The sequence below is a fragment of the Staphylococcus sp. IVB6240 genome (assembly GCF_025558425.1).
GTDB lineage: Bacteria > Bacillota > Bacilli > Staphylococcales > Staphylococcaceae > Staphylococcus.
In genome coordinates this window covers 1,614,805-1,672,475 of sequence record NZ_CP094718.1, presented here as the reverse complement: position 1 = coordinate 1,672,475, position 57,671 = coordinate 1,614,805, and the positions used below count along the sequence as shown (strand labels likewise).

Here is a 57,671-nt window from a genome sequence, read left to right as displayed (position 1 = left end):
GGACAATTTTCATAAACTCGGAAGGTTGAAAGCTAATAGGTCCAATATGATACCAGCTTTTTGCCCCGTTAATAATCGGCGTTAAACTTGATTCTGGCAGGACAATGAGTCCGATTAATAAAATGATAAAAATGGTATAAACGACATTAACATATTTTAAAATTTTCTTAGGTGAAACGAGCATGATGAATGTAGCGATTGCGGCCCCTAAAATATAATAGAAAATTTGTCGGACACCAAAGTCCATACTATATTGGCCACCACCCATAGCTGAGTGGATTGTCGTCACACTGATGATACAGAGTATTAAAATTAAACTAATCAGTTTCCAGTCTAAACGTCGAAAGAAAGACTTTTGAGTTTTTTGACGTGAAGAAGCCATTGCAATCTCCTTTGTACTAAAATTTCTTTAACTTATATTATATAACGATTTTACATAACATGTAATAAAATTTCTAATATTGTACAAAAATAAATGCATTATAAATAGACAGCATGGTAATATGGATTTGAAGAATTTATTTTGGAGGCGGAACTATGTCGAAAGAAGCTTTATGTATTATTTACGGTGGGAAAAGTGCCGAACATGATGTTTCAATATTAACAGCACAGAACGTATTGAATGCAATCGATAAATCACAGTATCATATCGATATTATCTATATTACAAATGAAGGCCAATGGAAGAAACAAGAGAATATCACTGAAGAAATCACTGATATTAATACATTACGCTTAGATCAAGTTGAGGAAGGGCAGATTTCTGTCATGTTAACGGCTTCGAGTCAAGGTGGCAGTTACGATGCAGTGTTCCCGTTATTGCATGGTCCAAATGGAGAAGATGGAACGATTCAAGGTTTATTTGAAGTTCTTGATATTCCATATGTTGGAAATGGTGTACTAGCTGCAGCAAGCTCTATGGATAAGCTTGTTATGAAGCAATTATTTGCACATAGAGGTCTTCCACAATTACCATATGTCAGCTTTTTACGTAGTGAATATGAAAAATATCAACATAATATTCTAAAGCTTGTACATGATAAACTAGAGTTCCCAGTATTTGTTAAGCCGGCAAACCTAGGTTCAAGTGTCGGTATTAGTAAATGTGACGATGAAGAAGCATTGATTCGTGGTATTGAAGAAGCGTTTCAATTTGACCGCAAGCTTGTGATTGAACAAGGTGTCAATGCACGTGAAATCGAAGTGGCTGTACTTGGTAATGATTATCCAGAGACAACATGGCCAGGTGAAGTTGTGAAAGATGTGTCATTCTATGATTACAAAGCGAAATACAAAGACGGTAAAGTAAAATTAAGTATTCCTGCAGATTTGGATCCAGACTTGCAAATGACACTTCGCGATATGGCTGTGGAAGCATTTAAAGCAACAGATTGTGCTGGCTTGCTACGCGCGGATTTCTTCGTGACAGAAGATCAGCAAATCTATATTAACGAAACAAATGCGATGCCTGGATTTACAGCATACAGCATGTATCCAAAATTATGGGAAAACATGGGTGTGTCATATAGCGAATTAATTACAAAATTAATTGAACTAGCAAAAGAACGCCATGCAGATAAGCATTTGAATAAATATCGAATTGATGACTAGAGGTATGAATCATGATAAATATCAGCTTGAGACAATTATCAGAGTGGGTAACAGGTGAGATTGATGAACGTTATTTAGACGTGATGATCAAAGGTGTCACGATTGATTCACGACACATTGAAGCGGGACAACTCTTTATTCCGTTTAATGGAGAAAATGTAGATGGCCACCGTTTTAGTGCACAAGCTCTACAAGATGGTGCTGCGGCAACTTTTTATGATAAACATAGTGAAGTTCCGGCACCATCAGAAGGTCCAGTCATTTATGTAGAAAATACATTGGAAGCTTTACAACAACTCGCTTCGGCATACTTACGTAATGTCAATCCGACAGTTATCGCTGTGACAGGATCAAATGGTAAAACTACGACAAAAGATATGATAGAAAATACACTTGCAGCTAGCTACAAAGTGAAAAAAACACAAGGAAACTATAATAATGAAATTGGTATGCCTTTAACAATCTTAGCATTATCACCGGATACGGAAGTGTCTATTTTAGAAATGGGTATGTCAGGCTTTGGAGAAATTGAGTTATTGTCTCGTATCGCACAACCTGATTTTGCAATTATTACGAATATCGGTGAGTCACATATGCAAGACCTTGGTTCAAGAGCGGGCATTGCAAAGGCAAAGTTTGAAATTATTTCAGGCCTAAAAGAAGGTGGAACACTATTCTATGATGGCGATGAACCTTTATTGGAAGAACTTGTGGAAAATACAAATGGGCTGAATGCAGTTGCGATTGGTACAGGCGAGTCAAATGATGTACATTGTCATGTAACTGCACATGATGCATCAGGCATTACGTTCACATTGAATGATGACGAAACATATACGATTCCAGTACTTGGTGCACATAATATGAAAAATGCAGCATATGCGATTAGTGTTGCTAAAAATTTGAATGTTGGTTATGAAACGATTCAACAACAATTACAGCAACTCTCATTGACAGACATGCGCATGCAAAAATTCACGGCTGAAAATGGTGCAGTGGTAATTAATGATGCTTATAATGCCAGTCCAACAAGTATGAAAGCAGCCATTGATACGTTAAAAGAATTGACTGGTCGTAAAATACTTGTATTTGGAGATGTGTTAGAACTTGGTCCGCAATCATCAGAATTACATGCTGATGTCGGCGCATATTTAGAAAATAAATCTATTGATGTCTTATTTACGTATGGAGATGATTCAGAAGCGATTTATGAAGCGGGACGTCACCATGTCGAACAAGCACAACATTTTGATTCAAAAGCAGCATTGATAGAAACTTTAACAAACATGTTAACAGATAAAGATACCGTTTTAGTTAAAGGATCACGAGGTATGAAGTTAGAAGAAGTGGTGGAAGCGTTATTAACAGTTTAATGATAAGGTGCCTTAATACAGGGAAACCTGATATTAAGGCGCTTTTTTACGTTATCATTAAGTGTTTTTGGTATGTTTAGATTTAACTGACTTATTTCCATTTATTGCGATATTAATGGTTAGGTGGTAATATATAGAAGTTAGATTAAAATTATTTGACAAACTTATTATGAGAATTTCGAAATATAAAGGAGAATTACTTTGCAAAAATTTACAGAATTAGGTGTTTCAGAACGTACAGCTGAAACCCTTGAGGCAATGGGATTTACTGAGCCAACACCCATCCAAAAAGACAGTATTCCATATGCACTCGAAAATATTGACATATTGGGACAAGCGCAAACAGGGACAGGAAAAACAGGCGCATTTGGGATCCCGCTTATCGAAAAAGTAAAAGGTCAAGAAGGCGTACGCGCGCTTATCTTAGCACCAACACGTGAGCTTGCAATGCAAGTAGCAGAACAATTACGTGAATTCAGCCGTGGACAAAAAGTTCAAGTTGTTACAGTATTCGGTGGTATGCCGATTGATCGTCAAATCAAATCATTAAAACGTGGCCCACAAATCGTTGTAGGGACACCTGGACGTGTGATTGACCACTTAAATCGTCGTACATTAAAACCACAACAAATCGAAACATTAATCTTAGACGAAGCGGACGAAATGATGAACATGGGCTTCATCGATGATATGCGTTATATCATGGATAAATTACCATCAGAAAATCGTCAAACAATGCTTTTCTCAGCAACAATGCCAAAAGCAATTCAAGAACTTGTTCAGAAGTTCATGAAATCACCTAAGATTATCAAAACAATGAACAACGAAATCTCTGATCCACAAATTGATGAGTATTACACAATTGTTAAGGAATTAGAGAAATTCGATACATTTACGAACTTCTTAGATGTACATCAACCAGAACTTGCAATTGTATTCGGACGTACAAAACGTCGTGTAGATGAATTAACAAGTGCATTGTTATCAAAAGGATACAAAGCTGAAGGACTTCACGGGGACATTACACAAGCAAAACGCTTAGAAGTCTTGAAAAAGTTTAAAAACGACCAAATTGACATCCTTGTCGCAACAGACGTTGCAGCACGTGGTTTAGATATCTCAGGTGTAAGCCATGTTTACAACTTCGATATTCCTCAAGATACAGAAAGTTACACACATCGTATTGGTCGTACAGGTCGTGCCGGCAAACACGGTATTGCCGTAACATTTGTTAACCCAATCGAAATGGACTACATTCGTCAAATCGAACAAACAAATAAACGTCAAATGCTTGCATTACGCCCACCACATCGCAAAGAAGTATTACAAGCACGTGAGGATGAAATCAAGAACAAGGTAGAAAAATGGATGGCTGCCGCTAAAGAACCTCGCGTAGAAAAAATTGCGAAGTCATTGCTTGAATCATACGAAGCATCTGACTTAGTGACAGCACTTCTACAAGAATTGGTTGAATCAAATGATGAAGTAGAAGTACAATTAACATTTGAAAAACCACTTGCACGTAAAACACGTGGACCAAAAGGTGGCAACCGTAAAAATACAGGCAACAAACGCCACGGTAAAAACAACCGTAATCACAAACAAGGTAACTTTAATAAAAAAGGTAACTTCAAAAACAAACGTGATAACAAAGTGAAAAAAGGACGTACATTTGCTGACCATCAAAAATAATGTCTAATAAGCGTGTAGGAGATGATTCCTAACGCATCATCAAGCACCCAATCCGAAATTGATTGATTCGGACTGGGTGCTTTTATGTTTTCGTGTCTTAAACGGAACCTAGGATTTTTAAGGGATGTTCATCTTTTGTGGTGGGCAGATAATTAAAAGTAACTAATTTTATTTTCAACTTAATCATAACACGTAGTAATCACTACATTCATTTAAGCGTACAGTTAATTATTAATTGTGCGCTTTTTGAGTACTATCATTTCTTTTAAGAGACACGTACTTTTAGGAAGTCTTTTAAAAATTTATGCTATCATAAAAAATAAAGGGGATGTTTATATGAAATATAATGCATACAATCAACCTATAGGGGATGCTGTTTCTCCTTTTGAAAATCCTAAGAAACCGGTTATTGAAATACTTGAAGGCAAATATAGCAAATTAGAGCGTTTAAACATGCGTCATCGAGATGATTTGTTTGAAGTATTATGTGATCCGGAAAATGATTCCAATTGGACATACTTACCAAATGAACCGATTCATGATAAACAAGAATTTAATACGTTAATTCATCATTATATCGATTCAGATGATCCGTATTTCTTTGCGATCGTTGATAAAACGACTGATAAAGCTTTAGGTTTGATGTCGTTACTTCGTATTAATACGAAAGCGTCATCTATTGAAGTGGGACATATTCATTATTCGCCACTTCTAAAAAGAACACGCATTGCAACTGAAGTACAATATTTACTCGCTAAGTATGTATTTGAATCATTAGGCTACAGACGTTATGAATGGAAATGTGACAGTTTGAACGCCCCCTCTAAACGGGCAGCTGTAAGATTAGGATTCACACATGAAGGGACTTTTCGACAAGCGTTAGTATATAAAGGTAGAAATAGAGATACAGATTGGTTTTCAATGCTAGATAAAGAATGGCCAAATATTAAACAACATTATGAGTATTGGTTAGATGAGAAAAACTTTAATAGTGATGGTACACAAATTCAAAAATTATCCATTACTTAAATATTGATAGCTATACTAAAAGATAAGGAAGTTTTGGATCCTAAATCATACAACGGTCAAGGTTCAAAACTTTCGGTATTTTTATGAAAAAGCATCTTACACAAAAACCATTAAGCGAGTTTTTTATCATACTTCTAGTCTTCTCATTTTTTGATAAACTGTATAATTGAACCGTTGAAATATTGAATTTTACACTGCTTGAGCCCCTATATATCACCCAAAATGTTTATGTTATAATGAGAGCAAAATCTTTGGAAGGGGAGAAACCCATGGCATCATCGTTTCACAAAAGTCCAGAAGTTGCGAAAAAGTATTTTAGGCAATTTTACTTTCTAACTGCGATCGTCGGCGCGCTACCACTTATCATAGGTTTATTCCTCGTTTATCATTTTGAAGCTTGGCAGCCACTGCTGTATCTTATAGGTGGTGTACTTGCTTTATTCATCTTATACTGCACATTAAAACCTTATTTTCAATACCACTACACTACTTATAGAATCCATGAAAATATTATCGAAGTAAAACGTCATTTTTGGTTTCGTAATCATCAAATTTTAAAAGTGGAACGCCTTCAATATATTCATTGGAAGAATGAGCCATTGTTACGGAGGCATCAGTTGCGCCATCTCATATTAACGACTGCAGGACATACAATGCATTTGCCGTTATTATATGGTGAAGATGTCGAACTGATTGAACAGCATTGCCTAGAACTGTTAGAGGAGGGTGATAGTGATGTATAGTCCACAAAAACTTCATCCGATCTCATATTTTATGAGTATTGTAAATGCTGTGAAGTCCAATATAATTCCACTTATTTTATTTGTTTTATTCGCGGTGAAAGATTTTGATTATACAAATCCTGCAAATTATATTTTTCCCGCCATGGTACTATTTTTCTTCTTGATTACATTAATTAATGATGCTATCAAAGCGTTTCGTACACGTTATTGGATCGAAGGCAATCATTTTATTGTCACTACAGGACTCTTTAATCTCGAGCGTAAAGAATTAAACATCTCACGTATTCAAACGATGGATACGTCACAAAACCTGATTCATCAAATCGTCGGTGGTGTCAGATTACAAATTCAAACGCCAAGTGATGGGATTGTACTCGAGACGATCACGCAAGCCCAAAGTAATTTGATTCGAGCAGAACTAGAAAAAGTGAGATCTCATTTAAAAAATATGCCGACAGATAGCAGTGATGCTGAATCAGAAAATACAGAATCAGATGTACCTGTCGATCAACCAGAAATGTTACTGTATCAACTTTCAACTAAAAACTTATTATTTATGGCGATGACAAGTGGAGCGGTTTTTGTAACACTTGCCGCACTCAGTCCATTGTTAACAGCAGGTTTAGACTATATTGATTGGGAATGGGTGTCTGAAGAAGCCTCAACTTTAATTAATAATGCTGTCATGATCACGGTAATATTTGCAACAATTTTTATTTTAATTTCATATATTATTGGTATCGTTATCACCTTTTTCCGTTATTACAATTACACATTGAAACGACAAGGCGATTACTTAACGATTCGTTATGGCTTATTAAATGTGAAAAAAGTGACAGTCCCACTCACACGCATTCAAGCCGTGATTGAACATAAAAGTTATTTGCGTACATTGTTTGGCTATACAGCATATGACTTCGTTATTACGAGTGACATGGAAGTGAGTTCAGACAATGATTTTGCGGATGGGCGCGTGATGGTCTTGCCATTTATACACAAACGTGAAGTTTCATCACTCTTAGCTTCAATGGTACCGCACATGCAATTTCAAAATGTCACGCCTAAGCTGCCTTGGCGTGGTTTCCATAGACGCTTTTGGATACAGTCACTTGTGTTGATCATTATTGGAGCTGTCGTACATTATTATTTTTGGGTATGGATTTGGATTCCAGTTGTATTTTGTATTGTTATGATGATATTCAAGAGTTATATGCTCATTCAAAAAGCAGGTTGGTGTGTCGCAGATGATGAAATTGCGATTCGTCGTGCCTCATATACAGGATTTAAAACGACTTATTTTAAACATAATAAAATATTGGGATGGCAGCGTGAAGCACATCCAGTTATGTCCAATGCACAACTAAATCATTTCTTTTTCACATTAGCTAAAGGTTCAACAAGTATGGATGTCGGATTAGGTTTTGTAGATATACAAGATATTGAGAGATTGCAAACATGGTATTTGAAAGGTGGTAGTGACAATGATGACCGAACAGACATATCATAAAATGGCACCTGAAGGACCTAAAGTGATGCGCATAGCGAGCGTTATCGTGACAGGAATTGCTGTATTAATTGCAATTGCGGCCTTTATTACAAGTTATTTTGTAGAATTTGAAAAAATGCTTAAATGGATAGCGCTAGGTTTTGCAGTGCTTGCAGTACTTTATGCAATCATGTTTGTCTGGCTCAAACCAATCTATAGTTACCATGTCTTTCGCTATCACTACTCAGAACAAGGTATTGTTGTACGAGAAGGTTTTATATTTATTGAAGAAACGAAAGTGCCTTTATTTCGTATACAAAATATTGATATTGATGAAGGGTTTATCATGCGAAAATATGGACTGGCAACGCTAACGATATCAACAGCTGGCGGGAATACAGAAATCCGACTTATTGATAAGCAACAAGCATTAAAAATAAAGCAGCTCATCCAAGGATATGCAACGGATGTTGAAAATGATCTTGAAAGTCATACACAAAATGAAATAACAGAGGAAAATTATGATAAAATAAAGGATACACAATCTGAAGATGAGGAGATCTAATCATGATATACGGCTTAGGTGTTGATTTAGTTGAAATAGAACGTATTCAGGCACTCGTTGAAAAACAGCCGAAGTTTATTCAACGTATCCTAAGCAAAGGTGAATATGATCAATACATGCAGTATTCACATCCTCAGAGACGTATTGAATTTTTGGCTGGTCGATTTGCTGTCAAAGAAGCTTTTAGTAAAGCGCTTGGGACAGGAATTGGTAGAGAAGTTGCATTTAATGAGATACATTGTGCGAATGATGAAAAAGGGAAACCTTATATTTTATTTGAAGGTTTTACTGTCCATGTATCTATCACACATACAAAACATTATGCGATGAGCCAAGTGATACTAGAACAATAAAAAAGGAAGTACTTCCATAAAAGTAAGAATAACTTAAGGAAGGTGACAGTGATTTGTCAGAAAAGTATTATCGTGAAACCACATTGTCTGTAAATTTAGATGCGATTACATCCAATTATCAAGAATTATCAAAGTGTCATCCAACAAAGACGATGATGCCGGTTGTTAAAGCGAATGCATACGGTTTAGGGAGCGTTGCGATTGCAAAACATCTTGCTCAGCTAGGTGCAACGTTTGTTTGCGTGGCAACGCTTGATGAAGCGATTGAATTACGCATGCACGGGTTCAAAGAGAAAATTTTAATTCTTTCGAGTATCCCACCTGCAAATATTAACAAAGCGATCCAACATCGTGTTGCTGTTGCCGTACCTTCTAAAGAATGGTTGGAAGATGCGATTAGTCATATTGAATCATCAAATGAGAAGTCACTATGGCTTCATATTAAGCTAGATACGGGTATGAACCGTTTAGGTATTAAAGATAGTGAAACATATCGTGAAATGATTGCGATCATCGAACAATATGAACAGCTTATTTTTGAAGGCGTATTTTCTCATTTTGCCTCAGCAGATGAAGAGAATGACTCTGCACAACAACAATACAAACGTTTTGAAAGCTTGGTGAACAGTGCAGAACGTCCAACATACGTGCATATTCAAAATTCTGCGGGGACATTACGTTTTAATCCTGAGATTTGTAATGCATTTCGTCCTGGTATTGCATTATATGGTTACTATCCAACGCCGTTTATTGAAGCAAAGGAAACAGCACGTTTAAAACCAGCTGCATCCGTTGAAACAACAGTTGTTCAAGTGAAGCAATTAGAGGCTGGAGAAACAATTGGATATGGTGAGACTTATATAGCGACTGAACCAATGCACATTGCCTTATTATCCATTGGTTATGCAGATGGTTACCTGCGTCATATGCAAGGTGCAACGGTAAGTGTCAACGGACAACAATGTGAAGTGGTAGGTCGTATTAGTATGGACCAGACTGCCATTAAAGTTCCTGCAACCGTTAAACCAGGTGATAAAGTTGTTGTGTTAGAAGCACGTGCACACACACCACAATCAGCAGAAACGCTTGCTGAAAAACAACAAACCATCAATTATGAAGTGCTATGCAATTTTGGACGTCGTATTCCACGTATTTATATTTCAGGAGAAAATATTGATGTCACAAATGAATTATTAAAATAATATGGTAGATTTGTTTCATTTTTGCTATCATAATGAGTGATAAATATAGATTTTTAAGACGAGTTGAATTGATATGGAGGGTCTTATGATGTCAGTATTCAATCAAGTGAAGTTTAAAAATTTAGAGCAGTCATTAAAAGAAGGGTACGCCCAAATGGCTGACCTCAATCTCTCCCTAGCGACAGAAGCATATTCAGTAGAGTGTGAAGCATGCGATTGCAATGAGTCACACTTATTATCCAAGCATCAGGATGATTAAATGAAGCGCGGGGATGTATACTTAGCTGATTTATCACCAGTACGGGGTTCTGAACAAGGGGGAGTGAGACCCGTCGTTATCATTCAAAATGATACTGGTAACAAATATAGTCCGACTGTTATCGTGGCAGCGATAACAGGTCGTATTAACAAAGCAAAGATTCCAACACATGTTGAAATTGAAAAAAAGAAGTATAAGCTCGACAAAGATTCAGTTATTTTATTAGAACAAATTCGAACAGTAGATAAAAATCGTTTGAAAGAAAAGTTGACTTTTTTATCAGAAGAAAAGATGAAAGAAGTGAACAATGCTTTGGGGATTAGTCTTGGCTTACAAGTTGTTCAATCACGATGAGTGATATATAGTAAGCTTTTTACAGCAAGACAATATTTTTAAAGTTTACATAAAATAACCGTATGACTAGAGCAGTATAGACACATGACGATCCACTTTTATTATAGAAGTTTGTATTGTAGATGTGTAAAAGGAGATTGTACAGGTCACATATAATTTAAAAATATGGCGATAGTAGGGGTATCACTTAAAGCAGTTAGCTTGTAGAGTCATCCTTGTCAGGGTGGGCGATGAAATCTTTTGACTGATAAGGTTTCACGGCCACTTTTTTGTTGTTTAGTTGTAATAAGATGGGAAAAGGAGTATTGACATTGGCACAATCAAAAACAGCGTATTATTTTGGTTTGATAGACCGCTATTTAAATGATATGAACAATGAAGAAATATTAGAAAATGCGCGTAAATTTGCCAGTAATTTACCAGAAGAAAGCATCACACCTGAAGCAATTGTCAATATACATAAAAAGTATCTCGAGAAACGCGCATTTAACCAAGAAGATATCATGAAAAGTTTAGACGTACTTGAAGTGGTTATTCAAAGTTTTGGCTATGATTATTCAGATTATAAGCGATTGGTCGATCGCATGGAAGTACATGATAAAGAAATGGGTTTGGCTTCTAGTTTGCAACAGACGATGTTAAAAACAGATATTCCCCAATTTGACGGTATTCAAATTGGGGCCATTTCAGTAGCAGCACACCAAGTGAGTGGTGACTATTTTAACTTAATTGATCATAAGGATGGCACGATGAGCTTTGCTGTTGCTGATGTCATTGGAAAAGGGATTCCAGCGGCACTTGCGATGAGTATGATTAAGTTTGGTATGGATTCATATGGACATTCTCAATTACCTAATGATGGTTTAAAACGTTTAAATCGTGTTGTTGAGAAAAATGTTAATCAAAATATGTTCGTCACGATGTTTTATGGTTTATATGAAGACCTTAACCATGTTTTGTATTGTAGTTCAGCTGGGCATGAACCGGGCTATGTTTTTAGAGCTGCAACAGATACCTTTGAAGAAATTACAGTGCGCGGCCGTGTTCTAGGAGTAAGTCCAAATATTCGCTACGATCAGCAAGAAATAAAAATTGAAATCAATGATATGATTATTATTTTTACGGATGGTGTCACAGAAATTCGAGATGAATCGGGTCGTTTTATAGATAAAAACTACCTATTGAACTTCATTCTTCAATATAAAGATATGCATCCGCAAGATATTGTACAACTGTTATATGAGGCATTATTGCGTTTGCAAGAAACAAGTAAGCGTGATGATTTAACCATTTTAATTATTAAAAGAGCCCAATAACCAATCATAAAGCGATTATGATGTTGAAAATTGGGTAAAAATAAGAATAGAGACTACTATAGGAGTGTAAAAATTAATGAACCTTAATATAGAAACGAACACGTATGATGATTATTATGAGGTAATTGTTGCGGGAGAATTAGATGTTGCAACAGTTCCTGAATTAGAAGCTGTCTTGTTACCAATGCGCCAGGAAGGAACACATGATATTCATGTGAATCTAACGGATTTAACTTATATGGATTCAACAGGATTAGGTTTATTTGTCGGCACACTCAAAGCACTAAATCAAAATGATAGAGCGCTTTATATTTTAGGAGTCAATGATCGTATCAAGCGTTTATTTGATATAACTGGATTAGCTGATTTAATGCATGTGAATCAAGGAACGGAGGTCGAATAACATGCCACAAGAACACGATGTCATCGAAATGAGGTTACCAGCAGCACCGGAATATGTAAGTTTGATTCGTCTGACGTTATCAGGAGTGTTTAATCGTGCTAATGCATCATATAATGACATTGAAGATGCGAAAATTGCAGTAAGTGAAGCAGGCACAAATGCTGTTAAGCACGCATATAAGCACCGTGAAGAGACGGGATATATTACAATTGTATTTGAAGTCAGTGATGGACAAATCAAAATTGTTGTATCTGACCAAGGTGAAAGCTTTAACTATCAAGAAACAAAGCAACATTTAGGGCCATATCAAGACGATGAAAATATTGACTTTTTACGTGAAGGTGGTCTGGGCTTGTTTTTGATTGAAGCATTGATGGATGAAGTAACAGTAAGAAAAGAGACAGGTGTTACAATCAGTATGACGAAGTATATCAATAAAGAGCAGGTGCAAACCCATGACGAAAGCATCGAACTCAGTGAATAATGTTTCATCAGAGCAAATTAATAAATGGATTTTGTCGTATCAACAAAATCAAGATGAAGCCGCACAAGAAAATTTAGTAAATCACTATACCAAGTTAATTGAATCTTTAGCTTATAAATATTCAAAAGGGCAATCACATCATGAAGACCTTGTTCAAGTAGGGATGGTTGGATTAATTGGTGCAATTAACCGCTTTGATTTGTCTTTTGATCGTAAGTTTGAAGCGTTTTTATTGCCAACAGTGATTGGTGAAATTAAGCGATACTTACGAGATAAAACGTGGAGTGTCCATGTACCAAGACGTATTAAAGAAATTGGACCACGTATCAAGAAAACAATTGATGAATTGACAAACGAACTGGAGCGTTCACCATCTATCCGTGAGATTGCCGATTATCTTGAAGTTTCAGATGAAGAAGTACTTGAAGCGATGGAGATGGGGCAAAGTTATCACGCATTAAGTGTCGATCATTCGATAGAAGCGGATAAAGATGGATCCACTGTAACCCTTTTAGATGTGATGGGCAATCAAGATGAAAATTATGATTTAACTGAAAAACGTATCATCTTGGAACGCATTTTACCTATTTTATCTGATCGAGAACGAGAGATTATACAGTGTACATTTATCGAAGGACTCAGTCAGAAAGAAACGGGAGAACGCGTTGGATTGAGCCAAATGCATGTATCTCGATTGCAAAGAACAGCTATTAAGAAATTACAGCAAGCAGCGCAGCAAACATAATTGAATAAAATGAATGAAACAATAGCACAATGATTTTCAGCACTTTTTAAATAAAGACGCTTGAAAAGATTGTGCTTATTTCATCATCATATATTATAAAATTTGAAGTGTAAAAATGGAAAGGCAGTGAACCAAATGGCAACAGATACACTTGTACAAGCAATACATAAAGAATACCAATATTCCGTAAAACAAATAGAAGCGGTCCTCTCATTATTACAAGAGAAGAATACCGTGCCTTTTATTGCAAGATATCGTAAAGAAGCAACAGGCGGATTAGACGAAGTGGCGATTAAAAAAATTGATGACCGTTATCAATATATGGAAAATCTTCAAAAGAGAAAAGAAGAGATTATCAACGCGATAGAACAACAAGGCTTATTAACGTCTGAATTAAAGCTAGATATTTTAAAACAAACGAAATTACAACGTGTAGAAGATCTATATCGTCCTTATAAACAAAAGAAAAAGACACGTGCGACTGAAGCGAAAAGAAAAGGTCTAGAACCATTTGCGCAATGGGTGATGGCACAAAAATCACCAGAGTTATTAGAATCTCAAGCGAAAAATTATCTTACAGATGAAGTGAAAACTGTAGAAGAAGCCATTGCTGGGGCACAAGATATTATTGCGGAATCAATTGCAGATCATCCACAATATCGTAAACAGATTTTAAAAGATGTATGGCATACTGGAATGCTTGTCACGCAGAAAAAGAAAAAAGCAGAAGATGAAAAAGCTGTTTATGCAATGTACTATGACTACAGTGAACCAATTAAACGTGCAGCGAACCACCGTATTTTAGCGATGAATCGCGGCGAAAAGGCAAAAGTGTTATCTGTAAAAGTAGAAGCAGATATTGAAAAATTATCTCAAAATATTCGACGTGTAGAAGTAAAAGGCACTCATGAATTATCAAATATTGTTGGTGATGCGATTGAGGATGCAATGAAGCGCCTTATTTTTCCATCTATTGAACGTGAAATTCGTGGAGATTTAACAGAACGCGCAGAAACACAAGCAATTGATGTTTTTAGTGAAAACTTAAAGAATCTATTATTACAAGCACCTTTAAAAGGAAAACAAATATTAGGTGTGGATCCAGCCTTTCGTACAGGTTGTAAACTTGCAGTCATTAACCCATATGGTACATTTGTTGCGAAATCAGTGATGTATCCACATCCACCTGTTTCAAAAGTGAAAGCAGCTGAAGAAACATTTCTTTCAATGGTAAAGAACTACGACGTGGAGCTCGTTGCAATTGGAAACGGAACAGCTAGTCGTGAAACAGAACAATTTGTCGCGAATATGATTCAAACACACAACCTTAATATTCAATATGTTATTGTGAATGAAGCGGGGGCTTCTGTTTATTCAGCTTCAGAAATTGCACGTCATGAATTTCCAGACTTTCAAGTAGAGGAACGTAGTGCAGTGTCAATTGGTCGTCGTATTCAAGACCCACTGAGCGAATTGGTAAAAATTGATCCAAAATCAATCGGTGTTGGACAGTATCAACATGATGTAAATCAAAAAGCATTATCTACAGCATTAGACTTTGTCGTTGAAACAGCCGTAAACCAAGTAGGTGTAAATATTAATACAGCTTCTGGTACATTGCTCCAACACGTTTCAGGACTATCAAAACAAATCGCTGATAATATCGTGGCGTACCGAGAAGAAAACGGACCATTTACAAAACATCAGCAAATTAAAAAGGTGAAACGTTTAGGTGATAAGACTTTCGAACAAAGTATCGGATTCTTACGCATAGTAGATGGCGTCGATCCGCTCGACAATACAGCGATTCACCCAGAAAGTTACACAGTGACACATGATTTACTAGAAGCGGTAAATATGGCAGTATCTGATATTGGGACAGATGAACTTAAGACTGCGTTAGAAAACTTAGAAATAGCGCAGTATGCCCAAAAATTAAATATCGGTATACCGACACTTGAGGATATTGTGAAGTCTTTAATTGCACCAAACCGTGATCCACGAGATGCATATGAAACACCTCAGTTAAAATCAGATGTCTTATCTATTGAAGATTTACGTGAGGTGATGAAGTTAACAGGTACCGTCCGCAATGTTGTTGACTTTGGGGCTTTTGTTGATATTGGTGTAAAACAAGATGGTTTAGTGCATATATCAAAAATGTCAAAACAATTTGTTAAACACCCGATGGATAAAGTGAACGTAGGGGATATTGTCGAAGTATGGATTGATGGTATTGATGAACAAAAAGGAAAAGTCGCGTTGACAATGATTAATCCATATGAATAATCAGGAGTTACAAGAATTAGTTGAAGTCATTTCTCAACAATACTTCAATAGATCGTTTCAACATCAAGCATATTTCAATTCACGTTTACGTACAACAGGTGGGCGATATTTATTGAAAACGCATGATATTGAAATCAATCCGAAACAATATCAAACATTTGGCGAAGCAGCACTCGTAGATATTATTAAGCATGAATTATGTCATTATTTTCTACATCTTGATGGAAAAGGCTACCAACATAAGGATGAGGATTTTAAACGATTAAGTAACTGTGTCGGCGCACCGAGATTTTGTGCACCACTACAAAGTTATGCCTCACGTGCGAATTATATTTATAAATGTAAAACTTGTGGAGCGGAATATATGCGTATCCGAAAAGTAGATACAAAGCGTATGCGATGTGGTAAATGTAGTGGCAAACTTTTAGAAATGAAGAAATAGAATAGTAAGTAATGGATAAGGACGACAGAAAATGAAAATTATTAATTCTGGCGTCCTTATTTTATAGTTTGGAAAAAGATGATTTATGTTCGTTTTAAAGGGACATTTTTTAAAAAGGAGTTTCTATTCACTTAACATTTGAAGTAGGATATTATTTATTGTTCGTTTTTCTAGGATTCATATACTTTTGGTTCATTAAATAAACAAATTTTATTTATGATTTAGTGTTGACTTTGAAAAATAGATTATATATAATGATAAAAGTCGACTGAACGAGCTAAACATTATGAAAAATAATTGTTGACTTGAACAGGATGACATGATATAGTTGAGTATGTTGCGAAAACGAAATGTTAACAACAGATTACAAACATTAAATAAATGTTAAAAAATGTTGACATTAAATATCGCCCCTGATATAATAAGTATCGTTCTGAAAAAATGATATTTAAAGTTACCGAGCGGTCGTGGCGGAATGGCAGACGCGCTAGGTTGAGGGCCTAGTGGGAGAGATCCCGTGGAGGTTCAAGTCCTCTCGGCCGCATCAACTAAACTTTAATATCCAATATCTAAATTAATATGCGGGTGTAGTTTAATGGCAAAACCTCAGCCTTCCAAGCTGATGTTGTGGGTTCGATTCCCATCACCCGCTCCATGAATTTTTAAAATATGAACATTGAAAACTGAATGACAATATGTCAACGTTAATTCCGATAATTTGAGTGCTCAGAGTAGTACTTTCAAGAGTGATTGACTTAAACAATCAAACGAGCTAATCAAGCTTACTTCTTTTATGGAGAGTTTGATCCTGGCTCAGGATGAACGCTGGCGGCGTGCCTAATACATGCAAGTCGAGCGAACAGACGAGGTGCTTGCACCTCTGACGTTAGCGGCGGACGGGTGAGTAACACGTGGGTAACCTACCTATAAGACTGGAATAACTTCGGGAAACCGGAGCTAATGCCGGATAACATATTGAACCGCATGGTTCAATAGTGAAAGACGGTCTTGCTGTCACTTATAGATGGACCCGCGCCGTATTAGCTAGTTGGTAAGGTAACGGCTTACCAAGGCGACGATACGTAGCCGACCTGAGAGGGTGATCGGCCACACTGGAACTGAGACACGGTCCAGACTCCTACGGGAGGCAGCAGTAGGGAATCTTCCGCAATGGGCGAAAGCCTGACGGAGCAACGCCGCGTGAGTGATGAAGGTCTTCGGATTGTAAAGCTCTGTTATTAGGGAAGAACAAACGTGTAAGTAACTGTGCACGTCTTGACGGTACCTAATCAGAAAGCCACGGCTAACTACGTGCCAGCAGCCGCGGTAATACGTAGGTGGCAAGCGTTATCCGGAATTATTGGGCGTAAAGCGCGCGTAGGCGGTTTTTTAAGTCTGATGTGAAAGCCCACGGCTCAACCGTGGAGGGTCATTGGAAACTGGAAAACTTGAGTGCAGAAGAGGAAAGTGGAATTCCATGTGTAGCGGTGAAATGCGCAGAGATATGGAGGAACACCAGTGGCGAAGGCGGCTTTCTGGTCTGCAACTGACGCTGATGTGCGAAAGCGTGGGGATCAAACAGGATTAGATACCCTGGTAGTCCACGCCGTAAACGATGAGTGCTAAGTGTTAGGGGGTTTCCGCCCCTTAGTGCTGCAGCTAACGCATTAAGCACTCCGCCTGGGGAGTACGGTCGCAAGACTGAAACTCAAAGGAATTGACGGGGACCCGCACAAGCGGTGGAGCATGTGGTTTAATTCGAAGCAACGCGAAGAACCTTACCAAATCTTGACATCCTTTGACCGTACTAGAGATAGTGTTTTCCTCTTCGGAGGACAAAGTGACAGGTGGTGCATGGTTGTCGTCAGCTCGTGTCGTGAGATGTTGGGTTAAGTCCCGCAACGAGCGCAACCCTTGACCTTAGTTGCCATCATTAAGTTGGGCACTCTAAGTTGACTGCCGGTGACAAACCGGAGGAAGGTGGGGATGACGTCAAATCATCATGCCCCTTATGATTTGGGCTACACACGTGCTACAATGGACATTACAAAGGGCAGCAAAACCGCGAGGTCAAGCAAATCCCATAAAGATGTTCTCAGTTCGGATTGTAGTCTGCAACTCGACTACATGAAGCTGGAATCGCTAGTAATCGTAGATCAGCATGCTACGGTGAATACGTTCCCGGGTCTTGTACACACCGCCCGTCACACCACGAGAGTTTGTAACACCCGAAGCTGGTGGAGTAACCATTTGGAGCTAGCCGTCGAAGGTGGGACAAATGATTGGGGTGAAGTCGTAACAAGGTAGCCGTATCGGAAGGTGCGGCTGGATCACCTCCTTTCTAAGGATAATATACGGAATATCACCTTTAGGTGATAAGCGGATTAACGTGACATATTGTATTCAGTTTTGAATGCTCATTATTGAGGATTCAACTTATAATTAAAAATTAAATTGAAAGCATTTATCAGTCTATGAATTTCTTGATGAACGCAGCGAAGATTACTTAGCGTAACTGAGCAAGTGAAGAAAGAAATGAAGCAGAATGAAAAGGCTTGCCAATTTAATGACTTGTACATTGAAAACTAGATAAGTAAGTATAAAAGATTTTACCAAGCAAAAACCGAGTGAATAGCGAAAGCTTGAAACTAAAAATTATCGCTAGTCGTCAAATGACGACTCACATAATTAATAACTATAGATTAAGTTATTAAGGGCGCACGGTGAATACCTTGGCACTAGAAGCCGAAGAAGGACGTTACTAACGACGATATGCTTTGGGGAGCTGTAAGTAAGCTGTAATCCAGAGATTTCCAAATGGGGAAACCCAGCACGAGTTATGTCGTGTTATCTACATGTGAATACATAGCATGTAAGAAGGCAGACCCGGAGAACTGAAACATCTTAGTACCCGGAGGAAGAGAAAGAAAAATCGATTCCCTGAGTAGCGGCGAGCGAAACGGGAAGAGCCCAAACCAACAAGCTTGCTTGTTGGTGTTGTAGGACACTCTATACGGAGTTACAAAAGGACATGTTAGACGAATAATCTGGAAAGGTTAATCATAGAAGGTAATAATCCTGTAGTCGAAAACGTGACCTCTCTTGAGTGGATCCTGAGTACGGCGGAGCACGTGAAATTCCGTCGGAATCTGGGAGGACCATCTCCTAAGGCTAAATACTCTCTAGTGACCGATAGTGAACCAGTACCGTGAGGGAAAGGTGAAAAGTACCCCGGAAGGGGAGTGAAAGAGAACTTGAAACCGTGTGCTTACAAGTAGTCAGAGCCCGTTAATGGGTGATGGCGTGCCTTTTGTAGAATGAACCGGCGAGTTACGATCTGATGCAAGGTTAAGCAGAAAATGTGGAGCCGTAGCGAAAGCGAGTCTGAATAGGGCGAATGAGTATTTGGTCGTATACCCGAAACCAGGTGATCTACCCTTGGTCAGGTTGAAGTTCAGGTAACACTGAATGGAGGACCGAACCGACTTACGTTGAAAAGTGAGCGGATGAACTGAGGGTAGCGGAGAAATTCCAATCGAACTTGGAGATAGCTGGTTCTCTCCGAAATAGCTTTAGGGCTAGCCTCAAGTGATGATTATTGGAGGTAGAGCACTGTTTGGACGAGGGGCCCCTCTCGGGTTACCGAATTCAGACAAACTCCGAATGCCAAATAATTTAACTTGGGAGTCAGAATGTGGGTGATAAGGTCCATATTCGAAAGGGAAACAGCCCAGACCACCAGCTAAGGTCCCAAAATATATGTTAAGTGGAAAAGGATGTGGCGTTGCCCAGACAACTAGGATGTTGGCTTAGAAGCAGCCATCATTTAAAGAGTGCGTAATAGCTCACTAGTCGAGTGACACTGCGCCGAAAATGTACCGGGGCTAAACATATTACCGAAGCTGTGGATTGTCCGTAGGACAATGGTAGGAGAGCGTTCTAAGGGCGTTGAAGCATGATCGCAAGGACATGTGGAGCGCTTAGAAGTGAGAATGCCGGTGTGAGTAGCGAAAGACGGGTGAGAATCCCGTCCACCGATTGACTAAGGTTTCCAGAGGAAGGCTCGTCCGCTCTGGGTTAGTCGGGTCCTAAGCTGAGGCCGAAAGGCGTAGGCGATGGATAACAGGTTGATATTCCTGTACCACCTAAATTCGTTTTAAGCGATGGGGGGACGCAGTAGGATAGGCGAAGCGTGCTGTTGGAGTGCACGTCTAAGCAGTGAGATTGAGTGTTAGGCAAATCCGGCACTCGTTAAGATTGAGCTGTGATGGGGAGAAGAAATACGTTTCTTCGAGTCGTTGATTTCACACTGCCGAGAAAAGCCTCTAGCTAGAAAATAGGTGCCCGTACCGCAAACCGACACAGGTAGTCAAGATGAGAATTCTAAGGTGAGCGAGCGAACTCTCGTTAAGGAACTCGGCAAAATGACCCCGTAACTTCGGGAGAAGGGGTGCTCTTTAGGGTTCACGCTCTGAAGAGCCGCAGTGAATAGGCCCAAGCGACTGTTTATCAAAAACACAGGTCTCTGCTAAACCGTAAGGTGACGTATAGGGGCTGACGCCTGCCCGGTGCTGGAAGGTTAAGAGGAGTGGTTAGCTTCTGCGAAGCTACGAATCGAAGCCCCAGTAAACGGCGGCCGTAACTATAACGGTCCTAAGGTAGCGAAATTCCTTGTCGGGTAAGTTCCGACCCGCACGAAAGGCGTAACGATTTGGGCACTGTCTCAACGAGAGACTCGGTGAAATCATAGTACCGGTGAAGATGCCGGTTACCCGCGACAGGACGGAAAGACCCCGTGGAGCTTTACTGTAGCCTGATATTGAAATTCGGTACAGTTTGTACAGGATAGGTAGGAGCCTTAGAAGCGTGAGCGCTAGCTTACGTGGAGGCATTGGTGGGATACTACCCTAATTGTATTGGATTTCTAACCCGCAGCACTTAGCGTGCTGGGAGACAGTGTCAGGCGGGCAGTTTGACTGGGGCGGTCGCCTCCTAAAGAGTAACGGAGGCGCTCAAAGGTTCCCTCAGAATGGTTGGAAATCATTCAAAGAGTGTAAAGGCATAAGGGAGCTTGACTGCGAGACCTACAAGTCGAGCAGGGTCGAAAGACGGACTTAGTGATCCGGTGGTTCCGCATGGAAGGGCCATCGCTCAACGGATAAAAGCTACCCCGGGGATAACAGGCTTATCTCCCCCAAGAGTTCACATCGACGGGGAGGTTTGGCACCTCGATGTCGGCTCATCGCATCCTGGGGCTGTAGTCGGTCCCAAGGGTTGGGCTGTTCGCCCATTAAAGCGGTACGCGAGCTGGGTTCAGAACGTCGTGAGACAGTTCGGTCCCTATCCGTCGTGGGCGTAGGAAATTTGAGAGGCGCTGTCCTTAGTACGAGAGGACCGGGATGGACATACCTCTGGTGTACCAGTTGTCGCGCCAGCGGCATAGCTGGGTAGCTATGTATGGACGGGATAAGTGCTGAAAGCATCTAAGCATGAAGCCCCCCTCGAGATGAGATTTCCCAACTTCGGTTATAAGATCCCTCAAAGATGATGAGGTTAATAGGTTCGAGGTGGAAGCGTAGTGATACGTGGAGCTGACGAATACTAATCGATCGAAGACTTAATCAAATTTTTTCACAAGGTTTTGTTTGTGTAACTGATATACTTACTATCTAGTTTTGAATGTATAACATTCATTTTATCTGGTGCCAATGGCAAAGAGGTCACACCTGTTCCCATGCCGAACACAGAAGTTAAGCTCTTTAGCGCCGATGGTAGTTGAACTGACGTTCCGCTAGAGTAGGAAGGTGCCAGGTAATTTACGAAGAGAGGTCAATATGACTTCTCTTTTTTTGTGCTCACTTTTGTGGTGGAATGATATGCGATACTGTTTTGCCCTATTTAATGCTCCCGACACAGTGAAGTCCCGTTACAGGCCTGGTAGTAGGAGAGCTGTTAGAGAAAGCAAAGGGATCAATTGAGAAGTAGAACGTGAAGGAATCGGGTACAAACACTTTTGCTATGGACGAGTCTGGTTAACCAAACAAAGGCAATCTTGTTCCAGTTCTATGTATAGTAAACGATGTAGTGAGATAAGTAGTAACAACGAAGGCTGAGAAGACAGCAGAAGACATAGTAAGTGTATATATGATAAAAGATGAACCTAAAAATAAGAGAGAGGGACTATGTATTTGAACGTACATAGTCCCTCTCTCTTTTCTTCTTAAATCAACAGTGAATACAACATTTTATTTTCATTGATATAAATGTTTTTAGGGTCAAAGCCATTTACATTATGAATCAGTTGCTGAAGATCTTCGTGATTTTTTAATTGAATACCGATGATAACAGTACCTGTATTTTGAGAGCTCTTTTTCAAGTACTCAAACTTTGTGATATCATCTTGTGGTCCTAAGACGTCGTTTACGAATTGACGTAAGGCACCTGGGCGTTGTGGGAAGTTGAGGATGAAATAGTGCTTCATTTCTTCATAAAGTAATGAACGTTCTTCAATTTCCTTCATACGGTTGATATCATTGTTACCACCACTGATGATGCAAACAACATTTTTTCCTTTAATTTGTTCACGGTATTGTTCTAATGCACTGATACTTAATGCGCCTGCTGGTTCTGCGACAATGGCTTGTTTAGAATACATATCAAGGATTGTGGAGCATACAGCGCCTTCATCGACTTGTACGTAATCATGTAAGAGCTGATTACAAATATTAAATGTAATATCACCTACACGAGCAACTGAGGCACCATCGACAAATTTATCGATATTAGGCAATGTCACGACTTGTTGTTGTTGAACTGCTTCATACATACTACTTGCGCCTAATGGTTCAACACCAATAAGTTGTGTCTTTGGACTGTTCTGTGCAAAATAAGTTGCGACACCAGACATCAAACCGCCACCACCAATTGCACCAAAGGCATAGTCAAATGAAATGTTTTCTGTTTCTGCAACTTGTAATATTTCTTTTGCGATTGTTCCTTGACCTGCGATGGTATAGATGTTGTTAAATGGATCAATAAACGTCATGTCATGTTCATTCGTATATGAAAGAGCCTCTTTTAAGCAATCGTCAAATGTATCGCCAACGAGCTGAATTTCTACGTTATCACCACCGAAGAACTGCACCTGACTTACTTTTTGATTAGGTGTTGTAATTGGCATGAAAATAACGGCATTCAAATTTAGTTGAAGTGCAGTAAAAGCTACTCCTTGTGCATGGTTACCTGCACTTGCGCATGTAATACCTTTATTTTGTTGTTCCTTTGGTAAGACAGAAATAGCATTGTAGGCACCTCTTAGTTTGAAAGAACGCACCCATTGCAAGTCCTCGCGTTTTAAGTAGACGTTGCAGTCGTATTTCATTGATAGATAATGATCCTTCTCTAAAGGGGTTTGTTTTACTGTTTCATTTATGCGTAAAAATGCATCTTCTACATCTTTCGCAGTGACAGTTTGTGTTTGGACAGTCATTGTTTTCACTCCTTAATGTTGTTGCTCGTATTCTGAGATTTGTGATTCATATTGTAAAGTCATGGCAATGTCATCCAGTCCATTTACCAATTTGTGTTTCCAGGTTTCATCAATGTCGAAATGGCATGTACCATGTGATGTATTAATTTGTTGTTTCGGTAAATCAATGGTAATCGTTTGTTCTTTTGCTAATTGTTCTCGGCTCTCTTTATCAAGGGCAATTGGAAGAAGGGCATTTTTTGTACAATTCATGTAAAAAATATCACTGAAACTTCCTGCAATAATGACTTGAAAGCCATAATCTTTTAAAGCCCATGCTGCGTGTTCACGACTAGAACCACAGCCAAAGTTTTCACCAGTTACTAAAATACTTGCCCCTTGTGCTTCTGGTTGATTTAATGCAAATTCTGGGTTATCTGAACCATCCTCTAAGTAGCGCCATTCATCAAATAGAAAAGGGCCGAAACCTGTTTTTGAAATACGTTTAAGATGTACTTTAGGAATGATTTGGTCTGTATCAATATTGTTATGAAATAATGAGACCACTTTTCCTGTATATTTTTGAATTGGTTTAATTTCCATTAGGCAAGACCTACCTTTCTAACATCTACAAAGTGACCATGAATGGCTGCTGCGGCTGCCATGGCAGGGGAGACAAGATGCGTTCGAGAACCTTTACCCTGTCGTCCTTCAAAGTTACGATTACTTGTTGATGCACAATGAACACCTGCTGGCACTTGATCAGGGTTCATACCAAGACACATACTACAACCTGGTTCACGCCATTCAAATCCAGCTTCTTTAAAAATAGTATCCAAGCCTAATGCTTCTGCTTGTTTTTTAACTTGTCTAGATCCCGGAACGACGATGGCTGTAATATTGTCATGTACTCGTTGGCCCTTAACAAATTTACTTGCTTCAATTAAATCTGAAAGGCGTGCATTGGTACATGAGCCAAGGAAGACGTAACCTAGTGGAATATCAGCTGCTGTTTGTCCTGGTTGAAGTCCCATATAGTCATAAGCACGGGCGTCATTTGTATTCTCAATATTTGGAAATGGTGTAGAGAAGTTGACACCCATTTCAGGACTTGTCCCCCATGTAACTTGTGGTTCAAGATCCGTGACATCCAATGTAATGACTTTATCGAAAACAGCATCTTCATCACTGTATAACGTTGCCCAATAGGCTTGTTGTTTATCGAGATGCTGTGCATATGGTCGACCTTCTAGATAAGCAAGGGTCTTAGCATCTGGACGCATTAAGCCATATTTGGCACCTGCTTCAATGGCCATATTACAAATGGTCATACGACCTTCCATGGATAACTGTTCAATGGTGTCTCCTGTAAATTCCAGTGCATAACCTGTTCCGAAGTTCACGCCATGTTGATTGATGAGATGTAAGATAATATCTTTTGCATATACACCTTGTGGCAAAGTACCGTTAATTTCAATTTTTAAATTTTTAGGTTTTGTTTGCCAAAGAGTTTGTGTCGCAAAGACGTGTTCAACTTCACTTGTACCAATCCCAAACGCAATTGCGCCAAATGCGCCGTGAGTAGCAGTATGTGAATCCCCACAAACAATCGTTTTACCAGGCTGTGTTAATCCAGTTTCAGGTCCGACCATGTGAACGATCCCTTGTTCATCTGATCCCATATCAAAGAGTTGGACGTTAAAGTCCTCGCAGTTTTTTTGTAATGCTTGTATTTGTTTGTTCGCAATATCATCTTTAATATTGAAAATATCTACTGTTGGGACGTTGTGATCGAGTGTACCGAAAGTAAGGTCAGGCCTTCTTAATGGACGATTTTGGAGTCGCAATCCTTCAAACGCTTGTGGTGATGTCACCTCATGAATTAGGTGTAAATCAATATATAACAATTGGGGTTCTCCAGGTTGTCCAGTAATGACGTGATGGTCCCAAATTTTTTCAAATAATGTACGTCCCATAGTTTATGCCTCCTTGATATGAGATTGTAATACCTCAAAAATCTCGTTTGTTGTTGATTGACCGCCAAGATCAGGCGTGGTTATTTTGTGAGCAATCAGGTGATCGACTGCATTTTCTAGCCATGTTGCCATATCGTCACGATGTACTGACATTCTTAGGCACATAGCGAGTGACAGTAACATACCGAATGGATTTGCTTTATTTTGTCCTGCGATATCAGGTGCTGAGCCATGGATGGGTTCATAAAGTGCAGGGCCTGATTCACTAAAGCTCGCAGAAGGTGATAAACCAAGTGATCCTGGTAACATAGATGCCTCATCGCTTAAAATATCGCCAAATAAATTTTCAGTAACAATCACATCAAAGTCTGTTGGTCTTTTCAGCAAATGCATGCTACATGCATCGACGAGTAAATGTTCCACTGTTACATCAGGGTATTGGGTTGCAATGCGATCGACAGTCTGTCGCCATAACTTACTAGACGATAAGACATTTTCTTTATCAACAGAAGTTAATTTTTTACGGCGTTGTTGTGCTAGCTTAAATGCTTCATGGACAATACGTTCAATTTCATTTTTAGCGTAATTCAATGTATCAACGGCACCATTTTCATCCCAATGACTCGGTGTCCCAAAGTAAATACCGCTTGTTAATTCTCGAACGATGACTAAGTCCGTTGCAGCGACAATTTCTGCTTTTAAAGGCGATAAGTTCACGGTATGTTCGCTGACACGTGTTGGACGAATATTGGCGAACAATTCAAGTGACTTACGTAATTGTAATAACCCATGCTCAGGTCGGTTAGTAGGATATTGCCATTGTGGGCCACCAATCGCAGCGAGCAACACGGCATCAGCCTGTTGACATGCTGCTAATGTTGTTTCTGGGAGAGGGGATCCCGTTTCGTCAATCGCGCGGCCACCCATCAAATGTTCAGACACTTCATAGTCAAAGTGAAATTTTTGTGAGAGTGAGGCAAGTACTTCCAATGTACCTGCCATAATTTCAGGTCCAATGCCATCACCGGGTAAACTTACAATATGAAAAGTCATGCATTTTCACCTTCTTTTGATGGAATTGGTGAAGGTACTAACTGCGATGCGGCTTCAACATACGCTTTGCAGGAAGCATATAAAATATCATGATCAAAACCAACGCCGCTGACTTCTTTATTATCAAGTTGAAGTTGAACATGTACTTCTGCCTGTGCATCACGGCCTTCTGTTAAGGAATCAATGCGATAATCAATCAAGCTTGGTTTTACATCTAAAATACGATCGACCGCATTATAGACAGCAAGAATAGAACCAGTACCGATACTACTGTCTTGATATGTGTGACCTGCATGATCCTTCAAGACAACGACTGCACTTTGTAGTCCTTTTGATACAAATTGTAGTTGCAATGCATCTAATTGATAGGCAGCGTGTTTTTCATGTTCTGAACCTTGAATTAAAGCATGAATATCGCGATCTGTGACATGTTTTTTCTTATCAGCAATGCCTTTAAAAGCTTTGAAAAGTGATTTTTGTGTTTCAGTATCAATGTCATAGCCAAGTTGTTTTAACTTATCTTGGAATGCATGGCGTCCAGAAAGTTTACCAAGTGGCAATTCCGTATTTTTAACACCGACGAGTTGAGGGGTCATAATCTCGTAAGTTTCAGGGTTTTTCAAGAAACCATCCTGGTGAATACCTGATTCATGGCTAAACGCATTCTTACCGACAATTGCTTTGTTGCGTGGGACGCGCAAACCAGCATAGCGTGATATTAAGTCTGATGTTTGTTTAGTAGCATCTAGTTTAAGGTTGGTCTGTATGTGATAATGATCTTGTCGGACATAGAGACCAAGAGCAACTTCTTCTAATGCGGTATTGCCGGCGCGTTCTCCGATACCATTGACCGTTCCTTCAATACGTGTTGCACCATTTTCAATTGCTGCCATACTGTTCGCAACAGCAAGACCAAGGTCATCGTGACAATGAGCACTATACGTAATGGGTTGAGATGTTTTAATTTCTTGGATGAGTATTTTGAAAATCTGACCATATTCTTGAGGATACGTATAACCGACTGTATCTGGAATGTTAATAATGGTTGCGCCTGCATCAACAGCCGTTTGAACACTTTGAATGAGAAATGGTAAAGGTGTACGTGTTGCATCTTCTGGTGAGAATTGAACAATGTCAAAGTGTTCTTTCGCATAACGCACATGTTCATCTATTGAGGATAAAACTTCAGCTTCTGTCATATTGAGTTTCGATGTGAGATGAATAGGACTCGTTGCAATAAAGACATGTATGGAAGGGGAAACGGCATCTTTAGTCGCTTCATACACCGCATCAATATCTGACTTTAGGCAACGTGCAAGTCCTGTGACGGTGGTGCGTTTCAAATGTCGTGCAATCGCTTGAACAGATTGAAAACTTCCTTCACTAGAAGCGGGAAAACCAGCTTCTATCACATCAACGCCCCATTGTTCTAACTGAGATGCAATTTGTAAACGTTCATCAAACGAAAAACTGACACCTGGTGTTTGTTCTCCATCGCGTAGTGTTGTATCAAAAATTTGAATATGGCTAGACATAGTAAACAACTCCTTAAAATAATAAGCGCAGGGCATTTATACAAAGAAGTGGTAGGGTGAGGTTGAGTCACCGTTTATGAATACCTCAACCTCGTAGCACCTGCACTTATTTTAAAAATGATTATTTAGAAATACTTTTTGACTTGATAAATGGCATCATTTCGCGCAATGTTTGACCGACTTCTGTGATTTGATGATCTTGTTGGACTGCGCGCATTTCTTTAAATGATTTAAATCCATTTTTGTTATCTTCAATGAAGCGGTCACTGAATGTACCGTCTTGGATGTCTTTGAGTACAGCTTTCATATTATTTTTAGTTTCTTCAGTAATGACGCGTGGTCCTGAAACATAATCACCAAATTCAGCTGTGTTAGAGATTGAATAACGCATAATTTCAAGGCCTCCTTCGTACATAAGGTCTACGATTAACTTCATCTCGTGGAGGACTTCAAAGTAGGCGATTTCGGGTTGGTAACCAGCTTCTGTTAAAACTTCAAACCCACTTTGGATAAGGCGTGTGACACCACCACATAATACGGCTTGTTCACCGAATAAATCTGTTTCAGTTTCTTCTTTATAGGTTGTTTCTAAAACACCGGCACGTGTTGCACCGATTCCTTTGGCATAGCTTAATGCGAGGTCACGTGCTTGGCCTGTTGCATCTTGTTCTACTGCGAATAATGCAGGAACAGCAGAGCCTTCAACAAATGTACGGCGTACGAGATGACCTGGTCCCTTTGGTGCAACTAAGAAGACATCTACGTCACTAGGTGGTTGAATCACGTTAAAGTGAATGTTGAAGCCGTGTGCAAATGCTAACGCGTTACCTGTTTCTAAGTTAGGCGCAATCTCATTTTCATAAACGTCACCTTGGATTTCATCTGGTAATAACACCATAACGACGTCTGCTTGTTTAACAGCTTCTGCCACGGTAAAGACATCAAAGCCATCTTCTTTTGCTTGATCGAATGAGCGTCCAGGACGGATACCCACTACGACGTCATAGCCATTGTCTTTTAAGTTTTGTGCGTGTGCGTGTCCCTGTGATCCATAACCAACGACTGCTACTTTTTTCCCTTGTAATACATCTTGCTCTACTGAATTGTCATAATATACTTTTGCCATAAAAACATTCCTCCATAAATTATTTTTAATTTTCTGATTAATTATTAAACGATTGCGGCAGTGCCTGTACGTGATAGCTGTTGAATATCAAAAGCGGATAAATTTTCTAATAGCTGATCTAAGACATCTTGTGGTCCAACAGCCTGTAAATATAATGTTTCATCATCATCTTTTAATGTCGTTACATGCGCTTCATAGTCATGCAGTAATTGTGAAAACTGATTATTTTTCTGTGGTTTATTGAGTTTGATCAGTAATAACTCAAGGTTAAATGTATTCGTTTCTGTAATATCTTCAACTGTTAATGTATTCACTTGTTTCTTTAATTGTTGGATGATCGTTCGTAAAACACGATCATCCGGTACTTCAGCAACAAAGGTAATCTCTGTGATACCTGTCTCTAAAGTAGGGCCAGCTGTAATGTTTACGATGTTGAATTGTCGACGAACAAAAGTGCTTGTTAGGCGGTTGAGTGTACCAGCTTTATCGAATACGGTTAATTGAAATGTACGTCTCATTCTAATCCCTCCATTTCATGGTTTGCTTTACCAGTTGGTACCATTGGTAATACAGGTTCTGTAGGAGAGATTCGAATGTCAATCAAAGCCGGTCCCTCATAACTGAATGCTTCATCAAGTGTGGCTTCTAAGTCGTCTGCATGATCGACTAAAAAGCCTTTCACACCATATGCTTCTGACATTTTTAAGAAGTTTGGTTGCTTGTTAAAAATAGATTGAGAGAAGCGTTTATCAAAAAACTTATCTTGCCATTGTTTCACCATACCAAGTACACCGTTGTTCACGAGTACGATTTTGATATCTAAGTTGTACTCATTCAGTAACGCCATTTCTTGATTAGTCATTTGGAAGCCACCGTCACCTACAAAAGCGACAACTGTTTCATTTGGTTTGGCGAATTTAGCGCCGATAGCTGCTGGGATACCAAAGCCCATTGTGCCAAGGCCACCACTTGTGATAAGTTGCCCGTGTGTTTTAAATGGGTAAAACTGTGCCACCCACATTTGATGTTGACCAACATCCGTTGTGACATATGCATCGCCGTTTGTTAACTGGCCGATATATTCAATGGCGCGTTGTGGTTTGCTAAATGCAACATCATCTGTTTTTTTGTAAGAAAATGGATGTTTTGCTTTATAACTAGCAACTTCTTCTAACCAGGCTTGGTGTTCAGGAACAGCTACATCTAATGTGAGTAACTGTTCAAGTACTTCTTTCACATCAGCTACGATTCCTAAATCAGTATGGATGATTTTATTGATTTCTGATGGATCGATATCGACATGTACGATTTTTGCTTTTGGTGCAAATTCATCTGGCTTACTAGCGAGACGATCATCAAATCGTGAACCGAAGTTAATTAATAAATCACATTCTGTTAATGCCATGTTGCTTGCATACGAACCATGCATACCAGCCATTCCTAAGAAGAGGGGATTTTCATAAGGGATAGCACCTAAACCAAGTAACGATGTTGCTACAGGAATATTGTGACGTGTGACGAATGATTGTAGTAAGTCATTCGCTTTGGCAAAGTTGACACCTGCACCTGCAAGGACAAGTGGTTTTTCTGAATGGTGTAATAGTTCACGTAATACATTTAACTCTTCAGATAATGGTGTTGTTGTTACTTGATAGCCTGGGGTATGAACCGTTGCATCATACGGTGTTGCTGTTGTTAATGTCCCCATATCTTTAGGGAAGTCAATGACAACAGGTCCTTTACGTCCAGAGTTTGCGACGTGGAATGCTTCCTTAACGATACGAGGAATGTCATTTACATCACGCACTTGATAGTTATGTTTCGTGATCGGTGTTGTCATGGATAAAATATCTGCTTCTTGGAATGCATCTTTTCCAATTCCTGGAGATGCGACCTGTCCTGTAAAGACAACTAAAGGAAGGGAATCACTATATGCATCAGCGATACCAGTGATCGCATTTGTTGCACCAGGACCACTTGTTACAACAACGACTCCCGGTTTGCCACTAACACGTGCATATCCTTCAGCAGCGTGTGTGGCACCTTGTTCGTGTCGATAAAGAATATGTTGTGGTCCATTTCCATCATAGAAAGTATCGTAAAGTGGTAAAACAGCACCACCTGGATAACCAAAGATATATTCGACATTTTCTTCAATTAATGCATCGACTAATAGTTCGGAACCTGTTTTAAAGGTTGTTGATGTATCTGATGTGGGTTCATGATCTGTTGTTTTTAATTGAGACATATGAATAACCTCCATTTTGATAGAATTTATAATAAATCTTCTGGCACTTTGATTACGCCACCTGTATTTGCACTTGTCACAAGGGCTGTATATCGTGCTAAGTAACCTGTTTTTACTTTTGCTTTGAAAGGTTTTTGAGATGCTTTACGTGTTGCTAATGTTGCTTCATCGACATGTAAATCGAGTGTGCGGTCTGTTAAGTCGATTGTGATTTCATCGCCATCTTCTATAAGTCCGATTGGGCCCCCTGCAGCGGCTTCAGGTGAGATATGTCCAACTGCAATACCACGCGTTGCGCCTGAGAAACGACCGTCTGTGATGAGGGCGACGTCTTTTCCTAATCCACGACCTACAATGGAAGAAGTAGGGGCAAGCATCTCTGGCATACCGGGACCACCTTTTGGACCTTCATAGCGAATCACAACGACATGACCTGCTTTTACAGTATGATCATCGATAGCGGCAACGGCTTCATCGTGGCTGTTAAAACAGATGGCTTTACCAGTAAATGTTTTGATGCTTGGATCCACACCACCGACTTTAATAACAGCACCATCTGGGGCGATATTGCCGTATAAGATCGATAGGCCACCTTCTTTATCGTAAGGATTGTCGAGTTTACGTATTACGACATCATTCGTAATTTCTTTTCCTTCATTGTTTTCACGTAATGTTTTGCCTGTTACAGTGATGCGATCCGGATGTAATACCCCTTCTTTTTTCATCAGTTCATTGATGATAGCAGGTACACCGCCCGCTTCATGTACATCTTGCATAGAGTAGGCAGAACTTGGTGCGATTTTAGATAAATATGGTGTTTTCTTAGCGACTTCATTGATGCGAGATAAGTCGTAATCAACGCCAGCTTCTTGTGCAATTGCAAGTGTATGTAACACGGTGTTAGTAGAACCACCCATCGCCATATCGAGGGCAAATGCATCATCAATCGCTTCTTTTGTGACAATGTCACGTGGTTTGATGTCATGTTTTACGTTGTAGACTAGTTGTTTGGCAGCTTGTCGGATCATTTCACGACGTTCATCACTGACGGCTAATGCTGTACCATTGTATGGAAGGGCGAGTCCGAGAACTTCCATTAAGCAGTTCATTGAGTTGGCAGTGAACATGCCTGAACATGACCCACATGTTGGACATGCATTTTGTTCCATTTCTAAAAATTCTTCTTTAGACATGTTGTCTTCTTTAAATGCGCCAACTGCCTCGAACATAGATGAGAGTGTTAATGCTTTTCCTTGTGAAGAGAGTCCCGCTTTCATAGGACCACCTGAACAGAAGATAGCAGGGACATTTGTTCTCATCGCAGCAAGCATCATACCAGGTGTGATTTTGTCACAGTTTGGAATGTAGAAGACTCCATCAAACCAGTGAGCATTGATGACTGTTTCTGCAGCATCCGCAATAATTTCACGACTTGGTAAGGAATAACGCATACCGATATGACCCATTGCAATACCATCATCGACACCGATTGTATTGAATTCAAATGGAACGCCACCTGCTTCACGAATCGCTTCCTTAGCAATATCTCCGAGCTCGCGTAAATGGACATGGCCAGGAACGATGTCAATATATGAATTACAGATTGCGATAAATGGTTTATTCATATCAGTAGGGGATTTTATTTGCCCAGTCGCATGTAATAAACTTCTCGCTGGGGCTTGATGATCACCTTTTTTAATCATGTCACTTCTCATTTTTGTTGCCTCCTTGGTTGTTTACAGTTATTTATGGAAAATAAAAAATACGCCCCAATTTTGAATTGGGACGTATTATGGAAAGTCCCATTCAACTAGAAATAGGACTTAAGCAATTTAGTAATAAGTTCTTACTAAAGCTCCAGTCCAGGGCGTGATAATAAAATAATGATATTAAATTGTTGGTTAGGGAATGAATCATTCTTCGTCATCATTTTAATACGCTCCTTTAAATAGTTGAATGGACTCTTCTCAAATAAGTGTTGTTAATTAAATGAATTATCTGAAAAAGGATAAACTTAATTTACCTCATCTTTTTAGCGAAGTCAACAGTAAGTTTTAAATTTTCTGAAAAAACTTTTAATTTAAGGTCTAAGAACTGCTAAATATAGATGAAGTATTTAAAAGTGAATCATCCAAGATTTGAATAGCAATTAAAAATGATTTCCAAAGTTTGATGTACAACTGAGATTCTATTGATGTGTTTCTTGAATCATGTCACATATGTTAGATTACTTCAGAAGATTTGTAAGAAAGCCACTTTCAATTATGAGTCGTTCCCAATTCTACTCAGTACAAAAATTTGATACAATAGATAGGAAAATTGAGTCAGGAGTGCACAAAATGAAAAAGATTTTTAATTTAGCAGAAATGGAAGTATTTGCTCAGCAACTTGCACAACAACTTGGAGCCGGTGATGTGTTGTTGTTAGACGGTGACTTAGGTGCAGGTAAGACAACGTTCAGTCAATTTTTAGGGCGTGCACTAGGTGTTAAACGTACAATCAATTCACCGACTTTTAATATTATTAAATCATATAGAGGCTCAGTACTTAACTTTCATCATATGGATTGTTATCGACTTGAAGATTCAGAGGAAGACTTAGGTTTTGACGAATACTTCAATGATGATGCCGTGACAGTGGTCGAGTGGAGTCAATTTATAGAAGAATATTTACCAGAGACATTTTTAAAGATAACGATTACGGTCGTTAATGAAACAGAGCGTGCGTTGCAATTAGAAGCGGTAGGTACGCATTATGAAGCGATAAAGGAGACACTTGAACATGTATAGTTTATTGATTGATAGCTCGAATCAGCCATTAGCAGTTGCGTTGATGAAGGAAGATCAAGTGCTTGGAACATATACATCTGCTGTAAAGCAAAATCATTCTGTACAACTGATGCCACAAGTTGCTGCATTGTTAGAAACAGCTAAAATCACACCACAAGACTTAACAGATATTATTGTGGCACAAGGACCTGGATCGTATACAGGACTTCGTATTGGTGTGACGGTTGCTAAAACGTTAGCTTACACATTAAATGCAAATCTATATGGTGTCTCATCATTGAAGGCACTTGCAGCCACTTTGCAATGGACGGATCGTGTCATTGTCCCAATCATGAATGCACGTCGTGAACATGTGTATGCAGGCGCATATCAATGGCAAGACGGACAGCTCAATACAGTTATGGAAGATCAATATATTGCACTGACAGATTTAATTGAACGTATGAAAGATGAGCAAAAGGTATTGTTTATAGGAGAAGATGTACGTCAATTTGAAGAATCGTTACAAGATTTTGATGTCCTACTATTGCTGCCTAAAGCAGAAGCGATGTGGCAGCATAAAGGTGAACCGCAAAATGTTCATAGCTTTAGTCCACAATATTTGAAGTTATCGGAGGCAGAACAAAATTGGTTGAATCAACAAAATTCAAAGACCAACTAAATATTCGTCGTATGACACATGAAGATGTGCCGGCTGTGTTTGATTTAGAGAGAATCAGTTTTCATAAAAGTTCATGGACGATCGACGCGTTTTATCATGAACTTGAACATAATAACTTTGCACATTATTTTGTGATGACATATGATGAAGTCGTGATTGGCTATATTGGCTTATGGATTGTGATTGATCAAGCACAGATTACAACCATTGCTGTAGCGCCTGAATATAGAGGCTATGGACTTGGCCAGTTATTAATGAACTATGCCAAAAACTTTGCTGCTTCCATTGCAACAATGATGAGTTTGGAAGTGCGTGTGAATAATCATGTTGCACAGCATGTCTATGAAAAATTAGGCTTTCAATATGGTGGTAAACGAAAAAATTATTATGGTGACGGAGAGGACGCATGCGTAATGTGGGTGAACTTAAATGACTAAACAAACTTTAATATTAGCAGTTGAAACAAGCTGTGATGAAACGAGTGTCAGTGTCATTGCAGATGGACAACAGATTTTAAGTAACAGTGTCTTGAGTCAAATTGAGAGTCATAAACGTTTTGGTGGCGTTGTGCCAGAAGTGGCAAGCCGTCATCATGTCGAAAATATGACGTTGATGATAGAAGATGCGTTGCAAACAGCACAAGTCACAATGGATGATATTGATGCAGTAGCTGTGACACAAGGCCCTGGACTTATTGGTGCGCTGTTAGTTGGTGTTAATGCTGCAAAAGCTTTGGCATTTGCACATAACAAGCCGTTGATCCCAGTACATCATATTGCAGGGCATATATATGCTAATCAATTGGATAATGGACTGACATTCCCGTTAATGGCATTGATCGTATCAGGGGGACACACAGAACTTGTGCTCATGCGTGATCATCTGGACTTTGAAGTGATTGGTGAGACACGCGACGATGCGGTGGGAGAAGCGTATGACAAAGTGGCACGTACAATTGGTTTACTATATCCAGGTGGGCCACATGTTGATAAACTTGCTGCACAAGGTTCAGATACGTATGAATTTCCACGTGTATGGTTAGAGCCGGATAGTTTTGACTTTAGCTTTAGTGGCTTAAAAAGTGCAGTGATTAATAAGCTACACAACTTAAAGCAAAAAGGGGAGACACCGATTCCTGAAAATGTGGCCGCAAGTTTCCAAAATAGCGTTGTTGAAGTATTAGTTGGAAAAGCCATTCGTGCGTGCGAAACTTATGATGTCAAACAACTCATTGTTGCAGGTGGCGTCGCAAGTAACCGCGGTTTACGTGCTGAGTTAGAACGTACTACACAAGAGCACGGTATCACATTATCTATTCCTGAGCCGAAGCTTTGTACAGATAATGCTGCCATGATTGGCGCAGTCGCGTATCATTTATATCAAAAAGAAATTTTTACAGATCTGTCTTTAAATGGTAAAAGTAATATGTTTTTAGATACGATATCTTAAAATAAAACACCTTCACATTGAATAAATAATCGATGTGAAGGTGTTTTGACGTAATTGAGAAACGTCAAGAGGGAACGTACGTACTTATGCACAAGTTGTTAACGAAAAGTGGATAACTTGCGTATAAATCGTGGATAAACGTCATTTTTGTGGATAAATAAGGTGGGTATGCATATTTTACATTGTGGATAACTCGGATAACTGTGTGGATAGGCGAGGGTATCACATTTTTATTGTGAATAAAAAAACCAAAGATGGCAGAAAATTCCTGCACATCTTTGGTTAAATATCATCTAAATCACTGACTAAAATTTGTAATTCTTCCCATTTTGTCATTGTTTCTTCTAAGCTTTGTTCGATAGTTGTTCGCTCTTCTGCAAGGGCTTGTATTTGTTCATAATCATCAATAATTTCAGGATCTGACATCGCTACATCGATTTCTTCAATACGTGATTCGTACGTATCAATATCTGATTCTAGCGCTTCAATCTGACGTGTTAGTTTACGTTTTTCACGACGTGCTGCTTTTAAATCCTCGTACGTTGCTTCTTGTTCGGTTGGAAGATCCATCATTGGTTCAGTCGGAGTATTTTGAGATTCAGCATGTGTCGCAAAAGCCTGTTGCTGTTCTAACTTTTCGAGATAATATTGATAATCTCCTAAGTAAACACGGCCACCATCAGCATCCAGATCAAAGATTTTATTAGCTAATTCATTAATAAAGTAACGATCATGAGAAACAAAAATGAGTGTGCCAGCAAAATCATTCAGTGCTTGTTCTAACATTTCCTTTGAATCAATATCCAAGTGGTTGGTCGGTTCGTCAAGAATTAAGACATTGTTGCGTTCTAACATGAGTAATGCAAGTTGAAGACGTGCTTTTTCGCCACCAGATAGATCGTTAATGATTTTTTGTACATCGTCTTGTGTAAATAGGAAACGGCCAAGGACTGCACGTATATCTTTTTCTGGCATATGTCGGTATTGATCCCAAACATAATCTAAAATGGTTTTATTTGATTGGAATTCTGCTTGTTTTTGATCATAGTATCCAATTTTTAAGTTTGCACCAGGAATCACTTCTCCTGAAATGGCATCTAAGCGGCCAGCTAATGTTTTGATTAGCGTGGACTTCCCGATACCATTTGGCCCAATGACAGCGATATGATCGCCTTTTGACACTTCGATGTTAATAGGGCGCGTAATCGGTGATCCGTAACCGACTTCAAGTTGACGGATGTGCATGACATCGTTACCTGTATTACGATCAAAATCAAATCGGATATCAGCACTTCTTGCGTCTAGCATTGGTTTTTCAATACGTGTCATTTTTTCTAGAACCTTACGTCGGCTTTTTGCCATGCCACTTGTAGAAGCACGTGTGATATTTTTCTTAACAAATGTTTCTAAACGTTTAATCTCATCTTGTTGACGTTCATATTCTGCTAATCGCTTTTGGTAGTATTGGTCACGCTGGGCAATAAACTTTGCATAATTTCCAACATAATGTTTTACTTCACCTAAAGAAACATCATAAATTTGTGTCACGATTTTATCTAAGAAGTAACGGTCATGCGAAATGATCACAATAGCACCTTTGAAAAACTTTAAATAGTCTTCCAACCATGCAGTCGTCTCCATATCCAGATGGTTTGTCGGCTCATCAAGTAACAATAAATCAGGCTCACGTAACAACATTTGTGCCAGTGACAGACGTGTTTTTTGCCCACCACTAAAGTCATTAACAGGGCGATTATAATCTGATTCTGTAAAATGCAGGCCGTTCAGCACCGTTTTTATTTTACGCTCATAGTCATAGCCGCCTAGTTTTTCAAATTCATTCGAAATGGTTTCGTAACGATTCATATGTTCTTGATAAGCATCCGTATCATAGCGATCCGCGTGTTGTGCAAGCCAATCTGTCTCTACTTGCATCTTCTCACCCAATTGTTTGAGATGCTCAAATGGTTGTAACATCTCATCAAACACTGTGTTTTGTGTATTGAGTGTCATTTGTTGAGTGAGATAACCCATTTTTAAGTTTTTAATTTTTGAAATGTGGCCACTTTCATATGATTCCACACCAGCAATGATTTTCATTAATGTTGACTTACCAGCACCATTACGGCCGACAATGCCAATGCGTTCACCTGTTTTGACTTCAAAGTTTACATCGTCAAAAATGGTCTCACCATCAAAGGACTTCGAAATTTGACTGAGTTGCATTAATATCATGTGAGGATGCTCCTTTCATTAACATATATTGTACAATAAATTATTTGCCTATCAAAATGTAAATGTTTCTTTCTGAGACAAAGTCAGTTATAATAATACTGTTATACTGTGAAATGTATCACATGTGTTTTTAGAAATATTTTTGGAGGACTGTGTAATGGCTAAAGAAACGGTGAAAATTCCAAGAGCAACCTTGAAACGCTTACCTTTATATTATCGTTTTGTAAACACGTTAAAAGCTAAAGGTGAAAATCGTGTGAATTCAAAAGCAATCAGTGAAGGATTGAATATTGATTCAGCTACGATTAGACGTGACTTTTCGTATTTTGGTGAACTCGGCAAAAAGGGATATGGCTATAACATTGACAACCTTCTAGACTTCTTCAAATCAGAATTAAGTGATGCAGAAGAGATCCACATTGGCATTGTAGGTGTCGGTAACCTCGGACATGCATTGATCACTTATAACTTTTCCATCCATGATGATATGACAATTACAGAAGCATTTGATATACGTCCAGAAGTAATCGGTGAAACGGTTGGTAACGTCGTTGTTAAACCAATGTCAGACATGACAGATATTATTAAGAAAGAAAAGCTTGAAGTCGTAATTATCGCCACACCAGAATCAGCTGCACAAGCAGTCACAGACCAACTTGTCGAAGCTGGTATCAAAGGGATTCTTAACTTTACACCAAAACGTGTACAAGTACCAAAGAGTGTTCAAGTACATCAAATTGACTTAGGCGTAGAGCTTCAATCGTTATTATTCTTTATGAAAAATTACAATTCAACAATTAAGGCATAATGCATTCTAAGGCATAATGCATTCAACATAGATCATTGAATATGTAAGAAAATAGCCATCAAAATTCAGAAACTTGAATTTTGAGGTTTTTTTTATGCTTTTTTAAGGATGAGATTATGAAAGGAGTGGTTAGAATTCCAGTAAAATCAGAGCAGGAAATAAAAAGAATTCCTAAATGGTGTAGTAGTTGATTGATATGTGTCTACATCTACTACATATCTAATTACTTTTACAGGGACACGACGAAAACTTTATGTTCCCAGTTCTGTTGAGAATTCTACTTCTTGAACACTGAAATTGTACAGATTGATCATGCCTTTTGTTATTTCCATCGATATGTAATAGAAAAATGTACAATTTTACACAATCTCTTGCATTTTCATATTATATTCTTTACAATTCTTATATTATTAATCGGAAATAGGAGGTTGACGGAATGCTTTGGACTATTATTAGTGGTTTAATAGTTGGATCATTATTAGGGTTTGTGATGCAGCGTACACGTTTTTGCTTAACAGGTGGATTCCGTGACATGTATGTACAAAAAATAATAAAATGTTTTATGCCTTACTCATTGCAATATCAATTCAAGCAGTCGGCATTTTTGCATTACAATCAGCAGGTTTGATTACAATTGATAATGGATCATTCCCAATTGTAGGAACAATCGTTGGGTCATTTATCTTTGGGATTGGTATTATTTTAGCTGGTGGTTGTGCAACGGGTACTTATTATCGTGCTGGTGAAGGTCTAATCGGTAGCTGGATCGCATTAGGTTTCTATGCCTTATTTGCAGCGATTACCAAATTTGGTGTTTTAGCACCGTTGAATGACAGTTTACAAAGTACAACAGTAGCAAATGCAGATATGTCTACTTCTACAGGTATCCCTTATTGGGTATGGTTAGTACTTCTTGTTGCAATCACAGTATTTGTAGTGGTTAAAACATTGCGTAAACCAAAACCTACAATTGCTGTACCAAAATTAAAACAACGTTATACTGGTGTACGTCATTTATTATTTGAACGTCGTTATCATCCATTTGTTGCGGCGATTGCAATAGGTCTTATCGCGATGATTGCTTGGCCAATGAGTGGTTCAACAGGTCGTGATGGTGGACTTGGTATTACAACACCATCTGCACACATCGTTCAATTTTTAACAACAGGGAATGTATCAGTATTAGACTGGGGCGTTTTCCTTGTACTTGGTATTTTAGTTGGTTCATATATTGCAGCGAAAGGTTCACGTGAATTTAAATGGCGTTTACCGGACATTAAAACAATTCGTAACAGTGCCATCGGTGGTACATTTATGGGATTTGGTGCAGCCGTTGCAGGCGGATGTTCAATCGGGAATGGTCTTGTTGCTACAGCAGCATTATCTTGGCAAGGCTGGATCGGATTAGCATCTATGATTTTAGGAACATGGTTTATGAGTTACTTCTTATTTGTCAAACCATTACGTGCAGCACGTCAACAAACACAAAGTGTAAAAGCACAGTCAGTCAATGCATAATATAGAGTTAAAGGAGATATAAACTTGGTCTATGAATTAGGTACAGTTGGAATGGTATGTCCGTTCCCATTAATCGAAGCACAAAAGAAAATGGAAGAACTTGCTGTTGGTGATGAGTTGAAAATTGATTTTGACTGCACACAAGCAACAGAATCAATTCCGAACTGGGCAGCAGAACAAAACTATCCAATCACAAATTATGAGCAACTTGGTGATGCGTCTTGGACAATCACTGTTCAAAAAGCTTAATGATTTAATAAAATGATAAGAGGCTCTTGCATGATATCACACATGTACGAGCCTCTTTTTTGCGTTTAAAATGCCGCTATTAATATGATGATTTATGAATTGTGAAAACTTGTCACAACTTAGAAAAGTTCGCTTGAAAGAACCACAAGATTTAGCGAATTTTTAGGTAGGTTTATGTTAGAATAACAATTGACATAGTGAGGTGAAAGAGATGAACATTCGAGATATTGCGGAACTAGCTGGTGTCTCAAAAAGCACGGTTTCACGCTATTTGAATAAGGGGCCTATTAGCCCAAAGACACAGCGAAAAATTCAAGAAGTGATAGACGCTCATGAATATGCGCCAAACCAATTTGCGCAAAGTTTAAGGGCACAAAAAACTAAAATGATCGGTGTAATTATTCCGCGTATGAATTCTTATGCGGTGGCGAGTACGGTACAAGGGATCAAAAAAACATGTGAATCACAAAAGTATCAAATGCTTTTGTCTTTAACTGAGCGTGACGTTGATCAAGAGCTTGAGGCATTGCGGTCATTTCAACGCAGTAAAGTCGACGGCGTGCTCTTTATGGCAACTGCGATTACAGAGGCGCACATGGAAGTGATTCAATCGATGCCGATGCCGGTTATTTTGATAGGTCAGAATCATGCGACTTTGAGTGCGATTTATCATAACGATCTACAAGCAGGACAATTAATGGCACAGCACTTGATTGCTCTAGGTGTTAAACATGTATGTTATGCAGGCGTACCAGATGAAGACCAAGCTGTTGGACAGTTACGTTACCAAGGGCTATACGATACACTCAATGCGCAGGGGGTTAAAGTGGATATGATTCAAGCTGCTTTTGATTACGATACAGCCTTGTCACAGTTACAACAGCAATTATTAATAGAAGACAATACCGCATATATCGGTGCGACAGATACAATCGCATTGGCACTGTATCATTTGATTATGCACGAATCAGAAATGACACCGTTTATTGGTGGATTTGGCGGAGATCCCGTCACAGAAATTGTTCATCCTAAGATACATACTATTTATTATCAATATGAACGTGCCGGTCAGTTGGCCGTAGAAGCACTCTTTAAGCAAATCACACATTCAGATACCCTCACAACGCACGTATTAGATGTACAAACATCACAGGATGAAATCTTATTACACAAAAATGGGACCGTTACCATATAGAAGGAGTATTGAAAAATGAAGGAATGGACACGTGAAGCACGTTATCGCAAGGTAGAAGATGCAACGACGGAAGAGTTAGAAACGTTAAAAGAATCAGTTCAAAAGTCTCAATATCGTCAAACCTTTCATATTCAGCCATCAACAGGTCTACTCAATGATCCGAATGGGCTGATTTACTTTAATGGTGAATATCATATGTCACATCAATGGTTCCCGCTTGGGCCTGTCCATGGTTTGAAATATTGGGATCAGTATAAGAGTACAGATCTTGTACATTATCGTCATGATGCGACAATATTAAAGCCAGATACGAAGCATGATAGCCATGGTGTTTATAGTGGCAGTGCTTTTGAATTTGAAGGGGCACTGTATTATATGTATACAGGCAACCATCGTACAGAGACATGGGAGAGAGAAAGCGCCCAAATCGTCGCAAAAGTTACTGAAGCGGGACACGTGGAAAAAATCTTGCCACCTGCAATTCCAGCGCCACCAGAAGGCTATACACAACATTTTAGAGACCCTAAAGTGTTTACAAAAGAAGGGACGCTCTATGCATTGATGGGTGCACAACGTGAGAATGAAACAGGTTGTGCAGTGCTCTATGAAGCGGATTGTCCAGAAGGGCCTTGGTCATTTAAAGGTGAGATTCAGACGTCGTTAACAGACTTTGGATATATGTGGGAATGCCCTGACTATTTCCAAATCAATGGAAAAGATGTATTGGTATTTTCGCCTCAAGGGATTAAACCAGAAGGCGATCGTTATAAAAATATTTATCAAAGTGGCTACATCATTGGAGAATTAAATTTTGAAACACTTGAAATGACACATGGTGAATTTGTAGAGTTGGATCAAGGTTTTGATTTTTATGCGCCACAAACATTTAGAGATGAAGTTGACCGTCGCGTGATGATTGGCTGGATGGGCTTACCAGATACCGATTATCCAACTGATGAGGAAGGTTGGGCACATTGCCTAACTGTACCAAGAACATTGACGATTGAAGATGGGAAGTTAAAACAAAAACCTCATATGCACTTGCGTAAATTACGTGGTCATAGAGAAACGGCACTTGGCTATGCGAATAAATTCTTGAAACAGTTGCACCCATATGAGGGAGAGCGTTATGAACTGGTAGTGGAAATATTAGATAATGATGCGTCTGCCATTGAATTTCATTTAAGAGCCAATAAACAAGAAGCCATCGTGATTCGCTATGAAACAGCATCACAAATGATTATGCTAGATCGTACGGAAAGTGGACACCTTCCATCACCAGTTGAAGGAACAGTACGACGCACACAATTAGAGACACCACTACAGCAGTTACGTATTTTTGTCGATACATCCAGTATTGAAGTATTCTGTAATGAAGGAGAACGTGTCTTAACATCACGTATTTTCCCGAAAAAACAAGCAAATAAAATTAAAGTAGCTACAGATTCAGGACAAGTTTATTTGAAAATGACAAAATATGACATCGAGGAGGCACAACAACATGAGTAAAGCATTTTATGCAATTGGCGAAGCATTAATTGATTTTATTCCAACTGAACGCGATCAATTATTGAAAGATGTGAATGGCTTTATGCCACAAGTCGGCGGTGCGCCATGTAACGTTGCTGCTGCAGTACAAAAGTTAGCGGGAAACAGTCAATTGATTACACAACTTGGGCAAGATGCATTTGGGGATCGTATTGTGAAAACACTAGAAGAGTTACATGTTGGGACACAGTGGATTTCACGTACTTCAGAGGCTAATACAGCATTGGCATTTGTGAGCTTAACAGCAAGTGGAGAACGAGATTTTTCATTTTACCGTAAACCAAGTGCAGATATGTTATATTCAGCAGACAATATTGCAGACATTCCTTTAAAAGATGAAGATATGATTCATTTTTGTTCTGTCGCATTAGTAGAAAGTCCAATGAGAGATGCACATGAAGCATTGTTGGAAAAAGCACATGATGTTGGTGCGACCGTTGTTTTTGATCCAAATGTTCGTCTGCCTTTATGGGATGATCATCAAGCTTATCAACAGACGATTCAATCATTTATCCCGCGCGCACATATCGTAAAAATTTCAGATGAAGAGCTGACATTTATTACACAAATTGAAGATGAGGAACGTGCCTTACAATCATTATTCCAAGGGCAAGTTGAAGCAGTCATCTACACACAAGGTGGGGAAGGTGCGTCACTTATCTTTAAAGATGGTGCCACTTTCACATCACGTCCAAACCCAATCGAAGTGGTAGACACAACAGGTGCGGGCGATGCATTTATCGGTGCAGTGATCGCAGAATTAATGACATCTGTAGACAAACCAATAGAGATGCTTCAAGCACATGGTGAACAAATTTTAACATTCGCAAATCAAGTTGCCGGCCATGTTGTTCAAAAATATGGTGCCTTATCAAGTCTTCCAACACGAGAAGAATTATAATATATGATAAAAGACCTAAAGCCTGAATGGCTTTAGGTCTTTTAACTTAGATTTTTTTAATATTACGCACAGATGCGTAACAAAATTCTCCATTTTTAAAGTGGACGACCCGTTCTTTCGGTTCAACGTTAGAAATGTTATGACGGTTTAGTACGAAACTATTATGACAGCGGAAGAATCGTTGATCCACTTGTGATAATTCTTTAAGCTTGCCGTAAAACTCTACTTGTCGATTGTCTAAGTGGGCGATCACACGATGTGATTTAGGTGAAGACTCAAAGAACATGACATCATCATAATGAACATATTCTGAACCACTTCCACGCTTCAATTCAATCGTTTCAACTGTCTCTTCCTTAGTGAGCAAATTAAGGCGATCCAGTGCAGTTTCTAAACAATCGATAACGCGTTTCTTCAGCTGATCAGGATCGTCCTTAAAAATAAAATCCATCGCTGCAACTTTATAGACAAATGTTAAATAGGTTAATTCGCTATGACTCGTTACATAGACGATATTGCCAATTGGATCATGCTTTCGAATCTCACTACCCACTTTAATACCATTGATATCTGATTCCAATTGAATATCTAAAAAGTAACAGCCAACATCCGTTGAATGCTTGGAGGCGTTAATCAATTCATAAGGATCATCCGTTGAAAGCGCAATTTCCATCGGCTTTTCCTCAATCATAATATACGTATTGATGATCTCTTCCATTCGCGCGCGTTGTTTCGGATCATCTTCGCAAATGAATATTTTCATATAGAACCCTCCTATGGCATATCATTCAAAATCTCTAGTTTTTGTATAAAGTATTGGTTATCAATCTTCGTATCAAGTAACACATTGTCTGTGCTATCAGTGATTTCTTTTAAAGTTGATAATCCAAGTCCACGATTGGATCCTTTTGTTGAGAATCCTTCTTTAAACAATGTATGTAACTTTGGAAGATTTTCTGGTGCTTTGTTCATAATGATAATAAGTACAGAAACGTCAGTCTGAATAAATGCGATTTGAATCATAGGATCTTCTACGGATAATGATGCTTCAATTGCATTATCCATAATAATACCGAGCACACGACTTAGGTCGATAATAGGCATATTAATGTCGGTAATCTCATCTGCCACTTCAACACTAATATTAATATGATGTTCTTGTGCTTCAATAATTTTAGTCGTCATCATGCCTTTAATTTCTCGGACTTTTAGCTTTTCCACCCCATTCAACTTGAGCGCATTATGTTCAAAGTGATCTTTAATAGGGTGAATATGCTTTTCATAATAAGCTTTAAGCCCTTCTAGATCATCCTCTCGTAAATACTCCGACATCGTCGATAACATGTTGATATAATCATGACGAAACTTGCGCATATGATTGTTAATTTCTTCAATTTGTAACGTATATTTATAATAATCTTCAATTTCTTGCTTGTTACGGCGATACGTTAATTCTCTTGAAGCGGTAATTGAAATCATAATCACGAGAATAGCGAAAGTGATGAAATAAACAATAATGACTACTGCGATCGTTTTCATATCTTCTATCGAGCGGACTTTGGCAGGTGTTGAGAGATCAATCAAAATGAAAAACACCGTCAAAGTGACTGCAAGGAGTACAAGATATAGCTTATTCACATAGAGCCATGAAACCTTTAAAAAGCGCATGAGATATTGAAATAATAACGCAAATACAATAGCGCAACCTACAAATGTCACCAAATACAATACATCTCTAAGGTAAATAGGATAATGATGTGTGGTGAGATATTCGTACAATAATAAGGATAGGAAGTCACTGAGTATGAGAATTAATGCGCCCATTATGACACTGATAATACCAATCATTTTTTGCTTTTTAAAAAAGAATATAAAGAAACTTAATATTAAATAAAACAAGGTTATTTTTCCAAAGAATATAAATAAAACAGTAGAAGGGACTACAATCCCTATCAGCATAGAGAGGTAATCCCTTCGTGTGTATTTTGGTTTATCAATTAAAATTAAATGCGTAACTGAAAATAAAACTAAAACTTGAACGACTGTTATGATGACAATACGAATCATTTCCAATTTTATACACACTTTCTAGTTTAGGATAATATTATTTATCGAGTTCTAATAGTTCACGTGGAATTTCTGGTTCGTCAAAGAAACATGTACAAGTATTAATCCATCCGAAATTACCAATTGCTTTAAAGATATTCGTGAAGAAACTGATGATTGCATCTAAAATATTCATGATCAATTTGCCTCCTTAGGGAAAAATATAGGTAGTAATGTGCTTGCTTGTAGTGCAACGCCAAAACATATTAATTGTTGGTATGGTGCTGGAACGACAAGGGCAATGATGAGGACTATCGTTGTAACAATGACTGCTTTCACTTTTAGTCCATGACGTCGAGACGCTTTAATGGGTTGTTTTTTAGTGGCAGCAGGTGCATATATGATCACAATGATCCAGCCTATGAGTGCTAAAACAAACATAAACCAGAAAGGGATCATGAAGTGTACGATAGCTAACGGCACCAGTACAAATAATATCATGTTTTGGATATGGCACATCAGCGAAGACTTTGCATGTGCACCATGTGAAAAACGGCGTACAAGAATATAACTTACGTGAACAGTTAGTGTGTATAAAACAGTGTTTAAGAGGAGAGCAAGACCATACGTTACAATCGCTTTGAAAAAGTTGATGGCGACAATTTGAATGCCGAGTCGTAATTTTAAAAAGTCGATGTGGTCTAAGTTTTGATGTTTTTGTATTTTTCGAGCTAATGTCTCAATACCATTATCAATGATTTGCAAGGGCTTTCCTCCTTGTTTCATATTATAGATGATAACGTTTCACGAAAGTCGTTTTTTGCCTAACTGTTGTGTTTTAATGCCTAACTGTCAATATTTGCTATGATAAGCTTATTTTAACATATAAAGAGAACAGATAAGCACCTATATCAGCCATCTACGCAATAATGCACACAAATTGGAAAAAGCATGTTGTAATATAAGCAACATCACTTTAGTCATTCAATACATAATCTTGAATCGTGACTGAAGCTGATTCACCCTAATGTTGTATTCTTCGCTCAGTGTACACATGAAGGTAGAAAGTTGATTTGTAATATTTTGTGAGTAGGAGGTGGCAATAATGGTAGCAGATATCTTAGGTACAATCGTTGAATTTGTAAAACTTATTGCTAACACAGTACAAAAATTTACGAAGTAGTCCCGTTTTTTCAGACAATGATTAGAAAGTATTAAATATGAAATTCCCAAGTTTCATATTTAATTAGAAGCATCTTAAGCAGCAAGGTATTAATATTGTTCATAATTCCCAACCATAACATAAAGATAATAGTAATATTTGAAATGTATTACATTCCCTAATACGAAATAAAGCATACAAGTCTCTCCCAAACTTGTCTGCTTTGTTATGGTGCGAATATTTATTTTTTAGCATAACGGTAAACATCCGGGCGCATATTATCAAAAACTGGAATAGCCTGACGTTGTGCATCGACTGTTGATAGGTCTAGGTTAACGGTACAAACTTTTTCTTCTTCAGATGTTTCTGCGATAATGACACCGTTCGGATCGATGACCATCGAATGACCTGCGTATGTTGTTTTGCCGTCTGAACCACAACTATTCACTGCAACCACATACATATCATTTTCTATGGCACGCGCCTGAAGTAGTTGACGCCAATGATTTAAGCGAACATCTGGCCATTGAGCAACATAAAAAATTATTTTTGCACCTTCTGCGGCAGGGTAACATGATAATTCTGGGAAACGCAAGTCATAACAAATGATTTGTGAGACAGGTGTACCGTCTGATAGATTAAAAGTATGTGGCACATGATCTCCAGCAGTTAAATATTTAGGTTCATCTAACATAGGTACTAAATGAATTTTATTGTATTGATAGAGTATGTCACCTGTACGACTGACTGTGAGGGCAGTATTATAAAGATCATCTACTTCATGATTGGACACAGAGCCTGCTACAATGTCTACATCATATTGTGTTGCAAGTTGTTGTAAAAAAGGTTTTGTACGTGATAATGATTGGTCCGCTTTTTGTTGAAGTTCTGTTAATGCATAACCATTGTTCCACATCTCTGGTAATACAACCACATCTGTATCAGAATCGATAGCATGCCCAAAGAGATCTGTTATCTTTTTTTCATTTGCCGTAATATCACCAGGTGTTATATTAAATTGTAATAATTGTATCTTCATCAAAACACTCCTTGTCGGAAAGTTATAAATAAAGTTTACTAAATAATCCGACAATTATCAAAGTGAATGAAATACATGTGATCTTAAGAAGTAGTAGTAATTACATTGGAAAACACTTATAATGTGATAGGTAAATTGAAAGTAAACGATGATAACAAACTTAATTGTTAGAAACGTTGATCGTTGAACTATAGAAGCGGAATGTTAAAAATCATATCAGATACCTTATTTCTTATGGTTTTATCATTTTATCTATTTTGAAAGGATGGTTATAGATGTCCCAACACTTTTTAAAAAAATATATGTTAGCCAGTTTGACGTCAATCATGATAATGGGTGCATCACAAGCCTATGCTGAAGAAGTGAATGAAGTGAGTGAACCACAAACTGATGAAACTACTGAAACTAATATAGATCAGCCAAAAACAGCGCCAGATGAGCCAGAGATTGATACTGGAGAAGCAGTCGAAACACCTGATACTGATATGACAGAAACACCAAGGCAAGAAGATCAGAAGAATGAGGAACCATCAGATCCACCAGTGGTTAAAGAAGAAGATGGCTATGAAGAGCCACCTTCTGTTGAGACCAAACCTGACTCAGCTATCATTACAGAAGAAGGTCAAGAAGAAATGGAAGATCCAACAGATGAAGATGTAACAGATCAATCATCATCTGGGCAGTCATCACAAGGTAACCCGTCATATCAACCATCAGCACAGCGTCAAAATATACAACAGGTCCATGACAATGCAGCATTGTTATCTTCACCGGCTGCCGCTCATTTGCATACTAGTTTTAAATACAATCCACTTGCGATGGAACGATTTGAACAGATCACTACGAAAGGGACTGTGAATCAAGCGTCTATTCAGTCATTAGAACAGAAAGTGACGTTTAAAGATAATGAATTTCTCAATCGTATACAGCAAGATTCGGATTATTTTCGATATCAAGCCTTTCGTCCGTTAGCGATAAAAGATTATTACAAGAATCTTGATAAACAAGTACTTGGCTTAATTACAGAAGAAATTGGGAGCATGCCTGATTTGAAAAGCAACAATAAGAAGCCTATTGCATCGCGTCAACATGAAGATAAAGAGCAACAAATTGAGCAAAAGCAGACATTTCATGATGTACGTGATGATAAAGGAGACGATATCGACAATAACGAAGCAGAGACACATCCATTTGGTTGGCTCATTTTTGGTTCGTTAGGTATCGTATTTGCAGGTGTTGTGTATTTCTTATTTAATCGAAAAGGTTTGTAGACAAGAACGAGGTTGTGAAAGGAGCGTTTAGGATTTGAGCAGAATCAGAGCAATGAGTAAAATTGCTTTTTAATTTATCGAATTGCGAAATTCTGTTGAAAATCCTGCTCCTTGAACACTGACAAGAAATGGGATAGGGCTGAGACATAGTGCTCAGCGCCATCCCATTATCTTTTTTCTAAAATGCGCTAAAGTGTATAGATACAAAACGCATTAATCTAGTTATCCTCTTTACCACTCTTTTGACTTTTGGCAAAGATGGCCATGGCCTCACTCATGAATTGCGACAATCCTTCTCCATATTGATCAATATGATCTGTGAAACGCGCATCCTGAATATAAAGTTGTCCTAATCCAGTGAAAGCTTCCAGTGAATAATGACTGAAATTTTTATTTAAAAAGTGATACCATTCTTTAATAGCTGCTTGCACTTTTTGTGATTCAGGAGAATGATCACGAAGGTTTGCCAGTTTGTTAAAAATCATATCCCATTTCTCCGATAAATCTTGTTGTCCATCTTTTGACATGCTTTCAAGTTTTGCATTTGTTTCATTCACAGCATCATCACCCCAACGACGACGTGCCTCTTGTTCATATTGGTTATACTCCGTACTGAATCCATTAAATCTTTCTTTATTTGTCATTTGAATACCTCCTGTTAAATGTTCAATTGTTTTATCTACTGTTTCAATCATGTTATCAATGTTATGGCGTTTCTCTAATAACATTTTTCTCTGTAAAATCAAAGCTTCATGTTGATCAAAAGAAGGATTGTTTAAAATATTTTTAATCTCATGTAACGTAAACCCAAGTTCTTTAAAAAATAGTATTTGCTGCAGTGTTTCCAAATTTTGTTCTGAATAGAGTCTGTAACCTGAATCAGTTATTTCTTCAGGAATTAACAATCCAATTTTGTTGTAGTGATGTAGTGTACGGATACTGATGCCAACTAGATTTGCAACATCTTTTACTTTCATGGTCATGGCTTTCACCTCCTTCAATAACAACTATAGGGTATGACGTAACGTTAGGGTCAAGGGGGATGATATAGCAAAATTTAAAATACTGGCATTTTTAATAAGGTAATAGTACACTTATATTGTATAATATTTCTGATTATTCAGTAAAAAAGACGACCCAATGCAGCTATAATCGTTAAATATTTTTACTCTCAATGTTTTTCATTTATTCCCAAAAGGTGGTGTATCTAGCGGTATAAAAGTGCTTGACAAATATTGTGAATTAATTCACAATATAGGTGTAGAGAAAAGAAAGTACATTTGAAAAACGAAATGACGGAGGTAATGAATATGAAAGCTGTTGTTGTAAATAAAGAGAGTACGGGTGTAGAAGTAGTAGAACATGAAATGCCAACAATTGGTCATGGTGAAGCGTTAGTAAAAGTTGATTGTTGTGGTGTTTGTCATACAGACTTACACGTTGCACATGGTGACTTTGGTGCAGTACCAGGACGTATTTTAGGACATGAAGGTATCGGTATTGTTGAAGACATTGGCGAAGGTGTAACATCACTAAAAGTGGGAGATCGCGTATCTATCGCATGGTTCTTTGAAGGCTGTGGACACTGTGAATACTGTACAACAGGTCGCGAAACATTATGCCGTAGTGTTAAAAACGCAGGATACAGTGTTGATGGTGGTATGAGTGAATATGCCGTTGTCACAGCTGACTATGCGGTTAAAGTACCAGACGGTTTAGATTCAGCACAAGCATCATCTATTACATGTGCAGGTGTTACGACTTATAAAGCAATCAAAGAAGCGGGCGCTGCACCAGGTCAATGGATTGCCGTATATGGTGCGGGTGGTCTTGGTAACTTAGCGGTTCAATACGCTAAAAAAGTATTCAACGCACAAGTTGTTGCTGTAGATATTAATAATGACAAACTTGAGTTAGCGAAAGAAGTAGGTGCCGACTTAATTGTAAATGGTAAAGAAGTAGAAGATGTGGGTGCGTACATTCAAGAAAAAACAGGTGGTTGTCACGGTGTTGTAGTAACAGCTGTATCTAAAGTAGCATTCAACCAAGCAATCGATAGTGTTCGTGCAGGTGGAACAGTTGTTGCTGTTGGTTTACCATCTGAATACATGGACTTAAGTATCGTAAAAACAGTACTTGACGGTATCCGTGTTGTCGGATCTCTTGTAGGTACACGTAAAGACTTAGAAGAAGCATTCGCATTTGGTGCACAAGGGCTTGTCGTACCAGTTGTTGAAAAAGTTTCTGTAGACGAAGCACCAAAAGTATTTGAAGAAATGGAAAAAGGTACTATCCAAGGACGTAAAGTACTCGACTTCTCAAAATAGTCGAATGACATAAAAGAAAGACCTTGTTCTGAAGTGATCAGAACAAGGTCTTTTGTGTGTTATATGAAGAATAAAATAAATTGTGCTTGTTCGATTGCTTTTTCCATGACTTCTTCTGGAATTGAAAATTGAATGAGCGCGACGAGTGCGTTTTGAGCCATATGAATACCGATTGACACACTTAAACGTTTTGTGTAGATATAAAATCCAGAGAAGATAACACCCATCACGAAGTAAACAGCAAAATGTATTAAATCAGCATGTGCCACTGCAAAAATGGCAGAACTGATTGTTGTCGCGATGATGAATTTCGTTACAGGACTGGCTTTAATCGCATTGTAAATTTCACCGAACAACACTTTACGGAAGACAAATTCTTCAAGTAAAGGACCGACAATCGCAATCAAGATGATGAGTATCGGCATTTGGCGGGCAATACGCATAATACGCAATGTATTTTCACTTGCAGGACTTACGCCTAATAGTTGTGCACTGATTAAGTTAGTGATAATCTGTGCAATAAATACAATGACAAGACCTACTAAAATCCAGACAATGATATAACGTTTTTCTTCTTTTCTTTGTAATTCAAATTGATAGGGATTTTTGATCATTGGCTGCATGCATAAAATCAATATTGCGGCAACGATAAAAGCAATCACTTGCACATATGTAACTTGTTGCAGTTGTGTGTTTGCTGACTGCGAATCAATCCAACCAGCCATTAAGGCAACTCTTGGTGTAAACTGTGCAGCCATATAAATCACAACAGTTAAAATAGACACGATGATACGGTTCATCTGTGTAAGACCTCCTCTCACTCCACAACTATTCTAAAGCATTCTCTCACATACAACAAACATTAAAAGCGTTCCACTTGATATTTTGACCAAATTTGATTAATATAAAACATGTATTAGCACTTGATGTCGATAAGTGCTAAGTAGAAGGTAACAATAAGGAGGCACATATCCATGTTAAAACCATTAGGAAGCCGTATTGTAATAGAGAAGAAAGAACAAGAACAAACAACGAAAAGTGGTATTGTATTAACAGATTCAGCAAAAGAGAATTCAAATGAAGGCGAAGTTGTCGCAGTAGGACCAGGTCGTTTATTAGATAATGGACAACGTGTTGCACCAGAAGTTCAAGTTGGTGATCGTGTTGTATTCCAACAATATGCAGGAACAGAAGTGAAACGCAATGACAAGAAATATCTTGTTTTAGATGTTGAAGAAGTATTGGCAATTATTGAAGCATAGAAGATCAAATCATAAACACACAATATAATGGAGTGAATTTAAATGGCGAAAGAACTTAAATTTTCAGAAGATGCACGCCAAGCAATGCTACGTGGCGTTGATCAATTAGCAAATGCTGTAAAAGTCACAATTGGACCAAAAGGGCGTAATGTCGTTTTAGATAAAGAATTTGGTGCACCATTGATTACGAATGATGGTGTCACAATTGCAAAAGAAATCGAGTTAGAAGATCCGTATGAAAATATGGGTGCAAAACTCGTTCAAGAAGTTGCAAACAAAACAAATGAAATCGCAGGGGATGGCACAACAACAGCAACAGTTCTTGCACAAGCGATGATTCAAGAAGGGCTTAAAAACGTCACAAGTGGCGCAAACCCTGTCGGCATCCGTCAAGGCATCGATAAAGCAGTAGCTGTCGCAATCGAATCATTACATGAGATTTCTCAAAAAGTAGAAAATAAAGAAGAAATTGCGCAAGTAGGTGCTATTTCTGCGGCAAATGAAGAAGTAGGTCGTTATATTTCAGAAGCAATGGAAAAAGTAGGGAACGATGGTGTGATCTCTATTGAAGAATCAAATGGTTTCAACACAGAATTAGATGTCGTTGAAGGTATGCAATTTGATCGTGGTTACCAATCACCTTATATGGTGACAGATTCTGATAAAATGACTGCCGAATTAGAAAATCCGTATATTTTAATTACAGATAAGAAAATCTCATCATTCCAAGATATCTTGCCGTTATTAGAACAAATCGTTCAATCAAGTCGTCCGATTTTAATCGTAGCAGATGAAGTAGAAGGCGATGCATTGACGAACTTAGTATTAAACCGTATGCGTGGTACCTTCACAGCCGTTGCAGTGAAAGCACCTGGATTTGGTGATCGTCGTAAAGCGATGCTTGAAGACTTAGCAATTCTTACAGGCGCACAAGTGATTACAGACGATCTTGGTTTAGACTTGAAAGAAACAACAATTGATATGCTTGGAACAGCAAGCAAAGTGGAAGTAACAAAAGATAACACAACAGTTGTTGGTGGTAATGGTGATGCAACAAACATCGATGCACGCGTCAACCAACTTAAAGCACAAATCGATGAGACGGATTCAGACTTTGACCGTGAAAAACTTCAAGAACGTCTTGCAAAATTAGCAGGTGGTGTAGCAGTAATCAAAGTCGGTGCTGCAACAGAAACAGAATTAAAAGAACGTAAATTGCGTATTGAAGATGCATTAAACTCAACACGTGCAGCGGTTGAAGAAGGAATCGTTGCAGGCGGTGGAACAGCATTAATGAATATCTACAAAAATATCGAAGCCATTGAAGCAGAAGGAGATATGGCGACAGGTGTGAAAATTGTATTGAAAGCATTACAAGCACCAGTCCGTCAAATCGCTGAAAATGCTGGTTTAGAAGGTTCTGTGATTGTTGAACAAATGAAAAATGCAGAGCCAGGTATTGGTTACAATGCAGCAACAGATGAGTGGGTAAACATGCTTGATGCAGGTATCGTAGACCCAACAAAAGTAACACGTTCAGCATTACAACATGCAGCAAGTGTTGCAGCAATGTTTTTAACAACAGAAGCCGTAGTCGCAAACATTCCTGAAGATAAAGGCAACGATATGCCAGCTATGGGCGGCATGCCAGGCATGATGTAAAAAGACCGTTGAACACCGTTATATCAACGTTTTTAATGCTCAATGGTCATAATTTGGTCATAGAAATTTTAAAATAATTCTTTTGAGACGTTTTCCATGAGTTGGCTAAACTTTTGGGAAGCGTCTTTTTTGTATGAATTTGTGATTTTAGCGTAAATGTTCATTGTGGTGTTAATATCTTTGTGACGTAAGCGTTCCTGAATTTCTTTAATATGTACACCAGCTTCAATAAGCAATGCACAATGTGTATGTCTGAACGAGTGAGTGGAGATGTTTTTATTAATATCGGTTTTTTTAAGTATAGCTTTTATCCATAATTGAAGTTTCTTTATCACAAGTGGATAACCATTATTATCTGTGAATACAAAATTATTATCTATATATAACTCATCTTTCCATTTATCTTGTACATTCACTTTATAGTCTTTCAGTAAATTAATTATTTTTGGGTCAACAGAAATCTTACCAATTGAAGAATCAGTTTTTGGTGTGAGTATCTGATATTTTTTCTTATTATTGTTTGGATTGTAATAAGTTTTTGTAATGCTAATCGTGTTGTTCTCAAAGTCAATATCAGCCCATTTTAATGCTAGTAATTCACCAGCACGCATGCCCGTATAGGCTAATGTGATAAAGACTTCAAAACTATTTTGTGGTGAATGATTATATTTTGCCACTTGTAAGAACTCTACTAATTCATCTTTTTCTAGGAATTTTTTATGTATTTCAGTTTCCTCTAATTCTTCAACTGTACGTTTCTTTTTAGGGCGTCTAATATTATCACTAGGAAGTGTTTTGATTAATTTCATTTCATGAGCATACTTAAAAATCATATTAGTAGATGACACAATACTATCAACATAATTCTTGCTATATTCTTTTGTCATATCGTCCACAAACGATTGATAGTCATGCTTTTTGATACTTTGTATAGGATATCTACCAAATCTTTGTACAGCGTGGCATATGGCTTTGTGGCGCACTCTGACGCTACTTATTTTTGCATCATTGGAATAATGTTTAATCCAGTCATCAGCAACCTGTTTAAACGTATGTGAAGATGGTGCTATATATTCACCAGTACGCAATTGTCGTTCAATCATTTCAGCATGATGTTTAGCATCTGATTTACGTTTGAAACCTGATTTAGAGATATATTCATATTTGCCAGTAGTCGGATTCTTACCAGTGGAAATACGGTAACGCCATGTGTTGCCACGTTTTTCATATGTTGCCATAAGGTTCACCTACTTAATATTTAAATAACGCTTTAAGAAGTCGTTAAATTCATTGGTAATATCATCGTACGCTTCTTTACTACCACTCATTTTATGTTGTCGTAACATTTGTAGGAGGACAGAAATAAATAGTAAATTATCATCTTCCGTTTTTTCTAGTTCATAAAAGTTATATATATTATTAAAATAGTGTACGTCTCTATATTTTAAGTCGCGTTGAATTAAATCTAATAAATTACTTTTTAGATTCAATTCGCTTTCCATGTTAGTTTTAGAAATTTCGTGACTTAATTTTGACATCATTTCTCTTTTCTCTTTGTCATTTAAATCCCTAAGCATTTTATTACCACTAGTCAAGTAAGCTACTGAAACGTTGAGCTTTTTTGCGATTTTTTCAATTGTCTTAATCCCTAAATTCTTTCTATTATTTTCTAAATCGCTTAAATAGGATTGAGAAATTTCTAAAGAAGTCGCCAGCTGGCTTTGTGTTATATTTTTTTCTTTGCGTATTTTTCTGATATTATCGCCAATATTCATATATTTTCACCTCATGATTAAT

Annotated in this window: 51 protein-coding genes, 2 tRNA genes, 3 rRNA genes and 1 pseudogene (1 of these 57 running past the window's edge); 37 read left to right on the top strand and 20 right to left on the bottom strand. The window is 38.3% G+C overall.

What is annotated here, in order from left to right; all coding sequences use genetic code 11:
* A protein-coding gene (locus MUA88_RS08300) for an FtsW/RodA/SpoVE family cell cycle protein (RefSeq protein WP_262603710.1) crosses the window boundary here: on the bottom strand, positions 1–382 show its 5' portion. It extends 824 nt beyond the left edge of the window; only the first 382 of its 1,206 coding nucleotides appear in the window; its start codon is at positions 380–382; the stop codon falls past the left edge of the window.
* 155 nt (positions 383–537) lie between these two features.
* On the opposite strand from MUA88_RS08300, the gene MUA88_RS08295 reads away from it, so the two are divergent.
* From MUA88_RS08295 to rrf, 22 genes are all read left to right on the top strand, one after another.
* The gene (locus MUA88_RS08295; protein WP_262603709.1) at positions 538–1,611 is read left to right on the top strand and encodes a D-alanine--D-alanine ligase; all 1,074 of its coding nucleotides are present in this window, start codon (positions 538–540) and stop codon (positions 1,609–1,611) included.
* Between the two features lie 11 nt (positions 1,612–1,622).
* Positions 1,623–2,984 carry a UDP-N-acetylmuramoyl-tripeptide--D-alanyl-D-alanine ligase gene (locus MUA88_RS08290; protein WP_262605382.1) on the top strand — a complete coding sequence of 454 codons (1,362 nt, stop codon included), beginning with the start codon at positions 1,623–1,625 and terminating at the stop codon, positions 2,982–2,984.
* Positions 2,985–3,185: 201 nt separating this feature from the next.
* On the top strand, positions 3,186–4,676 hold the full coding sequence (gene cshA, locus MUA88_RS08285; protein WP_262603707.1) for a degradosome RNA helicase CshA: 1,491 nt from the start codon (positions 3,186–3,188) through the stop codon (positions 4,674–4,676).
* Between the two features lie 336 nt (positions 4,677–5,012).
* Positions 5,013–5,705 (top strand): GNAT family N-acetyltransferase, encoded by a 693-nt coding sequence (locus MUA88_RS08280; protein WP_262603706.1) that lies wholly within the window; start codon positions 5,013–5,015, stop codon positions 5,703–5,705.
* A gap of 269 nt (positions 5,706–5,974) precedes the next feature.
* Positions 5,975–6,448, top strand: coding sequence for a PH domain-containing protein (locus MUA88_RS08275; protein ID WP_262605381.1), 474 nt, complete (start codon positions 5,975–5,977; stop codon positions 6,446–6,448).
* Positions 6,441–7,955: a PH domain-containing protein gene (locus MUA88_RS08270; RefSeq protein WP_262603704.1), complete on the top strand. Its 1,515-nt coding sequence runs from the start codon at positions 6,441–6,443 to the stop codon at positions 7,953–7,955. The genes MUA88_RS08275 and MUA88_RS08270 overlap by 8 nt, the downstream gene beginning before the upstream one ends.
* Positions 7,930–8,499, top strand: coding sequence for a PH domain-containing protein (locus MUA88_RS08265; protein WP_262603703.1), 570 nt, complete (start codon positions 7,930–7,932; stop codon positions 8,497–8,499). The genes MUA88_RS08270 and MUA88_RS08265 overlap by 26 nt, the downstream gene beginning before the upstream one ends.
* Positions 8,500–8,501: 2 nt before the next feature.
* The gene (gene acpS, locus MUA88_RS08260; protein ID WP_262603702.1) at positions 8,502–8,852 is read left to right on the top strand and encodes a holo-ACP synthase; all 351 of its coding nucleotides are present in this window, start codon (positions 8,502–8,504) and stop codon (positions 8,850–8,852) included.
* 53 nt (positions 8,853–8,905) lie between these two features.
* A complete protein-coding gene (gene alr / locus MUA88_RS08255; RefSeq protein WP_262605380.1) occupies positions 8,906–10,054 on the top strand; it encodes an alanine racemase in 1,149 nt (382 codons plus the stop codon).
* A gap of 88 nt (positions 10,055–10,142) precedes the next feature.
* Positions 10,143–10,313: a type II toxin-antitoxin system antitoxin MazE gene (gene mazE, locus MUA88_RS08250; RefSeq protein WP_095117483.1), complete on the top strand. Its 171-nt coding sequence runs from the start codon at positions 10,143–10,145 to the stop codon at positions 10,311–10,313.
* Complete coding sequence (locus tag MUA88_RS08245) at positions 10,314–10,667, top strand: type II toxin-antitoxin system PemK/MazF family toxin (RefSeq protein ID WP_262603700.1); 354 nt, start codon at positions 10,314–10,316, stop codon at positions 10,665–10,667.
* A 311-nt stretch (positions 10,668–10,978) separates the two neighbouring features.
* Positions 10,979–11,983 (top strand): SpoIIE family protein phosphatase, encoded by a 1,005-nt coding sequence (locus tag MUA88_RS08240; protein WP_481906583.1) that lies wholly within the window; start codon positions 10,979–10,981, stop codon positions 11,981–11,983.
* A gap of 76 nt (positions 11,984–12,059) precedes the next feature.
* Complete coding sequence (locus tag MUA88_RS08235) at positions 12,060–12,386, top strand: anti-sigma factor antagonist (protein ID WP_262603699.1); 327 nt, start codon at positions 12,060–12,062, stop codon at positions 12,384–12,386.
* A 1-nt stretch (position 12,387) separates the two neighbouring features.
* Positions 12,388–12,870 (top strand): anti-sigma B factor RsbW, encoded by a 483-nt coding sequence (gene rsbW, locus MUA88_RS08230; protein ID WP_262603698.1) that lies wholly within the window; start codon positions 12,388–12,390, stop codon positions 12,868–12,870.
* Entirely contained in the window at positions 12,842–13,615 is a 774-nt protein-coding gene (gene sigB / locus MUA88_RS08225) for an RNA polymerase sigma factor SigB (RefSeq protein ID WP_262603697.1), read from the top strand. Before rsbW ends, sigB begins: the two co-directional genes overlap by 29 nt.
* A 135-nt stretch (positions 13,616–13,750) precedes the next feature.
* Positions 13,751–15,904, top strand: a complete 2,154-nt coding sequence (locus MUA88_RS08220; RefSeq protein WP_262605379.1) for a Tex family protein — start codon at positions 13,751–13,753, stop codon at positions 15,902–15,904.
* Positions 15,897–16,346 (top strand): SprT family protein, encoded by a 450-nt coding sequence (locus tag MUA88_RS08215; RefSeq protein ID WP_262603696.1) that lies wholly within the window; start codon positions 15,897–15,899, stop codon positions 16,344–16,346. The genes MUA88_RS08220 and MUA88_RS08215 overlap by 8 nt, the downstream gene beginning before the upstream one ends.
* A 461-nt stretch (positions 16,347–16,807) precedes the next feature.
* Positions 16,808–16,890: transfer RNA gene (locus MUA88_RS08210), tRNA-Leu, on the top strand.
* A 37-nt stretch (positions 16,891–16,927) separates the two neighbouring features.
* A tRNA-Gly gene (locus tag MUA88_RS08205) sits at positions 16,928–17,001 on the top strand.
* Positions 17,002–17,136: 135 nt separating this feature from the next.
* Positions 17,137–18,687 (top strand): 16S ribosomal RNA (locus tag MUA88_RS08200).
* 359 nt (positions 18,688–19,046) lie between these two features.
* A 23S ribosomal RNA gene (locus MUA88_RS08195) occupies positions 19,047–21,971 on the top strand.
* A gap of 73 nt (positions 21,972–22,044) precedes the next feature.
* Positions 22,045–22,159, top strand: a 5S ribosomal RNA gene (rrf, locus tag MUA88_RS08190).
* The 16S, 23S and 5S rRNA genes sit together here with 2 tRNA genes alongside, the layout of an rRNA operon.
* Before the next feature lie 407 nt (positions 22,160–22,566).
* Here the strand turns inward: rrf and ilvA are convergent.
* The 9 genes from ilvA to ilvD all read right to left on the bottom strand — a co-directional run bounded on the left by ilvA (position 22,567) and on the right by ilvD (position 33,467).
* Positions 22,567–23,835 (bottom strand): threonine ammonia-lyase IlvA, encoded by a 1,269-nt coding sequence (gene ilvA, locus MUA88_RS08185; RefSeq protein WP_262605378.1) that lies wholly within the window; start codon positions 23,833–23,835, stop codon positions 22,567–22,569.
* A gap of 12 nt (positions 23,836–23,847) precedes the next feature.
* Positions 23,848–24,417, bottom strand: coding sequence for a 3-isopropylmalate dehydratase small subunit (leuD, locus tag MUA88_RS08180; RefSeq protein ID WP_262603694.1), 570 nt, complete (start codon positions 24,415–24,417; stop codon positions 23,848–23,850).
* Positions 24,417–25,790, bottom strand: coding sequence for a 3-isopropylmalate dehydratase large subunit (gene leuC, locus MUA88_RS08175; RefSeq protein WP_262605377.1), 1,374 nt, complete (start codon positions 25,788–25,790; stop codon positions 24,417–24,419). Before leuC ends, leuD begins: the two co-directional genes overlap by 1 nt.
* A gap of 3 nt (positions 25,791–25,793) precedes the next feature.
* Positions 25,794–26,843 carry a 3-isopropylmalate dehydrogenase gene (leuB, locus tag MUA88_RS08170; RefSeq protein WP_262605376.1) on the bottom strand — a complete coding sequence of 350 codons (1,050 nt, stop codon included), beginning with the start codon at positions 26,841–26,843 and terminating at the stop codon, positions 25,794–25,796.
* Positions 26,840–28,378, bottom strand: a complete 1,539-nt coding sequence (locus tag MUA88_RS08165) for a 2-isopropylmalate synthase (protein ID WP_262605375.1) — start codon at positions 28,376–28,378, stop codon at positions 26,840–26,842. Before MUA88_RS08165 ends, leuB begins: the two co-directional genes overlap by 4 nt.
* Before the next feature lie 121 nt (positions 28,379–28,499).
* Positions 28,500–29,534 carry a ketol-acid reductoisomerase gene (gene ilvC / locus MUA88_RS08160; RefSeq protein WP_262605954.1) on the bottom strand — a complete coding sequence of 345 codons (1,035 nt, stop codon included), beginning with the start codon at positions 29,532–29,534 and terminating at the stop codon, positions 28,500–28,502.
* Positions 29,535–29,548: 14 nt separating this feature from the next.
* Positions 29,549–30,022 (bottom strand): acetolactate synthase small subunit, encoded by a 474-nt coding sequence (gene ilvN / locus MUA88_RS08155; RefSeq protein WP_262605374.1) that lies wholly within the window; start codon positions 30,020–30,022, stop codon positions 29,549–29,551.
* On the bottom strand, positions 30,019–31,752 hold the full coding sequence (gene ilvB / locus MUA88_RS08150) for a biosynthetic-type acetolactate synthase large subunit (RefSeq protein ID WP_262603690.1): 1,734 nt from the start codon (positions 31,750–31,752) through the stop codon (positions 30,019–30,021). Before ilvB ends, ilvN begins: the two co-directional genes overlap by 4 nt.
* Positions 31,753–31,778: 26 nt before the next feature.
* Complete coding sequence (gene ilvD, locus MUA88_RS08145) at positions 31,779–33,467, bottom strand: dihydroxy-acid dehydratase (protein ID WP_262605373.1); 1,689 nt, start codon at positions 33,465–33,467, stop codon at positions 31,779–31,781.
* Positions 33,468–34,091: 624 nt separating this feature from the next.
* Between ilvD and tsaE the strand changes: the two genes are divergently transcribed.
* From tsaE to tsaD, 4 genes are read left to right on the top strand one after another with little or no spacing between them, the layout of a single operon-like run.
* Positions 34,092–34,541 carry a tRNA (adenosine(37)-N6)-threonylcarbamoyltransferase complex ATPase subunit type 1 TsaE gene (gene tsaE, locus MUA88_RS08140; protein ID WP_262605372.1) on the top strand — a complete coding sequence of 150 codons (450 nt, stop codon included), beginning with the start codon at positions 34,092–34,094 and terminating at the stop codon, positions 34,539–34,541.
* A complete protein-coding gene (gene tsaB, locus MUA88_RS08135; protein ID WP_262603687.1) occupies positions 34,534–35,202 on the top strand; it encodes a tRNA (adenosine(37)-N6)-threonylcarbamoyltransferase complex dimerization subunit type 1 TsaB in 669 nt (222 codons plus the stop codon). Before tsaE ends, tsaB begins: the two co-directional genes overlap by 8 nt.
* An 11-nt stretch (positions 35,203–35,213) precedes the next feature.
* Positions 35,214–35,639, top strand: a complete 426-nt coding sequence (gene rimI, locus MUA88_RS08130) for a ribosomal protein S18-alanine N-acetyltransferase (protein WP_262605147.1) — start codon at positions 35,214–35,216, stop codon at positions 35,637–35,639.
* Positions 35,632–36,651 carry a tRNA (adenosine(37)-N6)-threonylcarbamoyltransferase complex transferase subunit TsaD gene (tsaD, locus tag MUA88_RS08125; RefSeq protein WP_262603686.1) on the top strand — a complete coding sequence of 340 codons (1,020 nt, stop codon included), beginning with the start codon at positions 35,632–35,634 and terminating at the stop codon, positions 36,649–36,651. The genes rimI and tsaD overlap by 8 nt, the downstream gene beginning before the upstream one ends.
* A gap of 282 nt (positions 36,652–36,933) precedes the next feature.
* On the opposite strand, the gene abc-f is transcribed toward tsaD, so the two are convergent.
* Positions 36,934–38,886, bottom strand: a complete 1,953-nt coding sequence (gene abc-f, locus MUA88_RS08120; RefSeq protein WP_262605371.1) for a ribosomal protection-like ABC-F family protein — start codon at positions 38,884–38,886, stop codon at positions 36,934–36,936.
* 157 nt (positions 38,887–39,043) lie between these two features.
* Here abc-f and MUA88_RS08115 point away from each other — a divergent pair, with 157 nt between their 5' ends.
* From MUA88_RS08115 to MUA88_RS08090, 6 genes and pseudogenes are all read left to right on the top strand, one after another.
* A complete protein-coding gene (locus MUA88_RS08115; protein WP_262603684.1) occupies positions 39,044–39,694 on the top strand; it encodes a redox-sensing transcriptional repressor Rex in 651 nt (216 codons plus the stop codon).
* Between the two features lie 436 nt (positions 39,695–40,130).
* Positions 40,131–41,212 (top strand): annotated as a pseudogene (locus MUA88_RS08110) (YeeE/YedE family protein).
* A gap of 24 nt (positions 41,213–41,236) precedes the next feature.
* The gene (locus MUA88_RS08105; RefSeq protein WP_262559268.1) at positions 41,237–41,461 is read left to right on the top strand and encodes a sulfurtransferase TusA family protein; all 225 of its coding nucleotides are present in this window, start codon (positions 41,237–41,239) and stop codon (positions 41,459–41,461) included.
* 211 nt (positions 41,462–41,672) lie between these two features.
* Entirely contained in the window at positions 41,673–42,656 is a 984-nt protein-coding gene (locus tag MUA88_RS08100; RefSeq protein WP_262603682.1) for a LacI family DNA-binding transcriptional regulator, read from the top strand.
* A gap of 15 nt (positions 42,657–42,671) precedes the next feature.
* Positions 42,672–44,165, top strand: a complete 1,494-nt coding sequence (locus MUA88_RS08095) for a sucrose-6-phosphate hydrolase (protein WP_262603681.1) — start codon at positions 42,672–42,674, stop codon at positions 44,163–44,165.
* Positions 44,158–45,105: a carbohydrate kinase family protein gene (locus MUA88_RS08090; protein WP_262603680.1), complete on the top strand. Its 948-nt coding sequence runs from the start codon at positions 44,158–44,160 to the stop codon at positions 45,103–45,105. The genes MUA88_RS08095 and MUA88_RS08090 overlap by 8 nt, the downstream gene beginning before the upstream one ends.
* A gap of 46 nt (positions 45,106–45,151) precedes the next feature.
* Here the strand turns inward: MUA88_RS08090 and agrA are convergent, their stop codons facing one another.
* From agrA to MUA88_RS08070, 4 genes are read right to left on the bottom strand one after another with little or no spacing between them, the layout of a single operon-like run.
* On the bottom strand, positions 45,152–45,868 hold the full coding sequence (gene agrA, locus MUA88_RS08085; RefSeq protein WP_262603679.1) for a quorum-sensing response regulator AgrA: 717 nt from the start codon (positions 45,866–45,868) through the stop codon (positions 45,152–45,154).
* An 11-nt stretch (positions 45,869–45,879) separates the two neighbouring features.
* Positions 45,880–47,172 (bottom strand): quorum-sensing sensor histidine kinase AgrC, encoded by a 1,293-nt coding sequence (gene agrC / locus MUA88_RS10965; RefSeq protein WP_481906577.1) that lies wholly within the window; start codon positions 47,170–47,172, stop codon positions 45,880–45,882.
* Positions 47,173–47,209: 37 nt separating this feature from the next.
* Positions 47,210–47,347, bottom strand: coding sequence for a cyclic lactone autoinducer peptide AgrD (gene agrD / locus MUA88_RS08075; RefSeq protein WP_262603677.1), 138 nt, complete (start codon positions 47,345–47,347; stop codon positions 47,210–47,212).
* A 2-nt stretch (positions 47,348–47,349) separates the two neighbouring features.
* Positions 47,350–47,916 carry an accessory gene regulator AgrB gene (locus tag MUA88_RS08070; protein WP_262603676.1) on the bottom strand — a complete coding sequence of 189 codons (567 nt, stop codon included), beginning with the start codon at positions 47,914–47,916 and terminating at the stop codon, positions 47,350–47,352.
* A gap of 340 nt (positions 47,917–48,256) precedes the next feature.
* On the opposite strand from MUA88_RS08070, the gene MUA88_RS10960 reads away from it, so the two are divergent.
* A complete protein-coding gene (locus MUA88_RS10960; protein ID WP_481906576.1) occupies positions 48,257–48,334 on the top strand; it encodes a delta-lysin family phenol-soluble modulin in 78 nt (25 codons plus the stop codon).
* A 220-nt stretch (positions 48,335–48,554) separates the two neighbouring features.
* Here MUA88_RS10960 and MUA88_RS08065 read toward each other — a convergent pair whose 3' ends face one another.
* Positions 48,555–49,352: a carbon-nitrogen family hydrolase gene (locus MUA88_RS08065; protein ID WP_262605370.1), complete on the bottom strand. Its 798-nt coding sequence runs from the start codon at positions 49,350–49,352 to the stop codon at positions 48,555–48,557.
* A 275-nt stretch (positions 49,353–49,627) separates the two neighbouring features.
* On the opposite strand from MUA88_RS08065, the gene MUA88_RS08060 reads away from it, so the two are divergent.
* Positions 49,628–50,623, top strand: a complete 996-nt coding sequence (locus tag MUA88_RS08060; RefSeq protein WP_262603674.1) for an SdrH family protein — start codon at positions 49,628–49,630, stop codon at positions 50,621–50,623.
* Between the two features lie 218 nt (positions 50,624–50,841).
* On the opposite strand, the gene MUA88_RS08055 is transcribed toward MUA88_RS08060, so the two are convergent.
* Positions 50,842–51,606, bottom strand: coding sequence for a MerR family transcriptional regulator (locus MUA88_RS08055; RefSeq protein ID WP_262603673.1), 765 nt, complete (start codon positions 51,604–51,606; stop codon positions 50,842–50,844).
* A 327-nt stretch (positions 51,607–51,933) separates the two neighbouring features.
* On the opposite strand from MUA88_RS08055, the gene adhP reads away from it, so the two are divergent.
* Complete coding sequence (gene adhP, locus MUA88_RS08050) at positions 51,934–52,950, top strand: alcohol dehydrogenase AdhP (protein ID WP_262603672.1); 1,017 nt, start codon at positions 51,934–51,936, stop codon at positions 52,948–52,950.
* A 59-nt stretch (positions 52,951–53,009) separates the two neighbouring features.
* Here adhP and mroQ read toward each other — a convergent pair whose 3' ends face one another.
* Positions 53,010–53,750, bottom strand: coding sequence for an intramembrane glutamic endopeptidase MroQ (gene mroQ / locus MUA88_RS08045; protein ID WP_262605369.1), 741 nt, complete (start codon positions 53,748–53,750; stop codon positions 53,010–53,012).
* A gap of 174 nt (positions 53,751–53,924) precedes the next feature.
* Here mroQ and groES point away from each other — a divergent pair, with 174 nt between their 5' ends.
* Positions 53,925–54,212, top strand: coding sequence for a co-chaperone GroES (gene groES, locus MUA88_RS08040; RefSeq protein ID WP_262603670.1), 288 nt, complete (start codon positions 53,925–53,927; stop codon positions 54,210–54,212).
* Between the two features lie 42 nt (positions 54,213–54,254).
* Positions 54,255–55,874 (top strand): chaperonin GroEL, encoded by a 1,620-nt coding sequence (gene groL / locus MUA88_RS08035; protein ID WP_262603669.1) that lies wholly within the window; start codon positions 54,255–54,257, stop codon positions 55,872–55,874.
* Positions 55,875–55,942: 68 nt separating this feature from the next.
* Here the strand turns inward: groL and MUA88_RS08030 are convergent, their stop codons facing one another.
* Both MUA88_RS08030 and MUA88_RS08025 read right to left on the bottom strand, forming a co-directional pair.
* The gene (locus tag MUA88_RS08030; RefSeq protein WP_262605368.1) at positions 55,943–57,112 is read right to left on the bottom strand and encodes a site-specific integrase; all 1,170 of its coding nucleotides are present in this window, start codon (positions 57,110–57,112) and stop codon (positions 55,943–55,945) included.
* Positions 57,113–57,121: 9 nt separating this feature from the next.
* Positions 57,122–57,649: a helix-turn-helix domain-containing protein gene (locus tag MUA88_RS08025; RefSeq protein ID WP_262605367.1), complete on the bottom strand. Its 528-nt coding sequence runs from the start codon at positions 57,647–57,649 to the stop codon at positions 57,122–57,124.
* Positions 57,650–57,671 lie beyond the last annotated feature (22 nt).

Coding starts and splice junctions, on each gene's coding strand:
- MUA88_RS08295 (WP_262603709.1), top strand. CDS start 538: ATGTCGAAAGAAGCTTTATGTATTATTTACGGTGGGAAAAGTGCCGAA.
- MUA88_RS08290 (WP_262605382.1), top strand. CDS start 1,623: ATGATAAATATCAGCTTGAGACAATTATCAGAGTGGGTAACAGGTGAG.
- MUA88_RS08280 (WP_262603706.1), top strand. CDS start 5,013: ATGAAATATAATGCATACAATCAACCTATAGGGGATGCTGTTTCTCCT.
- MUA88_RS08275 (WP_262605381.1), top strand. CDS start 5,975: ATGGCATCATCGTTTCACAAAAGTCCAGAAGTTGCGAAAAAGTATTTT.
- MUA88_RS08270 (WP_262603704.1), top strand. CDS start 6,441: ATGTATAGTCCACAAAAACTTCATCCGATCTCATATTTTATGAGTATT.
- MUA88_RS08265 (WP_262603703.1), top strand. CDS start 7,930: ATGATGACCGAACAGACATATCATAAAATGGCACCTGAAGGACCTAAA.
- acpS (WP_262603702.1), top strand. CDS start 8,502: ATGATATACGGCTTAGGTGTTGATTTAGTTGAAATAGAACGTATTCAG.
- mazE (WP_095117483.1), top strand. CDS start 10,143: ATGTCAGTATTCAATCAAGTGAAGTTTAAAAATTTAGAGCAGTCATTA.
- MUA88_RS08245 (WP_262603700.1), top strand. CDS start 10,314: ATGAAGCGCGGGGATGTATACTTAGCTGATTTATCACCAGTACGGGGT.
- MUA88_RS08235 (WP_262603699.1), top strand. CDS start 12,060: ATGAACCTTAATATAGAAACGAACACGTATGATGATTATTATGAGGTA.
- rsbW (WP_262603698.1), top strand. CDS start 12,388: ATGCCACAAGAACACGATGTCATCGAAATGAGGTTACCAGCAGCACCG.
- sigB (WP_262603697.1), top strand. CDS start 12,842: ATGACGAAAGCATCGAACTCAGTGAATAATGTTTCATCAGAGCAAATT.
- MUA88_RS08220 (WP_262605379.1), top strand. CDS start 13,751: ATGGCAACAGATACACTTGTACAAGCAATACATAAAGAATACCAATAT.
- MUA88_RS08215 (WP_262603696.1), top strand. CDS start 15,897: ATGAATAATCAGGAGTTACAAGAATTAGTTGAAGTCATTTCTCAACAA.
- ilvA (WP_262605378.1), bottom strand. CDS start 23,835: ATGACTGTCCAAACACAAACTGTCACTGCGAAAGATGTAGAAGATGCA.
- leuD (WP_262603694.1), bottom strand. CDS start 24,417: ATGGAAATTAAACCAATTCAAAAATATACAGGAAAAGTGGTCTCATTA.
- leuC (WP_262605377.1), bottom strand. CDS start 25,790: ATGGGACGTACATTATTTGAAAAAATTTGGGACCATCACGTCATTACT.
- leuB (WP_262605376.1), bottom strand. CDS start 26,843: ATGACTTTTCATATTGTAAGTTTACCCGGTGATGGCATTGGACCTGAA.
- MUA88_RS08165 (WP_262605375.1), bottom strand. CDS start 28,378: ATGTCTAGCCATATTCAAATTTTTGATACAACACTACGCGATGGAGAA.
- ilvN (WP_262605374.1), bottom strand. CDS start 30,022: ATGAGACGTACATTTCAATTAACCGTATTCGATAAAGCTGGTACACTC.
- ilvB (WP_262603690.1), bottom strand. CDS start 31,752: ATGTCTCAATTAAAAACAACAGATCATGAACCCACATCAGATACATCA.
- ilvD (WP_262605373.1), bottom strand. CDS start 33,467: ATGAGAAGTGACATGATTAAAAAAGGTGATCATCAAGCCCCAGCGAGA.
- tsaE (WP_262605372.1), top strand. CDS start 34,092: ATGAAAAAGATTTTTAATTTAGCAGAAATGGAAGTATTTGCTCAGCAA.
- tsaB (WP_262603687.1), top strand. CDS start 34,534: ATGTATAGTTTATTGATTGATAGCTCGAATCAGCCATTAGCAGTTGCG.
- rimI (WP_262605147.1), top strand. CDS start 35,214: ATGACACATGAAGATGTGCCGGCTGTGTTTGATTTAGAGAGAATCAGT.
- tsaD (WP_262603686.1), top strand. CDS start 35,632: ATGACTAAACAAACTTTAATATTAGCAGTTGAAACAAGCTGTGATGAA.
- abc-f (WP_262605371.1), bottom strand. CDS start 38,886: ATGATATTAATGCAACTCAGTCAAATTTCGAAGTCCTTTGATGGTGAG.
- MUA88_RS08115 (WP_262603684.1), top strand. CDS start 39,044: ATGGCTAAAGAAACGGTGAAAATTCCAAGAGCAACCTTGAAACGCTTA.
- MUA88_RS08100 (WP_262603682.1), top strand. CDS start 41,673: ATGAACATTCGAGATATTGCGGAACTAGCTGGTGTCTCAAAAAGCACG.
- MUA88_RS08095 (WP_262603681.1), top strand. CDS start 42,672: ATGAAGGAATGGACACGTGAAGCACGTTATCGCAAGGTAGAAGATGCA.
- MUA88_RS08090 (WP_262603680.1), top strand. CDS start 44,158: ATGAGTAAAGCATTTTATGCAATTGGCGAAGCATTAATTGATTTTATT.
- agrA (WP_262603679.1), bottom strand. CDS start 45,868: ATGAAAATATTCATTTGCGAAGATGATCCGAAACAACGCGCGCGAATG.
- agrC (WP_481906577.1), bottom strand. CDS start 47,172: ATGATTCGTATTGTCATCATAACAGTCGTTCAAGTTTTAGTTTTATTT.
- agrD (WP_262603677.1), bottom strand. CDS start 47,347: ATGAATATTTTAGATGCAATCATCAGTTTCTTCACGAATATCTTTAAA.
- MUA88_RS10960 (WP_481906576.1), top strand. CDS start 48,257: ATGGTAGCAGATATCTTAGGTACAATCGTTGAATTTGTAAAACTTATT.
- MUA88_RS08065 (WP_262605370.1), bottom strand. CDS start 49,352: ATGAAGATACAATTATTACAATTTAATATAACACCTGGTGATATTACG.
- MUA88_RS08060 (WP_262603674.1), top strand. CDS start 49,628: ATGTCCCAACACTTTTTAAAAAAATATATGTTAGCCAGTTTGACGTCA.
- MUA88_RS08055 (WP_262603673.1), bottom strand. CDS start 51,606: ATGACCATGAAAGTAAAAGATGTTGCAAATCTAGTTGGCATCAGTATC.
- adhP (WP_262603672.1), top strand. CDS start 51,934: ATGAAAGCTGTTGTTGTAAATAAAGAGAGTACGGGTGTAGAAGTAGTA.
- mroQ (WP_262605369.1), bottom strand. CDS start 53,750: ATGAACCGTATCATCGTGTCTATTTTAACTGTTGTGATTTATATGGCT.
- groES (WP_262603670.1), top strand. CDS start 53,925: ATGTTAAAACCATTAGGAAGCCGTATTGTAATAGAGAAGAAAGAACAA.
- groL (WP_262603669.1), top strand. CDS start 54,255: ATGGCGAAAGAACTTAAATTTTCAGAAGATGCACGCCAAGCAATGCTA.
- MUA88_RS08030 (WP_262605368.1), bottom strand. CDS start 57,112: ATGGCAACATATGAAAAACGTGGCAACACATGGCGTTACCGTATTTCC.
- MUA88_RS08025 (WP_262605367.1), bottom strand. CDS start 57,649: ATGAATATTGGCGATAATATCAGAAAAATACGCAAAGAAAAAAATATA.